The 54,276-nt window shown below is 72.0% G+C and carries 42 protein-coding genes, 1 tRNA gene and 1 pseudogene; 29 read left to right on the plus strand and 15 right to left on the minus strand.

The window, feature by feature from the left end; translation table 11 throughout:
* The first annotated feature begins 365 nt into the window (after positions 1-365).
* Positions 366-438 (plus strand) — tRNA-Thr (locus ABZ172_RS25195).
* Between the two features lie 151 nt (positions 439-589).
* Here ABZ172_RS25195 and ABZ172_RS25200 read toward each other — a convergent pair.
* The gene (locus tag ABZ172_RS25200; RefSeq protein WP_356886713.1) at positions 590-3,205 is read right to left on the minus strand and encodes a SpoIIE family protein phosphatase; all 2,616 of its coding nucleotides are present in this window, start codon (positions 3,203-3,205) and stop codon (positions 590-592) included.
* Between the two features lie 411 nt (positions 3,206-3,616).
* Between ABZ172_RS25200 and ABZ172_RS25205 the strand changes: the two genes are divergently transcribed.
* The 11 genes from ABZ172_RS25205 to ABZ172_RS25255 all read left to right on the plus strand — a co-directional run bounded on the left by ABZ172_RS25205 (position 3,617) and on the right by ABZ172_RS25255 (position 19,217).
* Positions 3,617-9,046: a HAMP domain-containing protein gene (locus tag ABZ172_RS25205; RefSeq protein WP_356886715.1), complete on the plus strand. Its 5,430-nt coding sequence runs from the start codon at positions 3,617-3,619 to the stop codon at positions 9,044-9,046.
* A gap of 244 nt (positions 9,047-9,290) precedes the next feature.
* Positions 9,291-9,971, plus strand: coding sequence for a response regulator (locus tag ABZ172_RS25210; RefSeq protein ID WP_356886717.1), 681 nt, complete (start codon positions 9,291-9,293; stop codon positions 9,969-9,971).
* Between the two features lie 110 nt (positions 9,972-10,081).
* Positions 10,082-12,856, plus strand: coding sequence for a DNA translocase FtsK (locus tag ABZ172_RS25215; protein WP_356886719.1), 2,775 nt, complete (start codon positions 10,082-10,084; stop codon positions 12,854-12,856).
* A gap of 213 nt (positions 12,857-13,069) precedes the next feature.
* Complete coding sequence (locus tag ABZ172_RS25220) at positions 13,070-13,867, plus strand: RodZ domain-containing protein (protein WP_356886721.1); 798 nt, start codon at positions 13,070-13,072, stop codon at positions 13,865-13,867.
* A gap of 164 nt (positions 13,868-14,031) precedes the next feature.
* Complete coding sequence (gene rimO, locus ABZ172_RS25225) at positions 14,032-15,510, plus strand: 30S ribosomal protein S12 methylthiotransferase RimO (protein ID WP_356886723.1); 1,479 nt, start codon at positions 14,032-14,034, stop codon at positions 15,508-15,510.
* Positions 15,507-16,349, plus strand: coding sequence for a CDP-diacylglycerol--glycerol-3-phosphate 3-phosphatidyltransferase (gene pgsA / locus ABZ172_RS25230; RefSeq protein WP_356886725.1), 843 nt, complete (start codon positions 15,507-15,509; stop codon positions 16,347-16,349). Before rimO ends, pgsA begins: the two co-directional genes overlap by 4 nt.
* A complete protein-coding gene (locus ABZ172_RS25235) occupies positions 16,346-16,858 on the plus strand; it encodes a nicotinamide-nucleotide amidohydrolase family protein (protein ID WP_356886727.1) in 513 nt (170 codons plus the stop codon). Before pgsA ends, ABZ172_RS25235 begins: the two co-directional genes overlap by 4 nt.
* Before the next feature lie 109 nt (positions 16,859-16,967).
* Positions 16,968-17,351: a helix-turn-helix transcriptional regulator gene (locus tag ABZ172_RS25240; protein WP_356886729.1), complete on the plus strand. Its 384-nt coding sequence runs from the start codon at positions 16,968-16,970 to the stop codon at positions 17,349-17,351.
* Positions 17,352-17,603: 252 nt separating this feature from the next.
* A complete protein-coding gene (locus ABZ172_RS25245; protein WP_356886731.1) occupies positions 17,604-18,074 on the plus strand; it encodes a DNA starvation/stationary phase protection protein in 471 nt (156 codons plus the stop codon).
* Between the two features lie 235 nt (positions 18,075-18,309).
* On the plus strand, positions 18,310-18,483 hold the full coding sequence (locus tag ABZ172_RS25250; RefSeq protein ID WP_356886791.1) for a CsbD family protein: 174 nt from the start codon (positions 18,310-18,312) through the stop codon (positions 18,481-18,483).
* A 515-nt stretch (positions 18,484-18,998) separates the two neighbouring features.
* Positions 18,999-19,217 carry a hypothetical protein gene (locus tag ABZ172_RS25255; RefSeq protein ID WP_356886733.1) on the plus strand — a complete coding sequence of 73 codons (219 nt, stop codon included), beginning with the start codon at positions 18,999-19,001 and terminating at the stop codon, positions 19,215-19,217.
* Between the two features lie 50 nt (positions 19,218-19,267).
* Here the strand turns inward: ABZ172_RS25255 and ABZ172_RS25260 are convergent, their stop codons facing one another.
* Both ABZ172_RS25260 and ABZ172_RS25265 read right to left on the minus strand, forming a co-directional pair.
* A complete protein-coding gene (locus ABZ172_RS25260) occupies positions 19,268-20,074 on the minus strand; it encodes a DNA-formamidopyrimidine glycosylase family protein (RefSeq protein ID WP_356886735.1) in 807 nt (268 codons plus the stop codon).
* 57 nt (positions 20,075-20,131) lie between these two features.
* Positions 20,132-24,844, minus strand: a complete 4,713-nt coding sequence (locus ABZ172_RS25265) for a DEAD/DEAH box helicase (protein WP_356886737.1) — start codon at positions 24,842-24,844, stop codon at positions 20,132-20,134.
* A 102-nt stretch (positions 24,845-24,946) separates the two neighbouring features.
* Between ABZ172_RS25265 and ABZ172_RS25270 the strand changes: the two genes are divergently transcribed.
* The 3 genes and pseudogenes from ABZ172_RS25270 to ABZ172_RS25280 all read left to right on the plus strand — a co-directional run bounded on the left by ABZ172_RS25270 (position 24,947) and on the right by ABZ172_RS25280 (position 27,112).
* Positions 24,947-25,810, plus strand: a complete 864-nt coding sequence (locus ABZ172_RS25270) for an AraC family transcriptional regulator (RefSeq protein ID WP_356886739.1) — start codon at positions 24,947-24,949, stop codon at positions 25,808-25,810.
* Positions 25,811-25,856: 46 nt separating this feature from the next.
* Positions 25,857-26,540 (plus strand): annotated as a pseudogene (locus tag ABZ172_RS25275) (AzlC family ABC transporter permease); the annotation flags it as partial.
* Between the two features lie 266 nt (positions 26,541-26,806).
* Positions 26,807-27,112, plus strand: a complete 306-nt coding sequence (locus ABZ172_RS25280; RefSeq protein WP_356886741.1) for an AzlD domain-containing protein — start codon at positions 26,807-26,809, stop codon at positions 27,110-27,112.
* Positions 27,113-27,154: 42 nt separating this feature from the next.
* On the opposite strand, the gene ABZ172_RS25285 is transcribed toward ABZ172_RS25280, so the two are convergent.
* Positions 27,155-28,069: a hypothetical protein gene (locus tag ABZ172_RS25285; protein ID WP_356886743.1), complete on the minus strand. Its 915-nt coding sequence runs from the start codon at positions 28,067-28,069 to the stop codon at positions 27,155-27,157.
* 79 nt (positions 28,070-28,148) lie between these two features.
* On the opposite strand from ABZ172_RS25285, the gene ABZ172_RS25290 reads away from it, so the two are divergent.
* The 4 genes from ABZ172_RS25290 (at position 28,149) to recX (ending at position 31,751) form a co-directional block, all read left to right on the plus strand.
* A complete protein-coding gene (locus ABZ172_RS25290) occupies positions 28,149-28,343 on the plus strand; it encodes a DUF3046 domain-containing protein (RefSeq protein WP_356886745.1) in 195 nt (64 codons plus the stop codon).
* Between the two features lie 211 nt (positions 28,344-28,554).
* A complete protein-coding gene (locus ABZ172_RS25295) occupies positions 28,555-29,676 on the plus strand; it encodes an AI-2E family transporter (RefSeq protein ID WP_356886747.1) in 1,122 nt (373 codons plus the stop codon).
* Between the two features lie 248 nt (positions 29,677-29,924).
* Positions 29,925-31,055 (plus strand): recombinase RecA, encoded by a 1,131-nt coding sequence (recA, locus tag ABZ172_RS25300; protein WP_356886749.1) that lies wholly within the window; start codon positions 29,925-29,927, stop codon positions 31,053-31,055.
* Positions 31,056-31,058: 3 nt separating this feature from the next.
* Positions 31,059-31,751 (plus strand): recombination regulator RecX, encoded by a 693-nt coding sequence (recX, locus tag ABZ172_RS25305; RefSeq protein ID WP_356886751.1) that lies wholly within the window; start codon positions 31,059-31,061, stop codon positions 31,749-31,751.
* A gap of 189 nt (positions 31,752-31,940) precedes the next feature.
* On the opposite strand, the gene ABZ172_RS25310 is transcribed toward recX, so the two are convergent.
* From ABZ172_RS25310 to ABZ172_RS25350, 9 genes are all read right to left on the minus strand, one after another.
* On the minus strand, positions 31,941-32,591 hold the full coding sequence (locus ABZ172_RS25310) for a hypothetical protein (protein ID WP_356886753.1): 651 nt from the start codon (positions 32,589-32,591) through the stop codon (positions 31,941-31,943).
* A 271-nt stretch (positions 32,592-32,862) separates the two neighbouring features.
* Positions 32,863-33,270, minus strand: coding sequence for a rhodanese-like domain-containing protein (locus tag ABZ172_RS25315; protein ID WP_356886755.1), 408 nt, complete (start codon positions 33,268-33,270; stop codon positions 32,863-32,865).
* Positions 33,267-33,806, minus strand: a complete 540-nt coding sequence (locus tag ABZ172_RS25320) for a cysteine dioxygenase (RefSeq protein ID WP_356886793.1) — start codon at positions 33,804-33,806, stop codon at positions 33,267-33,269. The genes ABZ172_RS25315 and ABZ172_RS25320 overlap by 4 nt, the downstream gene beginning before the upstream one ends.
* Before the next feature lie 112 nt (positions 33,807-33,918).
* Positions 33,919-34,005, minus strand: a complete 87-nt coding sequence (locus ABZ172_RS25325) for a putative leader peptide (RefSeq protein ID WP_311605579.1) — start codon at positions 34,003-34,005, stop codon at positions 33,919-33,921.
* Positions 34,006-34,037: 32 nt separating this feature from the next.
* Positions 34,038-35,672 (minus strand): FAD-dependent monooxygenase, encoded by a 1,635-nt coding sequence (locus ABZ172_RS25330; RefSeq protein ID WP_356886757.1) that lies wholly within the window; start codon positions 35,670-35,672, stop codon positions 34,038-34,040.
* 499 nt (positions 35,673-36,171) lie between these two features.
* A complete protein-coding gene (locus ABZ172_RS25335) occupies positions 36,172-37,104 on the minus strand; it encodes an amino acid ABC transporter permease (protein WP_356886759.1) in 933 nt (310 codons plus the stop codon).
* The gene (locus tag ABZ172_RS25340; protein WP_356886761.1) at positions 37,101-37,748 is read right to left on the minus strand and encodes an amino acid ABC transporter permease; all 648 of its coding nucleotides are present in this window, start codon (positions 37,746-37,748) and stop codon (positions 37,101-37,103) included. Before ABZ172_RS25340 ends, ABZ172_RS25335 begins: the two co-directional genes overlap by 4 nt.
* Positions 37,749-37,888: 140 nt before the next feature.
* Positions 37,889-38,812 carry a glutamate ABC transporter substrate-binding protein gene (locus ABZ172_RS25345; RefSeq protein WP_356886763.1) on the minus strand — a complete coding sequence of 308 codons (924 nt, stop codon included), beginning with the start codon at positions 38,810-38,812 and terminating at the stop codon, positions 37,889-37,891.
* A 32-nt stretch (positions 38,813-38,844) separates the two neighbouring features.
* Positions 38,845-39,630: an amino acid ABC transporter ATP-binding protein gene (locus ABZ172_RS25350; protein ID WP_356886765.1), complete on the minus strand. Its 786-nt coding sequence runs from the start codon at positions 39,628-39,630 to the stop codon at positions 38,845-38,847.
* A gap of 347 nt (positions 39,631-39,977) precedes the next feature.
* On the opposite strand from ABZ172_RS25350, the gene ABZ172_RS25355 reads away from it, so the two are divergent.
* Entirely contained in the window at positions 39,978-40,670 is a 693-nt protein-coding gene (locus tag ABZ172_RS25355) for a response regulator transcription factor (RefSeq protein ID WP_356886767.1), read from the plus strand.
* 15 nt (positions 40,671-40,685) lie between these two features.
* Positions 40,686-42,080, plus strand: a complete 1,395-nt coding sequence (locus tag ABZ172_RS25360) for a HAMP domain-containing sensor histidine kinase (protein WP_356886769.1) — start codon at positions 40,686-40,688, stop codon at positions 42,078-42,080.
* A 305-nt stretch (positions 42,081-42,385) separates the two neighbouring features.
* Here the strand turns inward: ABZ172_RS25360 and ABZ172_RS25365 are convergent, their stop codons facing one another.
* Entirely contained in the window at positions 42,386-43,384 is a 999-nt protein-coding gene (locus tag ABZ172_RS25365) for a TAXI family TRAP transporter solute-binding subunit (protein WP_356886771.1), read from the minus strand.
* Positions 43,385-43,483: 99 nt separating this feature from the next.
* On the opposite strand from ABZ172_RS25365, the gene miaB reads away from it, so the two are divergent.
* Together miaB and ABZ172_RS25375 are read left to right on the plus strand one after the other, a co-directional pair.
* A complete protein-coding gene (gene miaB / locus ABZ172_RS25370; protein ID WP_356886773.1) occupies positions 43,484-45,004 on the plus strand; it encodes a tRNA (N6-isopentenyl adenosine(37)-C2)-methylthiotransferase MiaB in 1,521 nt (506 codons plus the stop codon).
* Between the two features lie 14 nt (positions 45,005-45,018).
* Positions 45,019-45,738: a class III extradiol dioxygenase subunit B-like domain-containing protein gene (locus ABZ172_RS25375; RefSeq protein ID WP_356886775.1), complete on the plus strand. Its 720-nt coding sequence runs from the start codon at positions 45,019-45,021 to the stop codon at positions 45,736-45,738.
* Between the two features lie 79 nt (positions 45,739-45,817).
* Here the strand turns inward: ABZ172_RS25375 and ABZ172_RS25380 are convergent, their stop codons facing one another.
* Positions 45,818-46,075, minus strand: a complete 258-nt coding sequence (locus ABZ172_RS25380) for an antitoxin (protein WP_356886777.1) — start codon at positions 46,073-46,075, stop codon at positions 45,818-45,820.
* Between the two features lie 177 nt (positions 46,076-46,252).
* Between ABZ172_RS25380 and miaA the strand changes: the two genes are divergently transcribed.
* From miaA to hflX, 6 genes are all read left to right on the plus strand, one after another.
* Positions 46,253-47,191 (plus strand): tRNA (adenosine(37)-N6)-dimethylallyltransferase MiaA, encoded by a 939-nt coding sequence (miaA, locus tag ABZ172_RS25385; RefSeq protein WP_356886779.1) that lies wholly within the window; start codon positions 46,253-46,255, stop codon positions 47,189-47,191.
* 107 nt (positions 47,192-47,298) lie between these two features.
* Positions 47,299-47,748 (plus strand): hypothetical protein, encoded by a 450-nt coding sequence (locus tag ABZ172_RS25390; RefSeq protein WP_356886781.1) that lies wholly within the window; start codon positions 47,299-47,301, stop codon positions 47,746-47,748.
* Between the two features lie 47 nt (positions 47,749-47,795).
* A complete protein-coding gene (gene dapF / locus ABZ172_RS25395; protein ID WP_356886783.1) occupies positions 47,796-48,668 on the plus strand; it encodes a diaminopimelate epimerase in 873 nt (290 codons plus the stop codon).
* A gap of 140 nt (positions 48,669-48,808) precedes the next feature.
* Entirely contained in the window at positions 48,809-50,953 is a 2,145-nt protein-coding gene (locus ABZ172_RS25400) for an HD domain-containing protein (RefSeq protein ID WP_356886785.1), read from the plus strand.
* A 106-nt stretch (positions 50,954-51,059) separates the two neighbouring features.
* The gene (locus ABZ172_RS25405) at positions 51,060-52,577 is read left to right on the plus strand and encodes a M1 family metallopeptidase (RefSeq protein WP_356886787.1); all 1,518 of its coding nucleotides are present in this window, start codon (positions 51,060-51,062) and stop codon (positions 52,575-52,577) included.
* Between the two features lie 132 nt (positions 52,578-52,709).
* Complete coding sequence (gene hflX / locus ABZ172_RS25410; protein WP_356886789.1) at positions 52,710-54,230, plus strand: GTPase HflX; 1,521 nt, start codon at positions 52,710-52,712, stop codon at positions 54,228-54,230.
* The last annotated feature ends 46 nt before the right edge of the window (positions 54,231-54,276 follow it).

The raw sequence follows: 54,276 nt of genomic DNA on the forward strand, positions 1-54,276 counted from the left end.
AGGGGGGACCCTGTGGGAGAGTAGGACGCCGCCGAACAATTATTCCGGGAAAGCCCCGTGCCCTTGTGGCACGGGGCTTTTCTGCGTTCCGGGACGGATAGGTGCCGGCGCCTCGGCCCGCACCGGACGCACCCGCTCGTCGCCCCGTCCCTGGCTCAGGCCGGCCTCGGTGACGTGGGCGGACTGGCCGGACCTCGCCCCGACTCGGCACCAGGTGTGCGGTGGCAGCATCCTCGGGAGGCGTCCAGGCGGGCACACCGAGCACCGGGCGTCGGCAGGTCGCAGCAGGTGGATGCCCGCGTCAGGATGGTTCTGAGCACCCCCTCGTCCGGGGTATGCTTTATCTCGTTGCCACAGAGCAACAGGCCCCAATAGCTCAGTCGGTAGAGCGTCTCCATGGTAAGGAGAAGGTCTGCGGTTCGATTCCGCATTGGGGCTCGTAAAGAAGAAGGCCCCCGCCACATGGCGGGGGCCTTCTTCGTGTACAGGTGGGGAGCATGCGCCCCGCACTGCGGCCGGAGTGCGGCGGGGAGCTCCGGAAGAGCCCTCCGCCGCACCGGCCGGTGCCGGGCCGCCCGTGGGACAGCCCTCAGAAGTTCTGCGGCTCCGGCACCCGCATCGCCAGGATGGCCATGTCGTCGGACGCCGGCTCCGCCGCGAAGCGCTCGACCGCCCGCAGGATGCGTCCCGCCACCGCGCCGGCCGTCAGACCCGTGCACATGGCCAGGACGTCGGCGAGACCGTCGTCCCCCAGCATGCGGGCGCCCTCGCGGCGTTCGGTGACCCCGTCGGTCACGCACAGGAGCACGTCGCCCGGCTGCAGGGTGACCTCCTGCTCGTACAGGTCGAGGTCCTCGATGACGCCCAGCAGCGGCTGCGGCTCGGCCGCCGCCTCCACCGAACCGTCCTGGCGCAGACGCAGCGGCAGGGGATGACCCGCGCAGACCACCTTCAGCAGGGCGCTTCCGTCCTCCTGGGGCCACAACTCCCCGTAGAGCAGGGTCAGGAAGCGGCTGCGCGCACCCTCGTCCAGGATGGCCGCGTTCAGCCGCTCCAGCACCGCCGGTCCGCCGAAGCCCTCACGGGCCAGCAGCCGCAGCGCGTGGCGGGCCAGACCCGTGACGGCCGCCGCCTCCGGGCCCGTACCGCACACGTCCCCGATGGCGAAGCCGTAGGCGCCGTCCCGGATGGGGAACACGTCGTAGAAGTCGCCGCCGACCTCGTTGCCCTCGCCCGCCGCCCGGTAGATGACCTCGATCTCGACGTTGGGCACGTCGGGGAGGCCGGGCGGCAGCAGACTGCGCTGCAGCGACTGGCTGATGGCCATGCGTTCCGAATAGAGGCGGGCGTTGTCCAGAGCCAGCGCGGCCCGTCGCGACAGGTCCTCGGCCAGCTCCAGGATCTCCTGGCGGAAATGCTCGTCGGACGGCTTGCCGAGCGTGAGCATGCCGATCACGCGGTTCCTCGCCACCAGGGGCAGCACCACGGTCTCGCCCCCCACGGCGACCGCCGTGGCCAGCGTCGTCCTGGTGGCCGCCCCCATGCTCAGCGGTGCGTCCGTGCTCAGGGTGCGCTTGGACGTCCGCAGCGCCGCCTGGTGACCGGCCTCGGTGGGCGCGGCCCAGAGCCGGGCGCCGGGGGCCGGCACCGGATCCGGCGGGTCGATGGAGGACAGCAGCGCCTTCAGCCCGTCGATGCGCTCCTCGTCCTCGTGCAGCACGTAGGAGAGGTACGGCTCCGACGACTGGTCCGCGATGGTGTACACGGCGCACCAGGTCGCCAGCGTCGGTACGGTCATCTGCGCCATCAGCGCCAGCGTCTGGTCCCTGTCCAGGGTTCCGGCCAGCAGGTCGGACGCCTCGACGAGGAAGGACAGCGAGCCGCGCCGCAGACGCTCCAGCTCGCCGAGCCGCGCCGACTCGACGGCCAGCGCGATGCGGTCCGCGGCGAACTGCAGGCGCAGTGCCTCCTCGTTGGAGTACCGCCCGGCCGCCTCCGCCGCGACCCCGAGGGATCCGGTCAGCCGGCCCTCCACCTTCAGCGGCACGGTGACGACCGAGCGCATGCCGGTGTCGCTGAGCAGCGGCACGGCACCCGGCACCACGGTGAGGTCCTCGTGCACGGCGGGCATCCGGGCCGAGCCGTAGCGGCCCGTGCCGGCCTCCACGGGAACCCGGGCGAAGCGCTGGCGGGCCGAGGGGAGACCGGTGGTCGCCCGGACCTCCAGCTCCGTCTCGTCGTCCGTGGCCAGGAGCAGGAAGGCGGCGTCGGCGTCCAGCATGTCGCGGGCCCGCTCGACCGTCCGCTGCAGCAGGCCGTCGAGGTCGTCGGGGGCCGGGGAGCCGATGAAGATCTCGAACGGGTCCGCAGCGCGGTTTTCGGCCGAAGTGTCGGAGACGGGGGCGCGCGCCGGGGTCTGGAGCACGGCACGCTCGTAGTCGCGGACGAGGAGGCAGACGGTGGACGGATCGCCGTCGGCGTCGCGGACCCTGAGGTGCGAGGCGTACACGGGGATGGTGCGGCCGTCCGCGCCGCGGAGGCCGTAGCTGCCCTCCCAGCGGGAGAGCCGCAGCGCGTCGGCGATGCCCGTCGAGGTGCCCGGGGTGTGCGGCCACGCCACGAAGTCCGTGAACTGCTTGCCTTCGACCTTCTCCGCGGCGTACCCGAAGAGGAACGACGCGTCGTCGTTCCACGCGGCGATCCCGCCCGAGCCGTCGACCTGGACGACGGCCACCCGCACGCGCTGGTCCGCCGCCGGCAGCAGGGCGGTGGGCAGGACCGGGCTCGCCGACCGGATGCCCACCGGGCGCTCCGGGAGGTCGAGCTGGAACCAGACGTGTTTGTGGGTCGGCGTGTACTCGACGCCCCAGCGGGAGGCGAGAGCGGCGCAGAGCAGCAGGCCGCGCCCGCCCTCCCGGTCCGGGCTGCCGAAGTCCAGCCCCGAGCTCTGGAGCGGGACCTCACGCTCCGGATAGTGGTCCCCGACCTCGACGCGCACCCCGTCCTCGGTGCGCAGGCACAGCACGTCGGCTGCCGTGCCCGCGTGCACGACCGCGTTGGTCACGAGTTCACTGGTAAGAACGACGGCGTCGTCAACGACGTCCGTGTAACCCCACCCCTGAAGGGTGTCCCGGACGAACGCGCGGGCGGTCGCCACCGAGCGTCCGACCGGATCGAAGGTGGCAGCCGCGCGGGCGGTGATCACAGCACTCCCCATATGGTGTCTCGTCGCTTCCCCGAGTCCTGTGCCCGTATCTCGCCGCTTCGATTCGCCTGCCAGGCTAGACGCTCGCCGGGTGTCGCGGGTACACGAGGGCAGACTTGTGGACTCCGGGCCCCCGGTCGTGCGCCGGGCGCACAACTGTGGGGGCCCCGGTGAGGGAAATGGGACGACCGGGCGACTTTCTCCGCCCTCCCGTTCCGGCCTGGTACGTTTCAACGATTTGACGACCGCACGGTCACCCGTCGACGGTGTGCTGTGGCGGTGAGCCAAAGTGGAAGTGGGCAAGCTTCCGACAACGGCCCGAGCGATACGGTCAACCCCTGCGGGAGGGACACGGTGGAGTCTGGCGTGGCGGCGCGGGGTTCAGGAACGCGCACAAAAGGCGGGCAGTCCGTGAAAAAGCAGCGCAATGGAACCGTCGATGTGGACGCGGCAGCTCTCAACAGACTGCTCGCGGCCCTCGTGGCGATGCGTGACGGCAACTTCCGCAGGCGGCTCACCGTCTCCGGCGACGGCGTCCTCACGGAGATCGCCGCGGTCTTCAACGAGGTCGCCGACCGCAATCTGCACCTGACGGGTGAGCTGGCCCGTGTGCGGCGCGTCGTCGGGCGCGAGGGGAAACTCACCGAGCGGCTGGAGACGGGCGCCTGCGAGGGCTCCTGGGCCGCCGCGATCGACGCGTCCAACGAGCTCGTCGACGACCTGGCGCGCCCCGTGTCCGAGGTCGGGCGGGTGCTCTCCGCGGTCGCCGACGGTGACCTGGAGCAGCGGATGGAGCTGCGCACCCACGCGGTGGACGAGACCGTGCGCCCGCTGCGCGGGGAGTTCCTGAAGGTCGCCCGCACGGTCAACAACCTCGTCGACCAGCTGTCCGCGTTCACCGAGCAGGTGACGCGGGTCGCCGTCGAGGTGGGCACCGAGGGCAAGCTGGGCGGCCAGGCCCAGGTCCGCGGCATGTCCGGGTCCTGGAAGGACCTCACGGACTCCGTGAACACCATGGCCTACCGGCTCACCGCGCAGGTGCGCGACATCGCCCTGGTGACGACCGCCGTGGCCAAGGGCGACCTGTCGCGGAAGGTCACCGTCCACGTGGCCGGGGAGATGCTCCAGCTGAAGAACACCGTCAACACGATGGTGGACCAGCTGTCCTCGTTCTCCTCCGAGGTGACCCGGGTCGCGCGCGAGGTGGGTACCGAGGGCGAGCTGGGCGGACAGGCGACCGTGCCCGGGGTCGCCGGTGTCTGGAAGGACCTCACCGACTCCGTCAACACCATGGCCGGGAACCTGACGTCCCAGGTGCGCGGCATCGCCGAGGTGACCACGGCCGTCGCGAACGGCGACCTGACCCAGAAGGTCACGGTGAGCGCCCGCGGCGAGGTCGCGCAGCTCGCCGAGACGATCAACCAGATGACCGAGACCCTGCGCACCTTCGCCGACGAGGTGACGCGCGTCGCGAGCGAGGTCGGCGGCGAGGGGCTCCTCGGCGGCCAGGCCCAGGTGCCGGGCGCCGCGGGCACCTGGAAGGACCTCACCGACTCGGTCAACACGGTCTTCCGGAACCTGACGACGCAGGTGCGGGACATCGCCCAGGTGACCACGGCGGTGGCCAGCGGTGACATGACCCAGAAGGTCACGGTCGACGTGGCCGGCGAGATGCTGGAGCTGAAGAACACCGTCAACACGATGGTGGACCAGCTCCAGGCCTTCGGTTCCGAGGTGACCCGGGTCGCGCGTGAGGTCGGTGTCGAGGGGCGCCTCGGCGGCCAGGCCGAGGTACCCGGGGCGGCCGGGACGTGGAAGGACCTCACCGACTCGGTGAACACCGCCTTCCGGAACCTTACCGGCCAGGTGCGCGACATCGCGCAGGTCACCACGGCCGTGGCCAACGGCGACCTCTCGCAGAAGGTCACGGTCGACGTGGCCGGCGAGATGCTGGAGCTGAAGAACACCGTCAACACGATGGTGGCGCAGCTGTCCAACTTCGCCGACCAGGTGACGCGGATGGCCCGCGACGTGGGCACGGAGGGCCGTCTGGGCGGCCAGGCACGCGTCGACGGGGTCTCCGGCACCTGGAAGGAGCTCACCGACTCGGTCAACTTCATGGCCGGCAACCTGACCTCCCAGGTGCGTCAGATCGCCCAGGTGACCACGGCGGTGGCGCGGGGCGACCTGTCGCAGAAGATCGACGTGGACGCCCGGGGCGAGATCCTGGAGCTGAAGAACACCATCAACACGATGGTCGACCAGCTCTCCGCCTTCGCCGACCAGGTGACCCGGGTCGCCCGCGAGGTGGGCACGGACGGCCGTCTGGGCGGTCAGGCCCAGGTGCCCGGCGTCGCCGGGGTGTGGCGTGACCTCACCGACTCCGTGAACGGCATGGCGGGGAACCTCACCGCCCAGGTCCGCAACATCGCCCAGGTCGCGACGGCGGTGGCGCGGGGCGACCTGTCGCAGAAGATCGACGTGGACGCCCGGGGCGAGATCCTGGAGCTGAAGAACACCCTGAACACCATGGTCGACCAGCTCTCGAACTTCGCGGAGCAGGTCACCCGGGTCGCCCGCGAGGTGGGCACGGAGGGCATCCTCGGCGGCCAGGCGGAGGTGCAGGGCGTCTCCGGTACGTGGAAGGACCTCACCCAGTCCGTCAACGGCATGGCGAACAACCTGACCCTCCAGGTGCGCAACATCGCCGAGGTGACCACGGCGGTCGCGAAGGGCGACCTCTCCAAGAAGATCACCGTCGACGCCAAGGGCGAGATCCTCGAACTGGTCACGACCGTCAACACGATGGTCGACCAGCTGATGAACTTCGGTGACGAGGTGACCCGGGTCGCCCGCGAGGTGGGGACCGAGGGCATCCTCGGCGGCCAGGCGCGGGTGCGGGGCGCCACGGGCATCTGGAAGGACCTCAGCGAGAACGTCAACCTGATGGCCAACAACCTGACCAGCCAGGTGCGGAACATCTCCCGGGTCTCCTCCGCGGTCGCCAACGGGGACCTGACGAAGAAGGTGACGGTCGAGGCGCGCGGCGAGGTCGCCGAGCTCGCCGACACGGTCAACACGATGGTGACGACCCTGTCCTCGTTCGCCGACGAGGTGACCCGGGTCGCCCGCGAGGTGGGCACCGAGGGCGAGCTCGGGGGGCAGGCGCGCGTGCCGGGCGTCTCGGGGACCTGGAAGGACCTCACCGAGTCGGTGAACTCGATGGCGTCGAACCTGACCGGTCAGGTCCGGCAGATCGCCACGGTCACCACGGCCATCGCCAAGGGCGATCTCACCAAGAAGATCGACATCGACGCGCGCGGTGAGATCCAGGAGCTGAAGAACACCATCAACACGATGGTCGACCAGCTCTCCTCCTTCGCCGAACAGGTGACCCGGGTGGCCCGCGAGGTGGGTACCGAGGGGCAGCTGGGCGGCCAGGCCCGGGTGCGGGACGTGGACGGGACCTGGCGCGACCTCACCGAGTCGGTGAACGAGATGGCCGGGAACCTGACCCGTCAGGTGCGCGCCATCGCGGCCGTCGCCACCGCGGTGACCCGCGGCGATCTCAACCTCAAGATCGACGTCGACGCGGCCGGCGAGATCCAGGTGCTGCAGGACAACATCAACACCATGATCGCCAACCTGCGCGACACCACGCTGGCCAACAAGGAGCAGGACTGGCTCAAGGGCAACCTCGCCAGGATCTCCGGCCTGATGCAGGGCCGCCGCGACCTCGACGACGTCGCCTCGCTGATCATGAGCGAGCTGACGCCGGTGGTCTCCGCCCAGCACGGCGCGTTCTTCCTCGCCATGACCACGGGGGACGGGCGCGAGCTCGGTGAGGGCGGCAAGGACAGCTCGTACGAGCTCCGCATGCGCGGCAGTTACGGATACTCGGCGGGCTCCATGCCCACCTCGTTCCGGCCGGGGGAGACGCTCATCGGCACGGCCGCCGAGGAGAAGCGGACGATCCAGGTGGACAACGTGCCGCCGGGGTACCTGAAGATCTCCTCCGGACTCGGCGAGGCACCGCCCGCGCACGTGATCGTGCTGCCGGTGCTCTTCGAGGGCCAGGTGCTCGGCGTCATCGAGCTGGCCTCGTTCCAGCCGTTCACGCACATCCAGCGGGACTTCCTCAACCAGCTGGCCGAGATGATCGCCACGAGCGTCAACACCATCAGCGTCAACACCAAGACCGAGAAGCTCCTGGAACAGTCCCAGGAGCTCACCGAGCAGCTGCGCGACCGCTCGCAGGAGCTGGAGAACCGGCAGAAGGCGCTGCAGGCCTCCAACGCCGAACTGGAGGAGAAGGCCGAGCTGCTGGCCCAGCAGAACCGCGACATCGAGGTCAAGAACACCGAGATCGAGGAGGCGCGGCAGGTCCTGGAGGAGCGGGCCGAGCAGCTCGCCGTCTCGATGCGCTACAAGTCCGAGTTCCTCGCGAACATGTCGCACGAGCTGCGGACACCGCTCAACTCGCTGCTCATCCTGGCCAAGCTGCTCGCGGACAACGCCGAGGGCAACCTCTCGCCGAAGCAGGTGGAGTTCGCCGAGACGATCCACGGCGCGGGCTCCGACCTGCTCCAGCTGATCAACGACATCCTGGACCTGTCCAAGGTCGAGGCGGGCAAGATGGACGTCAGCCCGACCCGGATCGCCCTGGTGCAGCTGGTCGACTACGTGGAGGCGACCTTCCGTCCGCTCACCGCGGAGAAGGGGCTCGACTTCTCCGTACGGGTGTCCCCGGAGCTGCCCGCGACCCTGCACACGGACGAGCAGAGGCTCCTGCAGGTGCTGCGCAACCTGCTGTCCAACGCGGTGAAGTTCACCGACTCCGGGGCCGTGGAACTGGTCATCAGGCCGGCCGGCCCGGACGTGCCGAACGCCATCAGGGAGCACCTGCTGGAGGCCGGCTCGCTGCGCGACGCCGACGGCGACCTGATCGCCTTCTCGGTCACCGACACCGGGATCGGCATCGCGTCCAGCAAGATGCTGGTGATCTTCGAGGCGTTCAAGCAGGCCGACGGCACGACCAGCCGCAAGTACGGGGGGACGGGCCTCGGGCTCTCCATCAGCCGGGAGATCGCCCGTCTGCTGGGCGGTGAGATCCACGCGGCGAGCGAGCCGGGCCGTGGCTCGACCTTCACGCTGTACCTGCCCCTGCACCCGAGTGAACTGCCGCCGCAGGGCTACCCGCAGGCGGGTGCCGGTCCGGCCGAAATCTCCTCGGGCCCGTCCGAGGGCGTCCTGCACCTGGAGGCGTCGCAGGGGGCCGCGACCGAGCAGCCGCTCGGGGACCCGGCCAACTCGGCCGGGGTGTTCCGGCGCCGCCGCAAGGCCCTGGGCGCCGGCACCCAGCGGCCCGCCCTGGCGAACGGCAGCTCCGCGGAGGCGCCCGCGACCCCGGAGGAGTGGGTGCAGAGCGCGCCCGAACAGCCGGAGAACCGCCGGGCGGCGCGCTTCCACGGGGAGAAGGTGCTGATCGTCGACGACGACATCCGCAACGTCTTCGCCCTCACGAGCGTGCTGGAGCAGCACGGACTGTCGGTGCTGTACGCGGAGAACGGGCGGGAGGGCATCGAAGTCCTGGAACAGCACGATGACGTGACGATCGTTCTGATGGACATCATGATGCCGGAGATGGACGGCTACGCGACGACGACGGCGATCCGCCGGATGCCGCAGTTCGCGGGGCTGCCGATCGTCGCGCTGACCGCCAAGGCCATGAAGGGCGACCGTGAGAAGGCGATCGACTGCGGGGCCTCCGACTACGTCACCAAGCCGGTCGACTCCGACCACCTGCTGTCGGTGATGGAGAATTGGATGCGCACGGAGTGAGGGGGCCGGGGACCGGTTCACCGGGATCCGCCGTCCGGCTGTGCCCGGAGGGGTGTGAAGGGCGGTTTCCGGGGAACCTTCTGGTCCGCGGCAGCGTTTTCGCTCTGTGCACAGTGACATCGCGGTGACAGGGTGTGGTGACGGGCGGGGTGCAGCTACCATGACCGGCACAAGGACGGACGGCGTAACGGAGTCGTCCCCTGGGGCGGCACCCGGTGCGATTCCGGGGCGAGGAGGGCGGGCCATGGTGCAGAAGGCCAAGATCCTCCTGGTCGATGACCGGCCGGAGAATCTGCTGGCGCTGGAGGCCATCCTCTCTGCGCTCGATCAGACACTGGTCCGGGCATCGTCAGGGGAGGAGGCGCTCAAGGCGCTGCTCACGGACGATTTCGCGGTCATCCTGCTGGATGTGCAGATGCCCGGTATGGACGGATTCGAGACGGCTGCGCACATCAAGCGGCGGGAGCGGACCCGGGACATCCCGATCATCTTCCTGACCGCGATCAACCACGGCCCGCATCACACCTTCCGGGGTTATGCGGCGGGTGCGGTGGACTACATCTCGAAGCCCTTCGACCCCTGGGTGCTGCGCGCCAAGGTCTCGGTCTTCGTCGATCTCTACATGAAGAACTGCCAGCTGCGCGAACAGGCGGCGCTGCTGAGGCTCCAGCTCGAGGGCGGCCCCCACCGGGGCGTCGACGAGAGCGGACCGGCCGGCCTGCTCGCCGAGCTGTCGGCGCGGCTCGCCGCGGTCGAGGAGCAGGCGGAGGCTCTCTCCAAGCAGTTGGACGACGAGTCCGCCGACGCGGGGGCCGTCGCCACCGCCGCCCACCTCGAACGCAAGCTCACCGGTCTGCGCCGGGCGCTCGACGCGCTGGAGCCGGGCACGGGCGGTTCCGCGGCCGCTGTGCCCTCCCAGAGCTGATCATCGGGCACTGAGCACGCGTCAGTTCCGCGTCCCCGCAAGGACGACACGGACGGGTGAAGCCGTGGGCACACGTGTCCACCGGCGTCGGCACCGGTAACCTCAGTCACATGGCCTCACGTACGTCCGGCAAGGGTTCCCTGGGCACGGCGGGCACCGCGAAGGGTGCCGGCCGTCCGCAGGGACCGGCGAAGAAAGCCGCTCCCGCCAAGAAGGCTGCGGCGAAGAAGACCGCACCCGCCAGGAAGGCCCCCGCCAAGAAGGCGGCGGCGAGGAAACCGGCGCCGAAGCCCGCGCCGTCCCCCACGGGGGGCGTGTACCGGCTCGTACGAGCCCTGTGGCTCGGTACCGCCCACGGCGTCGGGGCGGTGCTCCGCTCCATAGGGCGCGGTGCCAAGGGACTTGACCCGGCCCACCGCAAGGACGGCCTCGCCCTGCTCCTCCTCGGTCTCGCCCTGGTGGTGGCGGCGGGCACCTGGTCCCATCTGAAGGGCCCCGTCGGCGACCTCGTCGAGATGCTGGTCACCGGCGCCTTCGGCCGGCTCGACCTGCTGGTGCCGATACTGCTGGGCGCCGTGGCCGTGCGGCTGATCCTCTATCCGGAGAAGCCCGAGGCCAACGGCCGTATCGTCATCGGACTCTCCGCGCTCGTCATCGGTGTGCTCGGCCAGGTCCACATCGCCTGCGGGTCGCCGGGCCGTGAGGACGGCGCCGGCGCCCTGCAGGACGCGGGCGGGCTCATCGGCTGGGGCGCGTCGCAGCCCCTCGTCTTCATGATGGGCGAGGTCCTCGCCGTACCGCTGCTCCTGCTGCTGACCGTCTTCGGGCTCCTCGTCGTCACCGCGACCCCGGTCAACGCCATCCCCCGGCGGCTGCGTCAGCTGGGGGTCAAGCTCGGCATCGTCGACCCGGTGCACGGGGCGGACGAGGAGGACGACACCGACGACGAGCGGTACGAGGAGCAGTGGCGCGGCGCGCTGCCCGAGCGCTCCCGCCGCTCCCCGGGACGGCTCGCGGAGGCCGACGGCTTCCACGACCCGGACCAGGCCGAGGACGACGCGCCGGCCAAGCGGCGCCGGCCCCGCAGGCCGTCCGCACAGCCCGCGATGAACCGCTCCATGGATGCCGTCGACGTCGCGGCGGCGGCCGCCGCCGCGCTCGACGGGGCCGTGCTCAACGGAATGCCCCCGTCGCCGGTCGTCGCCGATCTGACCCAGGGCGTCTCCGCCACCGAACGGGAGCGGACCGCGACCCCGGTGCCCGGCGCGCGGTCGGGCCGCAAGGCCGGGGCCGCCGACGCCGAGGAGCGGAGCGGCTCGCACTCCGGCGGCGTCCCCGACCTGACGAAGCCGGCGCCGGAACGGTCCGAGCCGCTGCCCGCCCGCGCCGAGCAGCTCCAGCTCTCGGGCGACATCACCTACTCGCTGCCCTCGCTGGACCTGCTGGAGCGCGGAGGCCCCGGCAAGACGCGGAGTGCCGCCAACGACGCGGTCGTCGCCTCCCTGACCAACGTCTTCACGGAGTTCAAGGTCGACGCCGCCGTCACCGGCTTCACCCGGGGCCCGACCGTCACCCGGTACGAGGTCGAGCTCGGCCCCGCCGTCAAGGTCGAGCGGATCACGGCCCTGACCAAGAACATCGCCTACGCGGTCGCCAGCCCGGACGTCCGGATCATCTCCCCGATCCCCGGCAAGTCGGCGGTCGGTATCGAGATCCCCAACTCGGACCGGGAGATGGTCAACCTCGGCGACGTGCTGCGTCTGGCCGACGCGGCCGAGGACGAGCACCCCATGCTCGTCGCGCTCGGCAAGAACGTCGAGGGCGGCTACGAGATGGCCAACCTGGCGAAGATGCCGCACGTCCTGGTCGCGGGCGCGACCGGATCCGGCAAGTCCTCCTGCATCAACTGCCTGATCACCTCCATCATGGTGCGGGCGACACCGGAGGACGTGCGGATGGTGCTCGTCGACCCGAAGCGGGTGGAGCTCACCGCCTACGAGGGCATCCCCCACCTGATCACCCCCATCATCACCAACCCGAAGAAGGCCGCCGAGGCGCTCCAGTGGGTCGTGCGGGAGATGGACCTGCGCTACGACGACCTCGCGGCCTACGGCTACCGGCACATCGACGACTTCAACCACGCGGTCCGCACCGGCAAGACCAAGGCGCCCGAGGGCAGCGAGCGGGAGCTCTCGCCCTATCCGTACCTCCTGGTCATCGTCGACGAGCTGGCGGACCTCATGATGGTGGCCCCGCGGGACGTCGAGGACTCCATCGTCCGCATCACCCAGTTGGCGCGCGCCGCCGGCATCCACCTGGTGCTCGCCACGCAGCGCCCCTCGGTCGACGTCGTCACGGGCCTGATCAAGGCCAACGTGCCGTCCCGGCTCGCCTTCGCCACTTCGTCGCTCGCCGACAGCCGGGTCATCCTGGACCAGCCCGGAGCCGAGAAGCTCATCGGAAAGGGTGACGGTCTGTTCCTGCCGATGGGGGCGAACAAGCCGACCCGTATGCAGGGGGCCTTCGTCACCGAGGACGAGGTCGCGGCCGTCGTCCAGCACTGCAAGGATCAGATGACGCCGGTCTTCCGCGAGGACGTGGTGGCCGGCACCAAGCAGAAGAAGGAGATCGACGAGGACATCGGCGACGACCTCGATCTGCTGTGCCAGGCGGCCGAGCTGGTCGTCTCCACCCAGTTCGGCTCGACGTCCATGCTCCAGCGCAAGCTGCGGGTCGGCTTCGCGAAGGCCGGTCGGCTGATGGACCTGATGGAGTCACGCAACATCGTGGGTCCCAGCGAGGGATCCAAGGCGCGCGATGTCATGGTGAAACCCGACGAACTCGACGGAGTGTTGGCCGTCATCCGTGGGGAATCCGCTCCGTAGGAGTGTTGCGCGCAACCGTTTCGCCCGGTCGTACGTCAAGTTGGAGGGAGGAGCGGCGGGACGATCCGTCCGGTGCTCCCCCCACCGCCCTGCCCAAGGGGCCGTCCGGCGAACCCGATGGCGTACAAAGTCCTCGCTCCCGGTTGCCCCACCCTTTCGTACCACCCCTAGACTGAACATCCAGCAGGTGGCTCACGCTCGAAAGGCACCCCCGTGTCCATCGGCAACTCCCCAGAGGAAGACCGGCCTTCGATCGGTCGCGCGCTTCAGCAGGCCCGCATCACCGCGGGCCTCACGGTCGAGGAAGTCAGCAGCTCCACCCGGGTGCGCATCCCCATCGTGCACGCGATCGAGGAGGACGACTTCTCCCGCTGCGGCGGCGACGTGTACGCCCGCGGCCATATCCGCATGCTCGCCCACGCCGTCCGGCTCGACCCCGATCCGCTGATCGCGGAGTTCGACGCCGAGCACGGCGGCCGTCCCGCTCCGACCCCGGCGGCACCGCTGTTCGAGGCCGAGCGGATCCGTTCGGAACCCCGTCGGCCCAACTGGACCGCGGCCATGGTCGCGGCGATCGTCGCCGTGGTCGGATTCGTCGGCTTCACGCTCTTCAACGGTGAGGACGAGGGGTCGGGCTCGGCCCAGGTCGCCGAAGGCTCCACGCCGGACAAGACGACCCCGCCCGCCACGACCAAGCCCGCCGATCCCAAGCCGGCTCCCTCCGAGAGCGTCATTGCCGCAGCCCCGCGGGACAAGGTGACGGTCCGGCTGAGCGCCGCCCAGGGCAAGAGCTGGATCTCCGCCAAGGACCACAACGGGCGGCTGCTCTTCGACGGTCTGCTCAACCAGGGCGACTCCAAGACCTTCCAGGACAAGGAGCGGGTCGACCTCGTGCTCGGCGACGCCGGGGCGATCGACCTCTTCGTGAACGGCAAGAAGGTCGACGACGAGTTCGAGCCCGGACAGGTCGAACGGCTCTCCTACACCAAGGGCGACCCCGAGGTCGGCTGACCTCTCCCCGCCCCTCTTCGACGGTGTGTGCCCGGCAGTCGTGCCGGACACACACCGTCGTCGTGTCCCGCCTTTTCCCCGGTCAAGGCGGCCCTCCGGTGACTCCGCGTAGCGGTGAACCCTGCTCTGCAGGGCGAGCGCCGGGACAAAGTAGTCTTGAGCCCATGCCCGAACGCCGTACCGTCGCCCTTGTCACTCTTGGCTGCGCCCGTAACGAGGTGGACTCGGAGGAGCTCGCAGGCCGCTTGGCAGCGGACGGCTGGGACCTCGTCGAGAACGCCACCGACGCGGATGTCGCCGTCGTCAACACCTGTGGGTTCGTCGAAGCCGCCAAGAAGGACTCCGTCGACGCCCTCCTCGAAGCCAACGATCTGAAGGATCACGGCAGAACCCAGGCCGTCGTGGCCGTCGGCTGCATGGCCGAGCGCTACGGCAAGGACCTCGCCGAGGCACTGCCGGAAGCGGACGGTGTCCTCGGATTCGACGACTATGCCGACATCTCCGACCGCCTGCAGACCATCCTCAACGGAGGCATCCACGCCTCCCACACCCCGCGCGACCGGCGCAAGCTGCTGCCGATCAGCCCGGCCGAGCGGCAGGACGCCGCCGTGGCGCTGCCCGGCCACGCCCAGGAGATCGCGCCGGCCCCCGCGGACCTGCCGGAGGGAATCGCTCCGGTCTCCGGGCCGCGGGCACCGCTGCGCCGCAGGCTGGGCACCAGCCCGGTCGCCTCGGTGAAGCTCGCCTCCGGCTGCGACCGCCGCTGCTCCTTCTGCGCCATCCCCTCCTTCCGCGGCTCCTTCGTGTCCCGGCGCCCCTCGGACGTCCTGGGGGAGACGCGCTGGCTCGCCGAGCAGGGCGTCAAGGAGGTCATGCTCGTCTCCGAGAACAACACCTCCTACGGCAAGGACCTCGGGGACATCAGGCTCCTGGAGACCCTGCTGCCCGAGCTCGCCGACGTCGACGGGATCGAGCGGATCCGCGTCAGCTACCTCCAGCCCGCCGAGATGCGGCCCGGACTGATCGACGTGCTCACCTCGACGCCCAAGGTCGCCCCGTACTTCGACCTGTCCTTCCAGCACTCCGCTCCCAAGGTGCTGCGCTCGATGCGCCGCTTCGGCGACACCGACCGCTTCCTGGAGCTCCTGGACACCATTCGGTCGAAGGCACCGCAGGCCGGTGCCCGGTCGAACTTCATCGTCGGCTTCCCCGGTGAGACGGAGGCCGACGTGGTGGAGCTGGAACGCTTCCTCACCGGGGCGCGGCTGGACGCCATCGGGGTCTTCGGCTACTCCGACGAGGACGGCACCGAGGCGGTCGGATACGAGAACAAGCTGGACGCCGACGTCATCGCCGAGCGGCTCGCACACATCTCGCAGCTGGCCGAGGAACTGACCTCGCAGCGGGCCGAGGAGCGCGTCGGCGAGACCCTCCAGGTCCTCGTGGAGTCCGTCGAGGACGAGGAGGACGGTCCGGTGGCGGTGGGCCGGGCGGCCCACCAGGCGCCGGAAACGGACGGCCAGGTCGTCTTCACCACACGCGAGGGGCTCGTGCCGGGCCGTATGGTCGAAGCGAAGGCAGTGGGCACCGAGGGAGTGGACCTCGTGGCCGAACACCACGAGCTTGCGGAGGCAGCCAGATGACGGGACTCCCGGCATCCGCGGCAGGCGGCTCCGGCGCGACGCCGGCGCCCCGCGGCGGCAAGCTGGGCGCGGCGGCCGTCAACCAGGCCGGCCTGTGGAACATCGCGAACATCCTCACGATGATGCGGCTCCTGCTCGTCCCGGGCTTCGTGATGCTGCTCCTGTACGACGGCGGTGGCGATCCCGTCTGGCGGGCGTTCGCCTGGGCGGCCTTCGCCGTCGCGATGATCACCGACGTGTTCGACGGCCATCTGGCGCGGACGTACAACCTGGTCACCGATTTCGGGAAGATCGCCGACCCGATCGCGGACAAGGCGATCATGGGTGCCGCCCTCGTCTGCCTGTCCTGGCTGGGGGACCTGCCCTGGTGGATCACCGGGGTGATCCTCTTCCGCGAGCTCGGGATCACCCTCATGCGCTTCTGGGTCATCCGGCTCTCGGTGATCCCCGCCAGCCGGGGCGGCAAGGTCAAGACCCTGGCCCAGGGCATCGCCGTCGGCATGTACGTCCTGGTCCTGACGGGCCCCCTGGCCACCCTGCGCTTCTGGGTGATGATGGCCGCCGTCGTGCTGACCGTCGTCACCGGCCTCGACTACGTACGCCAGGCCTTCGTCCTGCGCCGTCGCGGGATCGCGGCGGAGCGGGCGGCGGCCATGGAGGCCGTCGCCGCGGCCGCGGACGTGGAGGGCGCCGGCCCGGGGCGGTGCGCCGCGCAGGACGTGCACGGAGCGGCCGAGGGTGTCGCGGAGCCGGTCGTCGAGCCGGTGGCGGGGCCCCGCGGGAAGCCGGCCGGGGAGCGCGTGGCCGGTGCCCGGGGTGCCACGGAGGCGGAGCGGTGACCTCCGCCGCGGCTGAGGTGCTGCGGAAGCTCCGGGAGCGCGGCGAGACCCTCGCGGTCGCGGAGTCCCTCACCGGCGGTCTGGTGGCCGCCGAGCTGACCGGCGTACCCGGTGCCTCGCACTCCTTCCGCGGGTCCGTCACGGCCTATGCCACCTCCCTGAAGCGGGAGGTGCTGGGGGTCGACGGCACACTTCTGGACGAACGCGGAGCGGTGGATCCCACCGTCGCCCGGTCCATGGCCGCCGGCGTGCGCCGGGTGCTCGGCGCCGACTGGGGCGTCTCCACCACCGGGGTGGCGGGCCCGGAGCCCCAGGACGGCAAGGCCGTCGGCACGGTCTTCGTGGCCGTCTCGGGGCCGGACGGAGCGAGCCGGGTCGCCGAATTGAGGTTGAACGGTGGACGGGCGGACATTCGTCAGGAGAGCGTGAGGAGTCTGCTCGAACTGCTCTCCGGCGAACTCGGCGAGGCCGCGCGGGCACAGGATACGGAACAGAACGGGGAGATTTGATGTTTGCAGCCCTGAGTGAACACGACATCGCTCCCCGCACGGCCGCAGCGCGAGGCGGTACGGTGGGGCGTGAAGGATGCGGCTACGCGGTCCGAGGAGGGAGCCACCGATGATTCTGCTCCGTCGCCTGCTTGGTGACGTGCTGCGTCGGCAGCGCCAGCGCCAAGGCCGTACTCTGCGCGAAGTCTCCTCGTCCGCCCGAGTCTCGCTCGGCTATCTCTCCGAGGTGGAGCGGGGGCAGAAGGAGGCATCCTCCGAACTGCTCTCCGCCATTTGCGACGCGCTGGACGTACGGATGTCCGAGCTCATGCGTGAAGTGAGCGACGAACTGTCGCTGGCCGAGCTGGCCGAGTCGGCAGCAGCCAGTGATGCGGTGCCTGTACCAGTCCGGTCGATGCTCAATTCCGTCTCCGTCGCGTCGGTCTCCGGCGTACCGACGGGGCGGGTGACCATCAAGGCGCCCGCGGAAGCGGTGGATGTCGTCGCCGCCTGACCGCACGGTTCGTGGTGAACGAAAGCCCCGGCCGGCCCCTCGTGGGCCGGCCGGGGCTTTCGCGTACGCGTACGCGGTCCACCTCCCGGGTGGGTTTCGTGTGCCGGGTGTGTGGAGGCCGTCCGGCGGGGCAGGCGCGTGGTGAGCCCGGCGGCCGGTTCTGCGGGACAGCCGCCCGGATGACCGTTTTGTGTCACATGTGACATGGTGGACAAAGGGGTCAGTCGAAGAGCCACCTGAACGGAGAAGTGCATGTCTGTCGTGAAGAGCGCCCTGTCCGACGGTGACCGCAAGGTCGTGGGGGACGCCCTGCAAGGGGCGCTGGTGGACCTGGTGGACCTCTCGCTGGTCGCCAAGCAGGTCCACTGGAACGTGGTCGGCCCGCGCTTCCGGTCGGTGCACCTCCAGCTCGACGAGGTAGTCGACACGGCGCGCCAGCACTCGGACATCGTCGCCGAGAGGGCCTCTGCGGTCGGAGTTAACCCCGACGGCCGGTCCCGCACGCTCGCCAGGACCACCGCGATCGATTCCGTGCCGGACGGCTGGATCAAGGACGTGGACGCGGTACGCGTGCTCGTCGACGCCCTCCGTGTGGTCGTCGACCGCATGCGGGAGCGGATCGAGGCGACCGATTCGCCGGACCCCGTCAGCCAGGACATCCTGATCACGCTCACCGCGGATCTGGAGAAGCACGCCTGGATGTTCCAGGCCGAATCGGCGTGAGCACGCGCGGCAGGCGGGCGAGGAGCGACCGGGACAAACAGGTCGTCTGACGCCTGCCGACGGCTCCCCGGAGGCCCCGGCCGTACGGAGAGCCTCCGGAGCCTGTGTTCCTGGCGGAAGAATTCCGGAACACGGCATCGCCCCGGACCGGCGGAACGACATCCCCACGATGTTCCAGGCCGAAAGCGCCTGAACCGAACGCGAGGAAGGACCGACAGTGACGGACAAGAAGGCCATGGACAAGCTCAAGGGCAAGGCCAAGGAGGCGGCAGGCAAGCTCACCGGCGACCGCCGCATGGAGGCCGAGGGCAAGACCGACCAGACCAAGGCCAAGGCAGAAGGTGCCCTGGGCGCCGTCGGCGACCGTGCCAAGGGCGTCAAGGACTCCCTCGACGACGACAAGAAGTGACGGCCTCACCCACCTGAGGTGGGTGGTCGGCGCGTGCCCCCGCGGACTCCGGTCCCGGGGGCACCGGTCTGTCCTGGGGTATCCCGGAGCCACCCCAGGGCGCCCCGGGGACGCGAGCGGATCCGTGGCCGGGTGGCCGGTCGGCCCGCGCGCTGTGGCCGGGCTCTGGCGGGGCCCTTCGGCGGGGCGGGCCGGGGCCGGACCGGTGCACGGGGCCGGGGTCGGGTCCGCGGTCGCGGGATGCAGTCGGCGTCCGGCCGGGAGAAACTGCGGGAGAGGGCCGGGCTCGCCCCCGGCCCGCAGACACCCCCGAAAGGTGGCGTCCTCCTTGACCCCGAGGGGCGCGTCGCCCCTTCTGCTCACGCCGGTGGTGCACCGATGCGCCCTCCCTGCGGGAGCGCGTTCCGTACGGCGCTCCCGCGTCGGGATCAGGCTGTACGAGGGAGCGGTGCCGGGGTCACCCGGTCCGCGATCGTCCAACCGAGAGGCCACGGCATCGGCCGGAGGAGGCAGCCATGGTGCGGCGAGGGGTGCCGGCGCTCGTCCTCGGCGGCCTGTGGTGGTGGGCGGTGCTGCGGCTGCTCGTCGAACCGGAACACACCGGACTGGTCGAGGGCGCGGTGGCGGCCGGAGGATGGGGGCTGAGCCTCCTGCCGGTGCACGTGGCGGCCGTGGTGCGGCCGGAGCGGCGGGCCGGCGGCCCCGGGACGCACTGGACGGACATATCCCCGTAGCCCCTCGACGGACGGGGGCGATGCCGGCGTCCGGGACGCCGTAGCCGCGCTCAGCCCGTGGGACCCGACTGGCAGTGCGGGCACCAGTAGGTGGGGCGGGTGTCGTGGACCACCTTGCGGACGGGGGTGCGGCACCGCAGACAGGGGCGCCCGAGCCGGCCGTAGACGAAGAGGCGCTCCCGGGGAAACCTGCGGGACATGACGGCGGTGGCCCCGGTCGTGGTCCGCACCGAGCGGTCGCGGTTGGCCTCCAGGAGCTGCTTGGCCGTGCTGACCAGGCGGGTGGCGATGGCCGGGGGGAGTTCACCGACCGGGAGCCAGGGCGTCGCCCGGGCCATGAAGCAGAGCTCGCACATGTAGACGTTGCCGATGCCCGCCAGATTCCGCTGGTCGAGGAGCGCGTCCCCGACCCGGCGTGCGGGGTCGGAGAGCAGATTGCGCAGCGCGGTGTCCGGATCCCAGTCCGGCCCCAGCAGGTCGGGGCCCAGATGGCCGACGACCTGCTCCTCGTCCTCCGTACGGAGCAGCTCCAGGACGGGGAGCCGGTAACCGACGGCGGTGTGCTCCGCCGTGGCGAGCACGGCACGGATCTGGTGGGCGGCTCCACCCCGCCAGCGCTCACCCTGGTCGAACACGCGCCAGGCGCCCTCCATGCGCAGATGGCTGTGGAGGGTGAGACCCCCCTCGAACCGGGTGAGCAGATGCTTGCCGCGCGCCGTGGCGTCCAGCACCGTCCGGCCGGTCAGGTCGGCCGTGGCGAATCTGGGGACCCGCAGATCGGACACGGTCAGCAAGCCTCCGCCGAGCGCGGAGTCGAGACGCCGGGCGGTCTGCAGGACGGTGTCACCTTCGGGCATGCGTCCATCATGCGCGGCCACGGCGCTGTGCGGGGCCCGTCCGCGCCGGGGCCGTCCTCAGGCGCGCAGCCGCAGGCCCCGGGGCGTGGCCAGGAAGCCCGCGGCCTCCAGTGTCGTGCCGAGCGGGGAGGTGAGGGAGGAGGCGCCGTTGGTCCGCTCCACCGTGACCGTGCCGAGGGTGCCCGCCCTTGCCGCCGCGGCGAGGGCCTCCGCGGCGGCTCGGAGAGCCGGATCGGCCGGATCGGTGGGCCAGGCGAGGAGGGACTTGCCCCCGCGCTCCATGTAGAGCGTCAGCTCGCCGTCGACCAGGACGACCAGGGCGCCCGCCTTGCGGCCGGGCTTGTGCCCGGCGCCGTCCGGCGACTCGGGCCAGGGCAGCGCCGCGCCGTAGGCGTTGGCCGGGTCGGCCGCCGCGAGGACCTGGGCGCGAGGGGCCGAGCCGGGGTCGGCCCGGTCCCGGGCGGTGGAGGCCGCCCGGAGACGGTCCACGGCACCGTCCATGGCGAACTGGGCGGCGCCCAGTCCCTCGACGACGTAACCACGGCGGGCCTGCCCGCTGTCCTCGAACGCCGCGAGGACCCGGTAGACCGCCGAGAAGCCGCCCTCGACGCCCTCGGCCTGCACCGCACCCCGGGTCACCACACCGTGGCGGTCGAGGAGCGTCCGCGCCAGGGCGTGCGCGCGATGGGTCGGCTCCGGTTCGGCCGGGGGCAGCAGGGACCAGCGGCCCGACACGGTCGGCGGACCGGTGCGGGACGCGGTGCGCGCGGCCGGGGTCAGCGAGCCGTAACGGCCGCGCGGAACGGTGCGCCTGGCGCGGTGCGCGGTGGACCCCGCCGTGCGCCCCGAACCCAGGAGCGAACGCAGGGGGCCGAGGGTGTCGTTGCTGAGGCGGCCGGACCAGACCAGGTCCCAGAGCGCGTCGGCCAGCTGCGGATCCGTGCAGTCCGGATGGGTGGTGGCCCGGACCTGGTCGGCGATCTGCCGGAAGAAGAGGCCGTATCCGCCGGACAGGGCGGTCAGCAGCGACGCGTGCAGGGCGGTCTGCTCCAGCGGACGAGGGGGCGGCAGCAGCAGGGGCGCGCTGTCGGCCAGGTAGAGGGAGAGCCAGCCGTCCTTCCCCGGGAGGGCGCCCGCCCCGGCCCAGACGACCTCGCCCGCGGTCGTGAGCTCGTCGAGCAGGGCGGGGGTGTATCCCGCGACCCGGCTCGGCAGGATCAGCTTCTCCAGGGCGGACGCCGGGACCGGGGCACCCTGCAGCTGCTCGACGGCGCGCGCCAGCCCGTCGATCCCGCGCAGGCTGTGGTCCCCGAGATGCTGCCACTGGGGCAGGAAGCCGGCCAGCGCGGCGGGCGGGACCGGCTCCAGCTCCTGGCGCAGCGCGGCCAGCGAGCGGCGGCGCAGCCGCCGCAGGACCGTGGCGTCGCACCACTCCTGGCCGATGCCCGCCGGGTGGAACTCCCCCTGCACCACACGGCCCGACGCCGCGAGCCGCTGGAGCGCCCCGTCCGTGACCGCGGTGCCGAGCCCGAAGCGGCTCGCGGCCTGAACGCTGGTGAACGGACCGTGCGTACGGGCGTACCGGGCGAGGAGGTCGCCGAGTGGATCCTTGACCGGCTCGGTGAAGGCCTCCGGAACCCCCACGGGAAGCGCGGTGCCGAGCGCGTCGCGCAGCCGGCCCGCGTCCTCCACCGCCGCCCAGTGCGCGGCGCCACCGACACGGACCCGGATGGCGCGCCGCGAGGTCTCCAGGCCCGGGGCCCAGGAGGCGTCCGCGCCGCGTTCCGTCAGTTCGGCGTCGGTGAGGGGGCCGAGCACCCGCAGCAGATCGGCGACCCCCTCGGCGTCCTTGACCTTCCTGTCGTCGGTCCGCCACTGCAGCTCACGCTCCAGCTCGCCGAGGATGTCGGCGTCGAGCAGCTCGCGCAGCTCCGCCCGGCCGAGCAGCTCGGCCAGGAGGTGGGAGTCGAGCGAGAGGGCCGCCGCCCGCCGCTCCGCGAGGGGGGAGTCGCCCTCGTACAGGAACTGTGCGACATAGCCGAAGAGCAGGGAGCGGGCGAACGGGGAGGGTTCGGGCGTCGTCACCTCGACCAGGCGGACCCGGCGCGCCTCCAGGTCGCCCATCAGCTCGGTGAGGCCCGGGACGTCGAACACGTCCTGGAGGCATTCGCGGACCGCTTCCAGGACGATCGGGAACGACCCGAACTCGGAGGCGACCTGGAGCAGCTGGGAGGCACGCTGGCGCTGCTGCCACAGCGGGGTGCGCTTGCCGGGGCTCCGCCGGGGCAGCAGCAGGGCGCGCGCGGCGCACTCACGGAACCGGGAGGCGAACAGGGCGGATCCGCCGACCTGTTCGGTGACGAGCTGGCTGATCTCTCCCTGGTCGAACACCACGTCGGCGGCGGCGACGGGGGGCCGGTCGCTGTCGAACCCCGCGGCGGGGGAGCCCTGGCCCGGCCCGCCCTGCCCCGGGCCGTCGCCGGTGCCGCCCGCGCCCGCCTGGACCGGGTCGAAGTCGAGGAGGTCGAGCCCCATCAGATCGGCGTCCGGCAGCCTCAGCACGATGCCGTCGTCGGCGTGCATGACCTGGGCGTCCATGCCGTACCGCTCGGCCAGCCGGGCGGACAGGGCGAGGGCCCACGGGGCGTGCACCTGGGCCCCGAACGGCGAATGCACCACGACCCGCCAGTCGCCCAGCTCGTCCCGGAACCTCTCCACCAGGACGGTCCGGTCGTCCGGGACGTGGCCGCAGGCCCGGCGCTGCTCGTCGAGGTAGGACAGGACGTTGTCCGCGGCCCAGGCGTCCAGCCCGGCGGCCAGCAGCCGCAGTCCGGCGTCCTCGGCGGACAGCCCGCCCAGCTCGCGGAGGAACGCGCCCAGTGCGCGGCCCAGCTCCAGCGGCCGGCCCAGCTGGTCGCCCTTCCAGAAGGGCAGCCGCCCCGGGACCCCGGGGGCGGGCGAGACGAGGACCCGGTCCCGGGTGATGTCCTCGATCCGCCAGGACGTGGTGCCCAGGGTGAAGACGTCGCCCACCCGGGACTCGTAGACCATCTCCTCGTCCAGCTCACCGACCCGGCCGCCGCCCTTCTTCGGGTCCGCGCCGGCCAGGAAGACGCCGAAGAGCCCGCGGTCGGGGATGGTGCCGCCCGAGGTGACGGCGAGCCGCTGGGCGCCGGGGCGGCCCGTGACCGTGCCGGTCACGCGGTCCCACACCACACGGGGCCGCAACTCCGCGAAGGCGTCGGACGGATAGCGCCCGGCGAGCATGTCGAGCACCGCCGTGAACGCGGACTCGGGAAGCGAGGCGAAGGGGGCCGCCCGGCGGGCCAGCGCGAGCAGGTCGTCGGCCTGCCGGCTGTCGAGCGCGACCGTGGCGACGATCTGCTGCGCGAGCACGTCCAGGGGGTTGGACGGGATCCGCAGAGCCTCGATCGCCCCCTCGCGCATCCGCTCGGTGACGACGGCCGCCTGCACCAGGTCCCCCCGGTACTTCGGGAAGACCACACCGGTCGAGACGGCGCCGACCTGGTGTCCGGCGCGCCCCACCCGCTGCAGCCCCGAGGCCACCGACGGCGGCGACTCGACCTGGATCACCAGGTCGACCGCGCCCATGTCGATCCCCAGCTCCAGACTGGACGTGGCGACCACGGCGGGCAGCCTGCCCGCCTTGAGGTCCTCCTCGACCTGGGAGCGCTGCTCCTTGGACACCGAGCCGTGGTGCGCGCGGGCGAGCACGGGGGGCGCCCCCTTCGCGGCGCCCGACTGGGCCATGATCTCGGCGGGGGAGTGGGCCTCGGGCAGCGGCCCGTCCGCTCCCGGCTCCTCCTCGGACGCGGAGCCCGTCGCCCGCTCGTGGGCGATCTCGTTCAGGCGGTTGCACAGACGCTCCGCCAGCCGCCGGGAGTTGGCGAACACGATGGTGGACCGGTGGGACTGGACCAGATCGGCGATCCGCTCCTCGACGTGCGGCCAGATCGAGGGTTTCTCCGCCTGACCGCCCTCGTCACCCGTGGCCGGCGAGCCGCTCAGCTCACCGAGATCCTCCACCGGGACCACCACGGAGAGGTCGAACTTCTTGGCGGACGGCGGCTGGACGATCTCCACCTTCCGCTGCGGCGACAGGAACCGGGCGACCTCGTCGACCGGGCGGACCGTCGCCGACAGCCCGATGCGCCGCGCGGGGCGTGGCAACAGCTCGTCCAGGCGCTCCAGGGACACGGCGAGGTGGGCGCCGCGCTTGGTGCCCGCGACGGCGTGCACCTCGTCCACGATCACCGTCTCCACCCCGGCGAGCGCGTCCCGGGCCGAGGAGGTGAGCATGAGGAACAGCGACTCGGGCGTGGTGATCAGGATGTCCGGGGGCTTCGTGGCCATCGAGCGCCGCTCGGCCGGAGGGGTGTCGCCGGAACGGATCCCCACCCGTACCTCGGGCTCCGGCAGGCCCAGGCGCACCGACTCCTGACGGATCCCGGTCAGCGGCGACCGCAGATTGCGCTCCACGTCGACCGCGAGGGCCTTCATCGGGGACACGTACAGCACCCGGCAGCGCTTCTTCGCCTCGGCCGGCGGCGGGGCGGCGGCCAGCCGGTCGAGCGAGGCCAGGAACGCGGCCAGCGTCTTGCCCGATCCGGTCGGCGCGACGACCAGCACGTCCGAACCCTCGCCGATGGCCCGCCAGGCACCCTCCTGCGCGGCGGTGGGCGCGTCGAAGGCCCCCGCGAACCAGCCGCGGGTCGCGGGCGAGAACGAATCCAGTGCGGAACCTGCCATGCCCCCCATCGTGCACCCCACCACCGACAACGGCCGGTGAACCGGCCCGCCGCACCCCTGCCGCGGATCTCGTGCACCGGCCGGACCTGGGAGAATACGAGCATGACGGAGGTGGACACGCCACGGGAGTGGGCGCGGCACTGGCAGTACGCGGAGCTGCCCGGCCTCGATCTGCTGCGTGCCCGGTACGTCCGTCACACTTTTCCGCGCCACAGCCACGAGGGCTACGTCTTCGGCGCGGTCACCAGCGGCGTCGAGGACGTAGGCCTCCCCGGCGGCACCGTGCACGCGGAACCCGGCACCGTGGTCATGATCAACCCGGAGGTGCCGCACAGCGCCCGCGCCGGAGTGCCCGAGGGGTGGGTGTACGCCACGCTCTACCCGTCCGCCCGGGCCGTCAACGACATCGCGGCCGAGCTGACCGGCGCCCGCGGCACGGTGGGCTTCACCGAGACCGCGGTGCCGGATCCGTACGCCGCCGGGCTGATCACCCAGGTCCACCGTGCCGCTGAGCAGGGCAACGCCCTGGCGGCCGACAGCGTCCTGCGGGTCCTGGTCGCCCGGCTCCTGGAACACCACGGCGGCGTCCCGGCGCGTGCCGCCACCCACTCCGCCGGCGCCCGTGACGCCGCACGCGCGCGGGCGGCGCTGGAGGAGCGCATGGAGCGCCCGCCCACCCTCGAAGCACTTGCCGCCGAGCTCGGTACCAGCCCCTTCGCGCTGCTCCGGGCCTTCAGGAAGCGGTACGGAATGCCCCCGCACACCTGGCTCACCGACGCCCGGGTGCGCCGTGCGCGCCGCCTGCTCGACGCGGGGAGCGCCCCCGCCGAGGCGGCCGCCGCCGTCGGCTTCACCGACCAGCCCCACCTCAACCGCCACTTCACCCGGATCGTCGGGGTCCCTCCGGGGGCCTACCGGCGTGAGCGCGCAAGAACGTACAAGACCGCGGGCACCACCTCCCCGTAGCGTTCCGGGCGTGGCAGAGCAGACAGCACCCCCTCGGAACACCGGCGTGCGCGGCACACCGGACGCGGACACGGAGAAACCGGACGCGGCCGTCGTCCGGGACGCACTCGGCGTGGGCATCGCCGTGGGCCTCTCCGGATTCGCCTTCGGCGTGACCGCGGCAGGCTCGGGGCTCACCCTCCTCCAGACCTGCGCACTGAGCCTCCTCGTCTTCACCGGCGCCTCCCAGTTCGCCCTCGTGGGCGCCCTCGCAGCAGGCGGGAACCCCTACACCGCCGCGGCCGGGGCGTTCTTCCTGGGCGTCCGGAACGCCTTCTACGGGCTGCGGCTCTCCCAGCTCCTCGCCCTGCCGCGCGCGCTGCGCCCGCTCGCCGCCCAGTGGGTCATCGACGAGACGACCGCCGTCACCCTGCCCCAGCCCACCAGGCGGGCCGCGCGCATCGGCTTTACCGTCACCGGCCTCACCCTCTACACCCTGTGGAACCTGACCACGCTGCTCGGCGCGTTCGGCGCCGAGGCGCTCGGCGACACCGATGCCTGGGGGCTGGACGCCGCCAGCCCGGCCGTGTTCCTCGCGCTGCTCGCGCCGATGCTGAGCAGCGCCACGGAGCGCGTCACGGCGGGGCTCGCCGTCCTGCTGGTGCTGGGACTCCTCCCGGTGCTGCCGGCGGGCGCGCCCGTGCTGATGTCCGCGCTGGCGGCCCCGGTCGTCCTCGTCCTGAAGGGGCGCCGCGCCCAGGCCCGGACACGGGACGACGGAGACGGCCGGGGCGCCACGGGTGGCCCGGACGAGCACGCCGCCGGGGGCCCGGCGCCGGAGGAGCCGCCGCCCGGGGGTTCTACGCCCGGGCGGGTGCTGCCCGCGGACGCGACGCCCGGGCACCCGACGCCGGGGGAGCGGGGTCCCGGGGACGCGGCGCCCGGGGACGGCACACCGTCCGGGGACGCGACGCGCGGAGGCTCGACGTCCGCAGGCCCGACGCCCGGGGAGGGCCGATGAACATCTGGATCGCCATCGGGCTCACCGCCGTCGGCTGCTACCTCGCCAAGCTCCTGGGCCTCCTGGTCCCGGCCGGAGCCCTGGAACGTCCGCTGGTGCAACGGCTGGCGGCGCTCCTGCCGGTGGCGCTCCTCGCAGCCCTCACCGCCCAGCAGACCTTCGGCGACGGACCGCACCTGGCGCTCGACGCCCGGGCGGCCGGACTCGCCGCGGCGGCGCTCGCCCTCGTCCTGCGCGCTCCCTTCCTGGTCGTCGTCGGCGCCGCGGTCGTGGTCACCGCCGCCGTCCGCGCCCTGCTCTGACGTGGGAGGCGCACGGCACGTGACGCGCGCGGTCCGGGCGCGTCAGCGCAGGGCGCGGCCGTACTCCCGGAGGGTCTGCAGGGCTCTGATCGTCACGATCGGACGGCCCTCCAGGGCCGTCCCGGGGGCCCACTGCCGCCAGTTGACCGGCCAGCCGCCGTCCTCCTGCTGGCCGGACTCCAGATGGTCCAGGGACCGCTCCATCTCGCCGTCGCTGAACCAGCGCCGGGCGAGGGACCCCGGGGTCCGTGCGTAGTCGTGGGGGAAGTGGTGCTCCCCCGGGGCGTAGCCGGGGGCGACCGGATACTCCGCACGCCGCTGCGGGTCGAGCACCACCAGCCGCTGGTCCCGCACCAGCCGTCCCAGCCGGTCGGCAGCCGTCTCCGCACGCGCACGGTCCGGTACGCCGTCGAGGAAGGCGACGGCGGCCTGGATCTCGTACGGATGGGACTGCTCCAGGGCGTCGACGGCGGCCCAGCAGAAGTCGGTGGCCCGGAAGAGCCAGGCGTGCCACACCTGGTTGCGGTGCAGAAGGCCGACCACCGGGCCGGTCGCGAGGAGCTCGGCGGGCGGATCGTCGACGACGGGGACGAACGGGGCCGCGGGGTAGCCGCGCTGGGAGGGGAGCAGCGCGGGCAGCGCGCCCTCCTTGGTCGACACGTCCGTCAGATAGCGGCAGATCCGCTCCACGCGCAGGCCGCCGCAGCGGCCGATCGAGTCGAGGACGCTGAGTGCGTGCGCGGTGTGCAGCGGCTGGCTCACGGGTCCGCGAAGATCGGGTTCGAGCGCGTGGGCGTAGCCGCCGTCCTCGTTCCGGTGGGCGGCGAGCGCGGTCTCGACGGCGTCCGCGCTCCCTCCCAGGAAGAGGTGGGCGAACCGCCGCTGCTCGAGGACGCGTGCGGTGAGCCAGACGAACTGCTCCGCGCGGGCGAGGGGATGTGCTCCGGTTCCAGCCATGGACCGACCGTAGAGGGCAAAGGCCCCCGGCAAGGTCCTCCCGGCCCGGCTGCACTCTCAGGAGCGGGATACTGGGGGCATGCGGTTGACGATTTTCTGGGAACGGATGGCTGATCACTTCGGCGAGGCGTACGCCGACTCCTTCGCACGCGACCACGTCATGGCGGAGCTCGGCGGCCGTACGGTGCACGAGGCGCTCGCCGCCGGCTGGGAGGCCAAGGACGTCTGGCGCGGGGTCTGTTCGGCGATGGGCGTGCCTCCCGACAAGCGCTGAGCGCGGCGGCGCCCGGCACCGGCCGGAACGCGCCGGCCGGCCGTCCCGGCCGGTGCGAACGCCCGGGGCCGGGGGACCGGGTGTCACCGCGGTGAGCGAGACTTGTCCCGTGGCACCGACAGACGAGACCGCCCAGACCCAGACCCCCGCCTCGCCGCCCGATCCGCCGGCCTCACCACCGAGTCCGCCCCCTGGTGCAGGTGCCGCCCGCATGCCCGGCTGGCTGCCGCGCGCCATGGTCCTCGCCCTGGCGCTCTACGGGTGCTTCCACCTCGGCAGCTGGGCCTTCCTCCAGCTCATCGGGCTGCTGACCAACATCCTCATCGCCTTCTTCCTCGCGCTGGCCATCGAGCCGGCCGTGAGCCGCATGGCCGAGCGCGGGATACGCCGGGGCTTCGCCACCTTCCTCGTCTTCATCGCCGTCCTGATCGCCTCCATCGGCTTCGTCCTGCTGCTGGGCTCGATGCTGGCCGGGCAGATCGTCGAGATGGTCGAGGAGTTCCCCAAGTACCTCGACTCGGTGATCAACTGGGTCAACCAGACGTTCCGCACCGAGCTCTCCCGCGTCGAGGTGCAGGACAGCCTGCTGCACTCCGACTGGCTCCAGCGGTACGTGCAGAACAGCGCGACCGGTGTGCTCGACGTCTCCACCACCGTGCTGGGCGGACTGTTCCGCCTTCTGATGATCTTCCTGTTCTCGTTCTACTTCGCAGCCGACGGCCCCCGGCTGCGCCGTGCGCTGTGCTCGGTGCTGCCGCCCGCGCGGCAGGTCGAGGTGCTGCGCGCCTGGGAGATCGCGGTCGACAAGACCGGTGGTTACATATACTCGCGCGGCCTGATGGCGCTGATCTCCGGGGTGGCGCACTACATCCTGCTGATGGTGCTCGAGGTGCCCTACGCCCCCGCGCTCGCCGTGTGGGTCGGCCTCGTCTCGCAGTTCATCCCCACGATCGGGACGTACCTGGCCGGTGCGCTGCCCATGCTGATCGCCTTCACCGTCGACCCCTGGTACGCGCTGTGGGTGCTCGGCTTCGTCGTGGTCTACCAGCAGTTCGAGAACTACGCGCTGCAGCCCAAGCTCACCTCCCGGACGGTCGACATCCATCCCGCGGTCGCCTTCGGCTCGGTGGTCGCGGGCACGGCGCTGATGGGCGCCGTCGGTGCGCTGATCGCCATCCCCGCCGTCGCGACGCTCCAGGCGTTCCTGGGCGCCTACGTGAAGCGCTACGACGTCATGGACGACCCGCGGGTGCAGGGCGGCCGCCGGGCGCGCCGCGGCGAGCCGGTGGCGTCCAGGATCCGCCGTGCGGTGCGCAGCCGGGCGGCGGGGTAGCTCACCCGGCCGGGATCCGGCACCGCCGGTCCCGGCCGTCGTACGGCACGCCTCCGGCCCCCGGCGGCCCGGCGTGGTGCGCTTGACACTAAAATCGAACATCCATTCTTATGGGATTCCGGCCGGGTTTTCCCGGGCCCGACCGTGGAGTTGTCCACAGGCCGGGAGGACGTCGAGGCCCATTGTCAGTGGCAGGGGTTAGCGTCTGTGACGTGAAGCGATCGACTCAAGCAAATCGGGTGGAACCCATGGCAGGAACCGACCGCGAGAAGGCGCTGGACGCCGCACTCGCACAGATTGAACGGCAATTCGGCAAGGGCGCGGTGATGCGCCTCGGCGAGCGGCCGAACGAGCCCATCGAAGTGATCCCGACCGGCTCCACCGCGCTCGACGTCGCGCTCGGCGTCGGCGGCCTGCCGCGCGGCCGTGTCGTCGAGGTGTACGGCCCGGAGTCCTCCGGCAAGACGACGCTGACGCTGCACGCCGTTGCCAACGCGCAGCGGCTCGGCGGATCCGTGGCGTTCATCGACGCGGAGCACGCTCTGGACCCGGAGTACGCGAAGAAGCTCGGCGTCGACATCGACAGCCTCATCCTCTCGCAGCCGGACAACGGAGAGCAGGCGCTGGAGATCACGGACATGCTGGTCCGCTCCGGTGCGCTCGACCTGATCGTCATCGACTCCGTCGCGGCCCTGGTGCCCCGAGCGGAGATCGAGGGTGAGATGGGCGACTCGCACGTGGGTCTCCAGGCCCGTCTGATGAGCCAGGCGCTCCGTAAGATCACCAGCGCGCTCAACCAGTCCAAGACCACCGCGATCTTCATCAACCAGCTGCGCGAGAAGATCGGCGTGATGTTCGGCTCCCCGGAGACCACGACCGGTGGCCGGGCGCTGAAGTTCTACGCGTCGGTGCGCCTCGACATCCGCCGGATCGAGACCCTCAAGGACGGCACCGACGCCGTGGGCAACCGCACCCGCGTCAAGGTCGTCAAAAACAAGGTCGCGCCCCCGTTCAAGCAGGCCGAGTTCGACATCCTCTACGGCCAGGGCATCAGCCGCGAGGGCGGCCTGATCGACATGGGCGTGGAGCACGGCTTCGTCCGCAAGGCCGGCGCCTGGTACACGTACGAGGGCGACCAGCTCGGCCAGGGCAAGGAGAACGCTCGGAACTTCCTCAAGGACAATCCCGACCTCGCCAACGAGATCGAGAAGAAGATCCTGGAGAAGCTCGGCGTCGGGGTCCGTCCCGAGGACCCGTCCGCGGAGCCCGCAGCCGATGCCGCGGTCACCGCAGGTGCTCCGGCCGACGCAGCCGCCAAGGCGGTGCCGGCTCCCGCGACCAAGGCCAAGACCGCCAAGGCCGCAGCGGCCAAGAGCTAGGCCGTGACGCGTCGCACGGAGTGGCCGGGCACCGAAGCCGGTGCGGTACCCGGCCCCGAGGACGCCGCAGAACCGTCCGGGGATCTCCCGGAGCCCGGCCGGGGGGCCGGGTTCGGCGAGGGGGCGGGACGTCGTTCCCGCTCCCGCTCCAGAAGCAGCGGTTCCCCTTCCTCGTCGAGGGCCGAGAAAGGGGAACCGCGCGATCCGGTCGAGCAGGCGCGCGCCCTCTGCCTCCGACTGCTGACCGGGACCCCGCGGACCCGTAAGCAGCTCGCCGACGCCCTGCGCAAGAAGGAGATCCCCGACGAGGCCGCGGAAGAGGTGCTCTCGCGCTTCGAGGACGTGGGGCTGATCGACGACGCGGCGTTCGCGGACGCCTGGGTCGAGTCCCGGCACCACGGCAGAGGGCTGGCCCGCCGCGCCCTCGTACGGGAGCTGCGCACCAAGGGGGTGGACCCGACGGTCATCGACGAGGCGGTCGGGCAGCTCGATCACGAACAGGAGGAGGAGACCGCGCGGGAGCTCGTCGCGCGAAAGCTCCGCTCCACCCGGGGGCTGGGCCGGGACAAGCGGCTGCGCCGGCTCGCGGGCATGCTCGCGCGCAAGGGATACGGCGAGGGGATGGCCCTGCGTGTGGTGCGGCAGGCGATCGAGGCCGAGGGGGAGGACACGGAAGGGCTCGACGAGCCCTTCTGAACGGACGACGACCGCTCTGACGGCGACGACCGGGAGGGAGCGGGGGACGACGCGTCAGCCGGCGCGGGGCCGCGGGGCCGCGAGGCCGCGGGGTCGTTGGGGCGCGGGGCCGTGGGGCCACTCGGCGGTGCCGCCGCGGGTGCACCGGGCGTCCGGAGGTAGGTCTTCGTGGGGGCCTGCGCCGTTGCCTCAGTGGCCCGCCAGGGACGCCCGGCGGATGGTGGCGTCGATCAGGTCCAGCGCGTCCGCGGCGGTGCGGCCGGGGTGACGGTTCCAGGGGCCGATCAGATCGGTCCAGCCCCGTGCCCGCAGCTCGGTGATGATCCAGGCACCGGCGCGGTCGACGGTGTCGAGCGAGCCGTGGCCGAGGCGGTGCGCGGTCAGCATAGCCCCGCAGACGCAGCGCGCTCCTCTCGCGTTGCGCAGACGGTAGGGCGTGTTCTGCCAGCCCCACTCGGTGAGGATCTGCCGCGCGTAGCCGAGGTGCGTGGACGGACGGACGTCGGGCTGCCCGATGCGGCGCCAGGCGTGCAGCCGCTCGGGAAGTACGGCCCCGAGGCGCCCGGGGAGCGGGCGCTCACGGATCCGCCGTGCGGGCAGGGAGCGCAGCGAGTCCTCGACGAGCCGGTCGACGGGCACGGACAGCAGGTCTCGCCAGGCGTCCGGGCGGGCGGGCCGCGTCGCCGGCCGCACCTCCTCGACCGCCGCCGCGGACCTCGGGGGAGCGGGCTCCCGGGCGGTGCGCTCCCACCCGGTGACGATGCGCTGCCACGCGTCCGAGTCGTGCAGCCGGGACGACTGGGCGTCGAGTCGGTCCGGGGTGAGCTGAGCGGTTTCCATCGGCGCGCCATCTCCGTACATTGCGGTCCTCGGGGACGAGGCGAATGTGCGTCGTGCGGGCTGATTGCTCCACCGGAGAGGTGCGTTCGAGTGGGTGCGGAACACCGTTCGGCCCTGTTCCGCCCGCCGGCAGGGGCCGCCGGTGAGCGGAACAGGGCCGCTGAGGGACGCTGGGAATGTGGCCGCAGGGGGGTGCCGAGGGCCGGGGCCCTCAGCACGGTTCCGACGGTTCCGACGGCACCCGGCCCGTGGCCGGACCGGGTGCCGCTGCTCAGAGGGCGACCGGGAGTCCCGCCGCGCGCCACGCCTGGAAGCCGCCGGTCAGGTCCGTGGCCCGGTGCAGCCCCAGCCGGTGCAGGGAGGCGACCGCGAGGCTGGAGGCGTAGCCCTCGTTGCAGATGACCACGACCCGCAGGTCGTGGCCGACCGCCTGCGGCGCGCGGTGGCTGCCCTGCGGATCGAGCCGCCATTCCAGCTCGTTGCGCTCCACGACCAGTGCGCCGGGGATCAGCCCGTCCGCCTCGCGCAGCGCCGCGTAGCGGATGTCGACCAGCAGCGCGCCCTCGGCTGCCTCGGCGGCGGCTTCCCGGGGACCGACCCGCTCGTAGCCGGCCCGCACCTGTTCGAGCAGTTCGTCGATGCCCACCGGGGCCTCCCGCCGCTGGTCCGCGTCGCTCACTGCCAGTCCTCCGGGCTTTCGGTCTGCTCCAGGCGCAGCACCGCACCCGAGCGGCTGTACCGGCGGATCCGGGGCAGCGGCGGGTAGTAGGCGTGCACCGAGACGGCGTGGGTGTCTCCGGACTCGTTCAGCACCTCGTGGACATGGTGCCTGCCGAAGGCCCTGCCCTGGCCGGTCGCCAGGAGCCGGGTCCGGTCGACGCCCTCGCTCAGTTCCAGGGTCTTCCAGCCGTCCGTGGGCAGCCGTGCGGCGAGCGCGTGCTCCCTGAGGGCGCCGCCGGCGACGGTGAACGCCCCCGTCGACTCGGCGTGGTCGTGCCAGCCGGTCCCCGTGCCGGGGGGCCAGCCGATCAGCCAGGCCTCGCTGCCGCCGGGGCCGTCGAGCCTGAGCCAGGTCCGCCCCTCGGGATCGAGCGGGAGCGAGGCGACGAGCGCGCTGTCCTCCGCGGTACGCCGGACGAAGTCCAGCAGCTCCGCGGCGGTCGGGGCCGGGGCGTCCGTGCCTCCGGCCGGTGCGCCGAGCGCAGGCGCGGGCACCGAAGCGGGGCCGGTGAGGGGGGAAGAGGGTGCAGACACAGGGGCCGTCCTGAGAAGTTCGCGTGGGAGCACGGCCGCGTACGGAACAGCACGGCGTGCCGGGAGAGGCGATTCAGCAGGACGGGCGACACACGCAGCCCGCATAGCGGACGAGGTCCATATGGACCCTCCGCCACAGGCGCACATCGGTGTCGGTCATGTTCTGGAGTACACCATGTGCGCCTGCGACGGTCAATTGACGTCCGCAGTACGGTCGGAGCTCGTGGTGGGGCGCGTCCGGCCGCCCGGCACCGTGTCCGGGCCGCCCCCGCGCGCGGCGTCGGCGGCCGCGAACAGCTCGGCCGGCCGGACCCCGCTGAAGGCCGCGACGAGATGGCCGTCCGGCCTGACCAGCAGCACCGTGTGAGCCGTCGCCCCCGGGTAGCTCTCGGTCACCAGCAGTTCGGCCTTCACCGGGAGGGTGCCCACCGCGTCGACGAGCCGGGGCATGACGCCCGCGGTCAGCCAGTGCCGCCGGTCCCACACCCCGGTGCCCGGCGCGACCAGGATCACCAGCAGATGGCCCAGCCCCAGGCGCTCACGCAGCCGCACGGCCTTCCCGTCGGGCGCGGTCACCCGCACATCGGCGACCGGTGCACCCGGGGCCGTTCCCACCGGTGTGTGCGCCTCGGCGGGTTGAGGTGCGAGGGGGGAGTGCGTGTACGAAGGGGGCGCGCCCAGCGGCCCGCATCCCAGATGACCGTCGGCCAGCAGCGTGTCGTGCCCTCGCGAGGCGCCCGACACCAGCGTCCGGAGCCCCGCACCGCCCCGCAGTATCGGCAGGGACTGGTCGGCGGCGCGCAGCCGGGACGCGACGGCGGCCCTGCGCTCTGCCTGGTAGCTGTCGAGCAGGAGCTCGGAGGCGCCCTGGTGCCAGGCGTGCGCCAGCTTCCAGGCCAGGTTCTCGGCGTCCCGCAGCCCCTCGTCGAGCCCCTGGGTGCCGAGCGCGCCCAGCAGGTGCGCGGCGTCCCCGGCGAGGAAGGCGCGCTGGGACCGCCACCGCCTGGCCAGCCGGTGGTGCAGCGTGTACACGCCCGTGTCCAGCAGCTCGTAGGCCGGTGTCTCGCCGCACCAGCCCGCCAGGGTGTCGCGGATCCTGGTGATGAGGGCGTCGGGGGTGACGAGTTCCCCACGCGGCGGAAGGAGCCAGTCCAGCCGCCAGGCCCCGCCGGGCAGCGGGCGGGCGGTCACCTCCGCACCGCCCGAGCGCCAGGGCGGGGAGCGGTGCAGGACGGCCTCGCCCGGCCAGGGCAGCTCGGCGCGGAGCGCGGCGACCGCATGCCGTTCGACCGCGGTACGGCCGGGGAACCTGATGTCCAGGAGCTTGCGCACCGTGGACCGGGCGCCGTCGCAGCCGACCACGTGACTTCCCCGCCACCAGGTCGATCCGGGCTCGCGGGTGTGGACCGTGACGCCGTGTGCGTCCTGCTCCAGGGTGTCGATCCGGCTGAACGGCACCATCTCGACCAGCGCGTGCGCGGCGGCGGCGGCCCGCAGCCCTCCGCTGAGCGCGTGCTGGGGCAGGTGCACGGGCGAGGGAAGGGGGACGGCGGCGTCGTCGTCGCCCAGGGGCACGGCCCGTACCAGTTGCTTGCGCCGCACCGAGCGCCAGCCCGACCACCGCAGGCCCTCGGAGCGGAGCGCCGGACAGCCCAGACGTTCCACCAGGTCAGCCGTGTCCTCACGCAGCACGACGGTGCGCGCGGGACGCGGTTCGTCCGTGCCGGGACCCTCGTCGAGCAGCACCGAGGGCACGCCCTGGGCCGCGAGGGCGAGCGACAACGCCAGCCCGACCGGCCCGGCACCGACCACGATCACCGGGTCCACGGTGTGATCCCTCCGGGGCAGGTCGTCGACGCCAGGGGCAGGGCCGGGAAGGGGGGAGCTGCGGGGGTGGTTCGGGGCGGGATCACAGAACGTATGCAACCCACTGGCGGTGCGTGCGTCAAGTGACCGGGGAACGTGGCGGGGAGCTCTCTCCGCGTCGTCAGGACCGAGCCGTTCGGCGCGGCTTGCTTCGCGTGTGCGCGCATCGTCCGACAGGGCGGCCCCGCGCCGAACCGGTCGGGACGGTGCTACGGGCACACACCCGGGGACAGCCCTCGCATCCGGGACGGTCACTTCGTCGCGGGAGACCGGGCGAACCCCCTTCCGTCCCGCACCTCGCCGCTGCTCCGCAGACCCCGTCGAACGGGCAGGGCACCACGATCCGGCCGCAGTACCGACGTGAACGGAACAGAGCAGCCCGCCGGTTGCACCGGCGGGCTGCTCGAAAAGGGAGGCGGACGGTCCGTGCCCCGCAGCGGGACAGGGACCGCGTGATCCGTCAGTCCGTCCTGCTGCCGCCCTTGTCCGCGTCGGGGCCGTCCGTCCGGCCGTCCTCGGCAGGCGCCGCCACGATGCTGCCGGCGGGCAGGACCTCCGGAGCCTCGGCGGCCGTGGCCACCGCGATACCGGTCTTGGCCCGACGTCCACGCTTCTCGATCCAGGTGGCGAGCGCCGACAGGATCAGGCACATCGCGACGTAGATCGTGCCGATGACGGCGATGGTCGAGACGTACGGGTACTGCGCGTTGACCTGTGTGTTGGAAGCGATCAGACGCGCGGTCTGGAGCAGCTCCGGGTACAGGATGATGAAGCCGAGCGAGGTGTCCTTGAGGGTCACCACCAGCTGGCTGATGATGGTCGGCAGCATCGCGCGGACCGCCTGAGGCATCAGCACGCCGACCATGACCTGGGTCTTGGTCATTCCGAGGGCGTAAGCGGCTTCGCTCTGCCCCTTGGGCACCGAGTTGATGCCCGCGCGCAGCACCTCCGCCTGGACACAGCCGTTGTAGACGGACAGTCCCAGTGCCAGCGCCCACATCGAGTAGTCGGTGAGGAAGCCGACCCAGATGGCGTAGATGGTGATCAGCAACGGGATCGAGCGGAACAGCTCGATGAACGTGATGGCGAACCAGCGGATCGGCTTGTGGTCGGAGAGCCGGCCGACGGCGAGCAGGACACCGAGGACCAGCGAGCCGACCGCCGCCAGACCGAAGGCCTTGAGCGTGGCGAGGACGGCGTCGGCGATGTTCTGCCGGATGCCCGCGTAGTTGAAGATGTCCCACATCTCGGGGGCGAGGTGCCCCTTGTCGGACAGCCGCATCACACTGATGCCGATCAGGGCCACGATGGCGAGGCTTCCCACCACGGCGTAGATCCGGTTGCGGACGGCGGCCTTGGGGCCCGGTGCGTCGTAGAGAACGCTGGCACTCATCGGGCGACCTCCATACGGCGCTCGAGCAGCCGGAACAGACCGCTGATGGCGAACGTGACGACCAGGTAGCCGAGGGCCACCCAGATGAAGACGGGCGTGATCTCGTAGCCCCGGTCGCTCATCAGCTTCTGCCACCCGAAGAGCTCGGCGACGCTGAAGGCACCGGCGATCGCCGAGTTCTTCGTGAGCGCGATGAAGATGCTGCTCAGCGGCGGGATGACCGACCTGGTCGCCTGCGGGAGGACCACGATCCGCAGCGTCTGGGTGAACGTCATACCGATGGAGCGCGCGGCCTCGGCCTGCCCCAGCGGCACGGTGTTGATGCCCGACCGGACCGCCTCACACACGAAGGAGGAGGTGTAGAAGCCGAGGGCCAGCGAGCCGAGCAGGAAAGGGCTCATACCGGGGAAGAGGATCTCCGGCACCACGAAGAAGAAGATCAGGAAGAGCAGGGTCAGCGGGGTGTTCCGAAGCAGGGTCACCCAGGCGGTTCCGAAATAGCGCAGCGGTGTCACGGGCGATACCCGACAGCCGGCTATGGCGACGCCCAGGACCAGCGCGATGACCGAGCTGATGACGGTGATCGACACGGTGCCTATGAAGCCGTCGCGGTATTCTGGGAAGTTGTCGAGCAATACGTTCATGGGGTCTCCGCGTCGGCGGTCAGCGGCATCAGGGCAGGGGAAGGGCCGTCCCGCAGGCCGCCGTGCTCAGTACGGCGGCCTGCGGGACGTCTCACTCACGCACGAGGCGTCAGCGGCGGGACGTCAGCGGCGGAGCTGCGTCAGTAGCGCTCGATCGCCGGCGGCTCGGTGAAGTCCGAACCGGACAGACCCAGAGTCGCCTCGTAGATCTTCTTGTACGTGCCGTCCTGGATGTGGGTCTCCAGCGACTTGTTGATCGCCTCGCGGAGTGCCTTGTCGTCCTTGTTCAGGCCGACGCCGTAGGGCTCGTCGGTGAACGGCTTGCCGACGACCCTGAGCTTGCCGGAGTTCGCGGCGGCGTAGCCCTTGAGGATCGAGTCGTCGGTGGTGACGGCGTCGACCTGCTTGGTCAGGAGCTGCTGGACGCAGTCCGAGTACTTGGCCAGCTCGACGACCTTCGCGCCGTACTCGGGCTTCTTGATCTCCTGGAGCGGGGTGGAACCCACGATCGAGCAGACCTTCTTGTCCTTCACCGACTCCTTGCCGGTGATGGAGGTGTCGTCCTTGCGCACCAGCAGGTCCGCGCCGGCCTTGTAGTACGGGCCCGCGAAGCCGACCTGCTTCTTGCGCTCGTCGTTGATCGTGTACGTACCGACGAAGTAGTCGACCTGGCCCTTGGAGATGGCCGTCTCGCGGATGCCGGAGTCGACGGTCTTCCACTCGATCTGCTTGTCCGAGAAGCCGAGGTCGGCCGCGATCATCTTGGCGATCTCGACGTCGAAGCCGGAACGCTCCTTGGTCGACTGGTCCTCGAAGCCCAGGTACGGCTGGTCGGCCTTGGCGCCGATGACAAGCTTGCCGCGCTTCTTGGCCTCCTTGAAGGTCGCCGAGTCCAGGTCGACACCGGTCGCGACGGTGTACGTCGGAAGCTTCGGGGCCTCCGAGGAACCGGGCTTGACACCCGACGGCTTGTCTCCGGCGGAGCCCTCCTTGCCGCCGCAGGCGGTCGCGGTGAGGGCGAGCACGGCGATGGCCGCAACGGCGGCCGACTTGCGGAGCTTCATGTGAACAATCCTCGTGTCGTGGGTCGTCGGTATCAGTGGTGAAGGATCTTCGACAGGAAGTCCTTGGCCCGGTCGCTGCGCGGGTTGCTGAAGAACTGGTCCGGCGTGGCCTCTTCGACGATCTTTCCGTCGGCCATGAAGACGACCCGGTTGGCGGCCGAGCGGGCGAAGCCCATCTCGTGGGTGACCACGACCATGGTCATCCCCTCCCGGGCCAGCTGCTGCATGACCTCCAGGACCTCGTTGATCATCTCGGGGTCGAGCGCCGACGTGGGCTCGTCGAAGAGCATGACCTTGGGGTCCATGGCCAGCGCGCGGGCGATCGCGACGCGCTGCTGCTGACCACCGGACAGCTGCGCGGGGTACTTGTCCGCCTGGGCGCCGACCCCCACGCGGTCGAGCAGCGCCCGGGCCTTCTCCTCGGCGAGGCCCTTCTCCGCCTTGCGGACCTTGATCTGGCCCAGCATCACGTTCTCGAGCACCGTCTTGTGCGCGAAGAGATTGAACGACTGGAAGACCATGCCGACATCGGCACGCAGCCTGGCGAGCTCCTTGCCTTCCTGGGGCAGGGGCTTGCCGTCGATCGAGATCGCGCCCGAGTCGATCGTCTCCAAGCGGTTGATCGTGCGGCACAGCGTGGACTTCCCGGACCCTGAGGGCCCGATGACTACGACGACCTCGCCACTGGCGATGGTCAGATCGATGTCCTGGAGCACATGCAGCGCGCCGAAGTGCTTGTTGACGTTGCTCAGTACGACCAGGTCGTCTCCCGCAGACGCGGCATCCTCGGCGGCCTTGGTCACTGACACTCCGCTCATCGGCTTCTTGCTCCGTCCTCCTCGGTTAGGGAAGGACCCTAGTGACGCAGTGCGATCATCGTCAGTACATCTGAGCGAGAATTGAGGATAACGATCCGGCCTCAGCCGCCCCCACTCCGTGTGAACGGGAAAACACGGGGCGCAGGACGGCGTACCGGGTGGGTAACGGAAATCCACCGGTAACGCGGATGGCCTTGACTGGCACACCCGTCATCCGACTGGATGCCCTAGTGCGCATCGGTGTACACCGCGGGCGTACACGAAGCGTCGTCCGGTGGAACACGAGCAGGCCATCACGCACGGACCGTTCCGGGCGTCCGGACAAGAGAAGAACGGAGAGGAGGGGCATGAGACTGTTGCTCGTCGAGGACGACGACCACGTCGCGGCGGCCCTGTCCGCCGTTCTCGCGCGGCACGGCTTCCAGGTCGTGCACGCCCGCAGCGGTGAGGAGGCGCTCCAGGCACTGCTTCCGGCCGACAAGGAGCCCTTCGGGGTGGTCCTCCTGGACCTCGGACTGCCCGACCAGGACGGCTACGAGGTGTGCGGGAAGATCCGCAAGCGCTCCGCGATCCCGGTGATCATGGTGACCGCGCGGTCCGACGTGCGCTCCCGCATCCACGGTCTCAACCTCGGTGCCGACGACTACGTCGTCAAGCCGTACGACACCGGCGAACTCCTCGCCCGGATCCACGCCGTGGCCCGGCGCAGGACGGCTGGCGAGGACACCGGCCCGACCCCGCTCGCGGCCCTCCGGATCGGCCAGGTCCACATCGAGCTGCCCACCCGCAGGGTCAGCGTCGACGGCCAGGAGGTCCAGCTCACCCGCAAGGAGTTCGACCTGCTCGCGCTGCTGGCGCAGCGTCCCGGAGTGGTGTTCCGCCGCGAACAGATCATCAGCGAGGTGTGGCGCACCAGCTGGGAGGGGACGGGGCGCACCCTGGAGGTGCACGTCGCGTCGCTGCGCTCCAAACTCCGGCTTCCCGCGCTGGTGGAGACCGTACGAGGCGTCGGCTACCGGCTCGTCCCGCCCTCGGCCTGAGGATCCACGCTCCCCGTGCGCACCCGTCTGCTCCCCCTGCTCATCGTCCTCATGGCCGCCGTGCTGCTCGCCCTGGGCTTCCCGCTCGCCGTGCGGGTGGCCGCCGCCGAACAGCAGCGGGTCGTCATCGACCGCATCGACGACACGGCCCGTTTCGCCGCGCTCGCCCAGTTCGTCAGCGAGCCCGTCGAGGGATCGGACGAGCGGCGGCGGATCCTGCAGACCGAACTCGACTACTACGACTCCGTCTACGGGATCAGGGCCGGTGTCTTCTACCGGGACGACAGGGCCCTGGCCAAGGCCCCCGAGGGCTGGACCCTGCCGGACGAGGGGGAGGGGCGCGACGCCTTCCGGGAGGCCCTGCTCGGCCGGCGGTCCCACGACCCCGCACAGGTCTGGCCGTGGCAGCAGGGCCGGCTCGCCGTCGCCTCGCCGGTGGTCAGGGACGGCGACGTGGTGGCCGTCGTCGTGACCGACTCGCCCACCGGCGAGATGCGCGCCAGGACCCTGCGCGGCTGGCTGCTCATCGCCCTGGGCGAGTCCCTGGCCATGCTGGTGGCCCTGGGAGCGGCCTTCCGCCTCACCCGCTGGGTGCTGCTGCCGGTACGCACGCTCGACGCGGCCACCCACGACATCGCCAGCGGCAGGATGCGCTCACGGGTCGTCGCGTCCGAGGGCCCTCCGGAGCTCAGACGGTTGGCGAAGTCGTTCAACGAGATGGCCGACAACGTCGAGGACGTGCTGGAACAGCAGCGCGCCTTCGTCGCCGACGCCTCCCACCAGCTGCGCAACCCGCTGGCCGCCCTGCTGCTGCGGATCGAGCTCCTCGCGCTGGAACTGCCCGAGGGGAACGAGGAGATCGCCTCGGTGCGGACGGAGGGCAAGCGGCTGGCGAACGTGCTGGACGACCTGCTGGACCTCGCGCTGGCCGAGCACGCGGAGGCGGACCTGCGGCTCACCGACATCGGGTCCCTCACCGCCGAACGCGTCGCGGCCTGGCGGCCCCTCGCCGAGGAGAAGGGTGTCGTACTGACACAGGACGGCGCGCCCGCGGTCACCGGCTGGGCCGACCCGACAGCCCTCTCCAGCGCCCTGGACGCGGTCGTCGACAACGCGCTGAAGTTCACGCCCGCGGGGGAGGAGGTCCGGATCACCACGGGCACCGACGGGACCGGCGCGACGATCGTCGTCGCGGACCGGGGCCCCGGACTCACCGCACAGGAGCTGGAGCGCGTCGGTGACCGCTTCTGGCGCAGCGGACGGCACCAGAACATCAAGGGCTCCGGCCTCGGGCTCTCCATCTCCCGCGCCCTGCTCGCGGCGGGCGGCGCGACCATCCGCTACGCCCCGCACGAACCGCACGGCCTGCTCGTGACGGTCACCGTGCCCCGCGAGGCCCCGCACACCTGAGCCGTCCGCCGACCTGGCCCCTGCGCACCCGTGACACCCGCGCACCTGCGGCCCGTATGCCCGACGCCCCGCACGCCGGAGGCAACCGCACACTGAGGCAACCGCACGCCTGGGGCTCCCCGCGGACCTGAGGCCCCCGCGCACCCGGCGCCGCCCAGGCCGGACGCGCCGCAGGCCCCGGGGCGCCCGCGAGAGCCGAGGGTCGCCGCACGGTGCACCGCCACCCCGGAGCACACCCCGGGTACCCGCGAGAGCCGAGGCCGGGCACAGGCCCGAGCGGCGCGGGCGGTACGCCGCGCCCGCCCTCAGGGCTTGGCCGAGCGGTAGTAGCGCCGTGCCCCTTCGTGCAGTTCCAGCGGATCGGTGTAGATCGCCGTACGCAGATCCACCAGCTGCGCCGCGTGCACCTCGCGCCCGATCCGGTCCCGGCTGTCGATCACGGTCCGGGTGAAGGCCTCCGTCATGCGCGGATCCGTGCGGTCGGTGGTGATCAGCAGGTTGGCCACCGCCACCGTCTGGACGGCCTCCCCCCGCTGCGCGTGGTCGTAGGCGTCGGCCGGCATCACCGCCGACCGGTAGTGCCGGGTGGAGCCGCCCGCCGCCTGGAGTCGGCCGATCAGGGCCGTGTCCAGGGGCACCAGCCTGATGTCGAGCCGTTGCGAGAGCTCCTCCACCGCGCCGGTCGGCAGTCCGCCGGACCAGAAGAAGGCGTCGAGCTCGCCGTCGACCAGACGCTGCGGCATGGTGTCGATCCCGGCCTCGACGGGATCGATGTCCGCGGAGGGGTCGACGCCCGCCGCCGTCATGATCCGGTCCGCGAGGAGGAGCACCCCCGAGCCCTTCTGCCCGACACCCACCCGCTTGCCCCGCAGGTCGGAGACCTGCCGGATGTCCGAACCCCGGGGCACGACGAGCTGGACGTAGTCGTCGTAGAGCCGCACGCACCCGCGCAGCCGTTCGCTGCCCGGCTTGCCGTTCCGCAGATAGGCGGCCACCGCGTCGACGGTGGCGATGGTGAAGTCGGCCTTGCCGGTGGCGACCCGTTCGATGTTCTGCTGCGAGCCCTCGCTGTTCTGCAGCTGTATCGACACCTTGGGCATGTCCTTGGCCAGCGCGCCTTCGAGCCGCTGCCCGTACCGCTGGTAGACCCCGCTGCGCACGCCGGTCGAGAAGGTGAGGGAGCCGCTCGGCTCCTCGTCCCCCAGCGGGAGCACCCACCACGACAGCAGTCCGAGCACCACCGCGGCGGCGGCGCCCCCCTGGAGCGTGCGACGCCGGCCGAACCGGGACAGTACCTGCAGCATGGCGCGATCCTGCCAGGCCGCGCCCCGTCCTGGCCAGGCCGGACCGGGGCCGCGGGCTCCGGCGGCGGAAGAGGTGCGGCCACCGCCTACCCTTGTCCCATGACCAGCGGCAACCGGAGCGAAGCAGTGGACGTCCAGAAGAGCTACGAGGTGCGCACCTACGGGTGCCAGATGAACGTCCACGACTCCGAACGCCTGTCGGGGCTGCTGGAGGGCGCCGGGTACGTGCGCGCCCCCGAGGGCTCCGACGGCGACGCCGACGTCGTCGTCTTCAACACCTGCGCGGTGCGTGAGAACGCCGACAACAAGCTCTACGGCAACCTCGGCCGCCTCGCCCCGATGAAGACGAAGCGCCCCGGCATGCAGATCGCCGTCGGCGGCTGCCTGGCACAGAAGGACCGCGACACGATCGTCCGGCGAGCCCCCTGGGTCGACGTCGTCTTCGGCACCCACAACATCGGCAAGCTGCCGGTGCTGCTGGAGCGCGCACGGGTCCAGGAGGAGGCCCAGGTCGAGATCGCCGAGTCCCTGGAGGCGTTCCCCTCGACCCTGCCCACCCGCCGCGAGTCCGCGTACGCCGCGTGGGTGTCGATCTCCGTGGGCTGCAACAACACCTGCACCTTCTGTATCGTCCCGGCGCTGCGCGGCAAGGAGAAGGACCGCCGCACCGGCGACATCCTGGCCGAGATCGAGGCCCTCGTCGCCGAGGGGGTCAGCGAGATCACCCTGCTCGGACAGAACGTGAACGCCTACGGCTCCGACATCGGCGACCGCGAGGCGTTCTCCAAGCTGCTGCGCGCCTGCGGCAGCATCGAGGGCCTGGAGCGCGTCCGCTTCACCTCGCCGCACCCCCGGGACTTCACCGACGACGTGATCGCGGCGATGGCCGAGACGCCCAACGTGATGCCCCAGCTGCACATGCCGATGCAGTCGGGCTCGGACACGATCCTCAGGGCCATGCGCCGCTCGTACCGCCAGGAGCGCTTCCTCGGGATCATCGAGAAGGTGCGCGCCGCCATGCCGGACGCCGCCATCTCCACCGACATCATCGTCGGCTTCCCCGGGGAGACCGAGGAGGACTTCGAGCAGACGATGCACGCCGTGCGCGAGGCCCGCTTCGCGAACGCCTTCACCTTCCAGTACTCCAAGCGGCCCGGGACGCCCGCCGCCGACATGGAGGGGCAGATCCCCAAGGAGGTCGTCCAGGAGCGTTACATGCGTCTGTCCGCCCTCCAGGAGGAGATCTCCTGGAACGAGAACAAGAAGCAGGTCGGCCGCACCCTGGACGTCATGGTCGCCGAGGGCGAGGGCCGCAAGGACGGCGCCACCCACCGGCTCTCCGGCCGCGCACCCGACAACCGGCTCGTCCATTTCACCAAGCCGTCCGAGGACGTGCGCCCCGGCGACGTCGTCACCGTCGAGATCAGCTACGCCGCCCCGCACCACCTGCTCGCCGAGGGCGCGCCCCTGGCCGTCCGGCGCACGCGGTCCGGGGACGCCTGGGAGAAGCGCAACGCGGCTCCCGCCGCCCGGCCCGCCGGAGTGATGCTGGGCCTGCCCGGCATCGGGGCGCCCGCCCCGCAGCCCGCGGCCGTCACCCCGGGCTGCGGCTGCGACTGAGTACGCTGACCGGCATGCTTGTCGCCGCCGCCGTCTGCCCCTGCCCGCCGCTCCTGCTGCCCGAGGTGGCCGCCGGCGCCGCTCCCGAACTCGACGACGCGCGGAACGCGTGCCTCGACGCACTGGGCGTGCTCGCCGCGGCGCGACCGGACCTGCTGGTCGTGACCGGGCCCGCCGGGCCGGACGGCCACGGGCCGTTCCCCCCGGGTTCGGCCGGCTCCTTCGCCGGATTCGGGGTCGACCTCGCGGTGCGGCTGGGGCGGGCGCCGGAGGAGGCGCCGGCACCGGACCGTCCGCTCCCGGCCTCCCTCGCCGTCGGCGCCTGGCTGCTGGACCGGGCGCGGTGGGACGCGGCCCCGGCGGAAGGCCTCGGCGTGGCGGAGACACTCCCCGCCGACCGCTGCCTGTCCGCCGGAGCCGCCCTGGCCGCCCGGGCGGAACGGGTCGCCCTGCTGGTCATGGGCGACGGCAGCGCCTGCCGCACGGTCAAGGCGCCCGGCTACCTCGACGAGCGGGCGGCTGACTTCGACGCCGCGGCCGTAAGGGCGCTGGGCGAGGCCGACCTCGCCGCGCTGGGCGCCCTGGACGCGTCCCTGGCGTACGAACTGAAGGCGGCGGGCCGAGCGCCCTGGCAGGTGCTCGCGGGCGCCGCGCAGGGCGCCGGCCTCGCCGGCCGGCTGCTGTACGAGGCAGCCCCCTACGGCGTGGGGTACGCCGTAGCCGCCTGGTCCTGAGCGGGCCGGAAGGCCGGTGAGCACGGCGGAGGGCCGTGGAGCGGCATCGCTCCACGGCCCTCGGTGCTGCCGGTCCGGGTCAGGAAGCCGGCGGGGGAGGCGGTGTGCCGGGGGTGCCGCCCTCGTCGTTCTTGTTGCCCAGACGGTCGACCGCGTCCTTGGCCTTCTGCGTGCCGGACACGATCTTGTCGCTGTACTTGCCCTTGGTCTTCTCGTCGACCGTGCGGGCGGCCTTGTCGAGACCCTGGTCGATCTTGTCCCCGTGCTGGTGCGCGAGGTCGCCGACCTTCTCCTTGGCCGGTTCCAGCTTGGCCTTCAGGTTGTCCAGGAAACCCATGGGGTCACCTTCCGTACTGGGGGACTGTGGTCACATTTTACCCGCCCGTGGGCCGTTACGCGTCACTCGCCGTGTCCGTCCGCAGGCGGCCGGGTGAGCGGGGCCGCGCCGCGCAGGGTGCGGAGTACACCGTTCCGGCCGGTCCGGGGACGTCCCGGAGTTTGGGAGACTGTCCCGGTGAGAACACCAGCTCCCACCCCCCGTGTCATCACCGTCGTCGGTCCCACCGCGGCCGGAAAATCCGACCTGGGAGTGTTCCTCGCCCAGCGGCTCGGCGGCGAAGTGGTCAACGCCGACTCCATGCAGCTGTACCGGGGCATGGACATCGGCACGGCGAAGCTGGCCCCCGACGAGCGCGGCGGCGTCCCCCACCACCTGCTGGACATCTGGGACGTCACCGAGGCCGCGAGCGTCGCCGAGTACCAGCGGCTCGCCCGCACCGAGATCGACCGGCTGCTGTCCGAAGGGCGGACCCCCGTGCTGGTGGGCGGCTCGGGCCTCTACGTGAAGGGCGCCGTCGACGCCCTCGAGTTCCCGGGGACGGACCCCGACGTGCGCGCCCGGCTCGAACAGGAGCTGGCGGAGCGCGGTTCGGGTGCCCTGCACGCCCGGCTCGCCGCCGCGGACCCCGAGGCCGCCCTGGCCATCCTGGCCAGCAACGGGCGCCGCATCGTCCGTGCCCTGGAGGTCATCGAGATCACGGGCAAGCCCTTCACCGCCAACCTCCCGGGCGACGAGGCGGTCTACGACGCCCTCCAGATCGGGGTGGACGTCGAGCGCCCCGAACTCGACGAACGGATCCGCACCCGCGTCGACCGGATGTGGGAGGCCGGGCTGGTCCAGGAGGTGCGCGACCTGGAGGCCCGGGGGCTGCGCGAGGGGCGCACGGCCTCACGGGCGCTCGGCTACCAGCAGGTCCTCGCGGCGCTCGCGGGGGAGTGCACCGAGGACGAGGCGCGCGCCGAGACCGTACGCGCCACCAAGCGCTTCGCCCGCCGTCAGGACTCGTGGTTCCGCCGCGACCCGCGCGTCACGTGGCTCAGCGGGGCGGAGGAACGGCGCGGAGAACTCCCGGACCGGGCGCTGGCGTTGGTCGAACGAGCGGTCACAGCCTGATCACGTGATGGCATCGGGACGCTCCGCCCGTCATTTCGGCGGCCGGGAGCGTGCCATCATCGAGCATCGATCGACCAGTGGAGTCCGAGTTGGGAGGGCGCGTGGCGATGGAGGCCGGCCCTCGCGACACAGACCGCGACGCACCGGACACGCGGCATGAGGCGGGACGCCTCAGCCCGGACGGACCCGACGACCTCGGCATCGTGCCCGAGGCCGGGGCCGAGGTCGAGGTCGAGCTCCGCCCCGCCCGCCGGATGCGGCTCTGGCAGCTCGCGCCGATCGTGGGGCTGGCGGCGGTCGGCTCCCTGATGTTCGCCTTCCCGCTCGCCTTCGAGTTCGGCGGGGGCGGCGCCGTGGTGGCGATGCTGGGGCTGCTGATCAGCTGCTGCGCCGCCGGCTGGGGCATGATGGCGGCCCGCCGCGTCGGCCACACCTGGCCCGGTCTGCCGGTCAGGGGGGCGGACGCGCGTCCCGACTGGCGGGTGATCGCGCTGTACGTCGCCGTCTGCGGGGTGCTGGTCGCCCTGGCCGTCTGGCGCGTGGCGCGCCTGCGCTGAGCGCCCCGGTCCGGCGGACCGCCGTCCCCGCCTCGTACAGTTGATCCGTGAGCACTGCGCAGATTCCCTTCCTCAAGGGACACGGCACCGAGAACGACTTCGTGATCGTGCCGGACCCGGACAACGCCCTCGACCTGCCCGCTTCCGTCGTCGCCCGGTTCTGCGACCGCCGCGCCGGCATCGGCGGTGACGGGCTGCTGCACGTCGTGCGGTCCGCCGCGCACCCCGACGCCCGTGGCATGGCGGAGGAGGCCGAGTGGTTCATGGACTACCGCAACGCCGACGGGTCGGTCGCCGAGATGTGCGGCAACGGAGTGCGTGTCTTCGCCCGGTACCTCCAGCGCGCCGGGTTCACGGCCGAGGGCGACCTGGCGGTCGCGACCCGGGGCGGCGTCAAGCGGGTGCACATCGCGAAGGACGGCGACATCACGGTCTCCATGGGCCGGGCGGTGCTCCCCGCGGCCGGGGTCACGGTCACCGTGGACGGCCGCAGCTGGGAGGCCCGCAACGTGAACATGGGCAACCCGCACGCCGTCGCCTTCGTCGACGAGCTGGACCACGCCGGAGACCTCCTCTCCGTACCGCCGTTCAGCCCGCGGTCCGTCTACCCGGACGGTGTCAACATCGAGTTCGTCGCCGACCGCGGGCCGCGGCACGTCGCGATGCGCGTCCACGAGCGCGGCTCGGGCGAGACGCGCTCCTGCGGCACGGGCGCGTGCGCGGTGGCCGTCGCGGCCGCGCGCAGGGACGGCGCGGACCCCGCGCTGACCGGTACCCCCGCGACGTACACGGTGGATCTCCCCGGAGGCACCCTGGTCATCACCGAACACCCCGACGGCGGGATCGACATGACCGGCCCCGCGGTCATCGTCGGTGAGGGCGTGATCGACGCGGCGTGGGTCGAAACGGTGATCGGGTAGGGCTTCGCTCGAATGGGTGATCCGTTTCACGCTCGGCGGGAGCGGTACTGCGCCACGTGGTGGGGTCGATAGCATCAAGCACCGGCCCGGGGCGTATCCGCCTCCCCACCCTGCCGGTCGACGTTCGCCGGAGGTGCCCCATGAGCGCAGAGGCCGCCAATCCAGGTGCTCCCCTTCGCAAGCGCGGTCGCGCACGGATCGATCTGCGCCGGCTGGGCCGTGTCGCCCTGCTCGGCCCGGTCTCCCGCGACCGGCTCCCCGACGCCATCGGGCATGTGGCGGAGGCACATCGCGCGCACCATCCGGACGCCGATCTCACCATCCTGAGCAGGGCCTACGTCCTGGCCGAGTCCTCCCACCGCGGCCAGATGCGCAAGAGCGGTGAGCCCTACATCACCCATCCCCTCGCGGTCACCCTGATCCTCGCCGAACTCGGCGCCGAGACGACGACCCTGACCGCCTCCCTGCTCCACGACACGGTCGAGGACACCGAGGTGACCCTGGACCAGGTGCGCGAGGAGTTCGGCGAGGAGGTCTGCTACCTCGTCGACGGCGTCACCAAGCTGGAGAAGGTCGACTACGGCACGGCCGCCGAGCCGGAGACCTTCCGCAAGATGCTCGTCGCCACCGGGAACGACGTGCGCGTCATGTCGATCAAACTGGCCGACCGGCTGCACAACATGCGCACCCTCGGCGTCATGCGCCCCGAGAAGCAGGTCAGGATCGCCAAGGTCACCCGGGACGTCCTCATCCCGCTGGCCGAACGCCTCGGTGTGCAGGCGCTCAAGACGGAGCTCGAAGACCTCGTCTTCGCGATCCTGCACCCGGAGGAGTACGCCCGCACCCAGGCCCTGATCTCCGCCCGGGAGGGCGAGCGGGATCCGCTCACCCGGATCGCCGACAGCGTCAGGTCCACCCTGCGGGACGCCGGCATCAGCGCCGAAGTGCTCATCAGGCCGCGCCACTTCGTCTCCGTGCACCGGGTGAGGATGAAACGCGGCGAGATGCGGGGCACCGACTTCGGCCGGCTGCTGGTGCTGGTCGGGGAGGACGCCGACTGCTACGCCGTCCTGGGCGAGCTGCACACCTGTTTCACCCCGGTGATCTCCGAGTTCAAGGACTTCATCGCGGCGCCCAAGTTCAACCTCTACCAGTCCCTGCACACCGCGGTGGCCGGCTCCGAGGGTGCGGTCGCCGAAGTGCTCATCCGTACGCACCGGATGCACACGGTCGCCGAGGCCGGCGTCGTCGCACTCGGCAACCCCTACACCCAGGACGGCGCCCCCGCGCAGCAGCCGGAACCCGCGGACGGCGAGCGCGCCGACCCGACCAGGCCCGGCTGGCTCTCCCGCCTCCTCGACTGGCAGGAGTCGGCCACCGACTCCGACACCTTCTGGGCGACCCTGCGCGCCGACCTCGCCCAGGACCGGGAGATCACCGTCTTCCGCACCGACGGCGGGACGCTCGGACTCCCCGCCGGCGCCAGCTGCGTCGACGCCGCCTACGCCCAGTACGGCGACGAGGCCCACGGCTGCATCGGCGCCCGCGTCAACGGCCGGCTGGCCACGCTCGGCACCGCACTGAACGACGGCGACACCGTGCAGTTGCTGCTCGCGCACGACGCCTCGTCGGGACCGTCCCCCGAGTGGCTCGACCACGCGCGCACCCCCGCCGCCCGGATCGCGATCTCCCGGTGGCTCGACGCCCACCCCGACGGCGCACAGGCCCCCCACCGGGGCCGGCCGGACGCGCCGAGGCCGCAGGCACAGCCCGCCGAGGACTCGGGCGCCGGCCGGGGCCGGGGCGCCGGGCGGGCGGCGGGCGTGGTCGTCGACCTGCCGGACGCCCCGGTCCGCCTCGCCGGCTGCTGCACCCCCGTACCGCCGGACACCATCGTCGGCTTCACCGTGCGCGGCGGGGCCGTCACGGTGCACCGCGAGGAGTGTCCGGCGGTGGCCCGCATGAGGGGAGCCGGCCGTGCGGCCGTCGGCGCACGCTGGGACGACCCGGGCGACCGGAGCGGAACCGCCGACTACAAGGTCACCCTGGTCGCGGAGTCCTTCGGACGCCCCCGGCTCCTCGCCGACCTCACCGAAGCCATCGCGACGGCGGACGCGGCCATCGTCGCGGCGACCGTCGAGCCGCCCAGCGAGCAGGTCGTCCGGCACACCTACACCCTGCAGCTGCCGGACGCCGCGGGCCTGCCCGGCCTCATGCGGGCGATGCGCGACGTCCCCGGGGTGTACGACGTGAGCCGCGCCCAGCAGCCCGCCGCCACCGGCTGACCGCCGGGGGCCTCCGGGGTCCCCCTGCCGCCGCCAGGCGACCCCGTTCGGGTGGTGCGGCGCGCGCCCCTGCGGCACGGACGGCGGGCGCTGATAGCCGTAGTCCATGCCGTTCACCTCCCGCCGACTGCGCGCAGTCCTGCTCGCCACCGCGTCGGTCACCCTCGTCGCCGCCACCCTGCCCGCGCCCGAGCCGCTCGGCATCGGCGACCGCCTGTTCCCGCACCTCGGCAACCCCGGTTACGACGTCCTCGCCTACGACATCGCCCTCACCTACCGGGGCAGGAACACCGAGCCCCTCGACGCCGTCACCGTCATCGACGCGCGGACCACCGCCCCGCTGGACCGGATCAACCTCGACTTCACCCGGGGCACCGTGCGGTCCGTCCAGGTCGACGGGCGCGACGCGCGGTTCGCCGCCGCGGGGGAGGACCTGGTCGTCGACGCGCCCTCCCGGCTCCCGGCGGGCGCACCCGTGCGGATCACCGTGCGGCACACGAGCGACCCCGCGGGCGGCAAGGCCGACGGGGGCTGGGTCCCCACGGCCGACGGCCTCGCGATGGCGAACCAGGCCGACGCCGCGCACCGCGTCTTCCCGGGCAACGACCACCCCGCCGACAAGGCGTACTTCACCTTCCGGGTGACCGCGCCGAAGGAGTTCACGGTCGTCGCGGGCGGCCTGCCCGCCGGCCGGACCGAGCAGGGCGGCACGACCACCTGGACCTACCGCACCGCGCACCCGATGGCGACGGAACTGGCCCAGGTCTCCATCGGCCGCTCCGCCGTCCTGCACCGCGCCGGACCGCACGGCCTGCCGGTCCGCGACGTGGTGCCCGCCGCGGACCGGGAGAAGCTGGAGCCCTGGCTGAGGAAGACCCCTGCGCAGCTGGCCTGGATGGAGCGGCAGGTCGGCCCGTACCCGTTCGAGACGTACGGACTCCTGGTCGCCGACACCGAGACGGGCTTCGAGCTGGAGACCCAGACGCTCTCCCTCTTCGAGCGGTCCCTGTTCACCGGGGGCGCGTACCCCGAGTGGTACGTCGACTCGGTCATGGTCCACGAGCTCGCCCACCAGTGGTTCGGCGACAGCGTCTCCCCGCGCTCCTGGTCCGACCTGTGGCTCAACGAGGGACACGCCACCTGGTACGAGGCCCGCTACGCCGAGGAGCACGCACAGAAGCCCCTGGAGCGGCGCATGCGCGAGGCGTACGCCCGCTCCGACGCCTGGCGCGCCGCGGGCGGCCCGCCCGCCCGCCCCGACGCGCCGACCCCCGGCCACAAGATCAGCCTGTTCCGGCCGGTGGTGTACGACGGGAGCGCGCTGGTCCTGTACGCGCTCCGCGAGGAGATCGGCGAGGCCGCGTTCGACGTCCTGGAGCGCACCTGGGTCCGGGCCCACCGGAACGGGTCGGCGACCACGCGGCAGTTCACCGGCCTCGCGTCGCGGATCGCGGGACGGGACCTGACGGAGTTCTTCGACGGGTGGCTGTACGGCGAGCGGACACCGCCGATGCCCGGCCACCCCGACTGGCGCAGCGGAACGCCCGGGACCGCCGGGCCCGCCCCGGTCTCCGCGGAGCCCGGGAGCGGGCGGGACGCCGGGCGGGCGGCGAAACTCCGGTGACGAGCCGAACGCGGACATGCCACTATCGACGCGTCGGCACGGCGGCCGGCCGGCGGACCACCCCAGGGGAATCTTCCGGGCGGGCCACGCGTTGTGGCTGACGTAACGGACTTCTCTCGACGTAAGGATCCAATGACCTCCTCTTCCTCCCTTCCCCAGGACGCGCAGGACGCGCAGAGTGCCACGGAAACCGACTCCGAGAGCCTCACCGAGAGCCTTCGGGCCGACGCCCTGATGGAAGAGGACGTCGCCTGGAGCCACGAGATCGACGGAGCGCGGGACGGCGACCAGCTCGACCGTTCCGAGCGTGCGGCCCTGCGCCGTGTCGCGGGGCTCTCCACCGAGCTCGAGGACGTCACCGAGGTCGAGTACCGCCAGCTCCGCCTGGAGCGCGTGGTGCTCGTCGGTGTCTGGACCTCGGGGACCGTCCACGACGCGGAGATCTCCCTCGCGGAGCTCGCGGCCCTCGCCGAGACGGCGGGTGCCCAGGTGCTGGACGCCGTGTTCCAGCGGCGCGACAAGCCCGACCCGGCCACGTACATCGGCTCCGGCAAGGCCATGGAGCTGCGCGACATCGTCCTCGAGTCCGGGGCCGACACCGTCGTCTGCGACGGTGAGCTCAGCCCGGGCCAGCTGATCCATCTGGAGGACGTCGTCAAGGTCAAGGTGGTCGACAGGACCGCCCTGATCCTCGACATCTTCGCCCAGCACGCCAAGTCCCGAGAGGGCAAGGCGCAGGTGTCGCTGGCACAGATGCAGTACATGCTTCCCCGCCTGCGCGGCTGGGGCCAGTCGCTGTCCCGTCAGATGGGCGGCGGCGGGTCCAGCGGCGGTGGCGGCATGGCCACTCGCGGTCCCGGTGAGACCAAGATCGAGACGGACCGTCGGCGGATCCGCGAGAAGATGGCGAAGATGCGCCGGGAGATCGCGGAGATGAAGACCGGCCGCGAGATCAAGCGCCAGGAGCGCCGGCGCAACAGGGTCCCCTCGGTGGCCATCGCCGGATACACCAACGCCGGGAAGTCCTCGCTGCTCAACCGGCTCACCGGTGCGGGTGTCCTCGTCGAGAACGCCCTGTTCGCGACCCTCGACCCGACCGTGCGCCGGGCCGAGACGCCGAGCGGCCGTCTCTACACCCTGGCCGACACCGTCGGCTTCGTGCGGCACCTTCCCCACCACCTGGTCGAGGCGTTCCGCTCCACCATGGAGGAGGTCGGTGACTCCGACCTGATCCTGCACGTGGTGGACGGCGCGCACCCGGTGCCCGAGGAGCAGCTCGCCGCCGTGCGCCAGGTGATCCGGGAGGTCGGCGCGGTCGACGTACCCGAGATCGTCGTGATCAACAAGGCGGACGCCGCCGATCCGCTGGTGCTGCAGCGTCTGCTGCGCACCGAGAAGCACGCGATCGCGGTGTCGGCACGGACCGGCGCCGGGATCGACGAACTCCTCGCGCTGATCGACTCAGAGCTGCCGCGCCCGTCCGTCGAGATCGAGGCGCTCGTGCCCTACACCCAGGGGGCGCTCGTCTCCCGGGTGCACGCCGAGGGCGAGGTCATCTCCGAGGAGCACACCCCGGAGGGCACCCTGCTCAAGGCCCGGGTCCACGAAGAACTGAGCGCGGACCTCGGGATGTTCGCACCGGTCGCCCACTGACACGACCGACGCACGGAGGCCGGGCCCCCTCGGAAGGGGGCCCGGC

The organism is Streptomyces sp. NPDC006296 (assembly GCF_040613235.1).
Taxonomy (GTDB): Bacteria; Actinomycetota; Actinomycetes; order Streptomycetales; family Streptomycetaceae; genus Streptomyces.

Coding starts and splice junctions, on each gene's coding strand:
- ABZ172_RS25350 (WP_356886765.1), bottom strand. CDS start 39,630: ATGAGCGGAGTGTCAGTGACCAAGGCCGCCGAGGATGCCGCGTCTGCG.
- ABZ172_RS25215 (WP_356886719.1), top strand. CDS start 10,082: ATGGCCTCACGTACGTCCGGCAAGGGTTCCCTGGGCACGGCGGGCACC.
- hflX (WP_356886789.1), top strand. CDS start 52,710: ATGACCTCCTCTTCCTCCCTTCCCCAGGACGCGCAGGACGCGCAGAGT.
- ABZ172_RS25375 (WP_356886775.1), top strand. CDS start 45,019: ATGCTTGTCGCCGCCGCCGTCTGCCCCTGCCCGCCGCTCCTGCTGCCC.
- ABZ172_RS25405 (WP_356886787.1), top strand. CDS start 51,060: ATGCCGTTCACCTCCCGCCGACTGCGCGCAGTCCTGCTCGCCACCGCG.
- ABZ172_RS25295 (WP_356886747.1), top strand. CDS start 28,555: ATGCCCGGCTGGCTGCCGCGCGCCATGGTCCTCGCCCTGGCGCTCTAC.
- ABZ172_RS25260 (WP_356886735.1), bottom strand. CDS start 20,074: ATGCCCGAAGGTGACACCGTCCTGCAGACCGCCCGGCGTCTCGACTCC.
- ABZ172_RS25255 (WP_356886733.1), top strand. CDS start 18,999: ATGGTGCGGCGAGGGGTGCCGGCGCTCGTCCTCGGCGGCCTGTGGTGG.
- pgsA (WP_356886725.1), top strand. CDS start 15,507: ATGACGGGACTCCCGGCATCCGCGGCAGGCGGCTCCGGCGCGACGCCG.
- ABZ172_RS25355 (WP_356886767.1), top strand. CDS start 39,978: ATGAGACTGTTGCTCGTCGAGGACGACGACCACGTCGCGGCGGCCCTG.
- miaB (WP_356886773.1), top strand. CDS start 43,484: ATGACCAGCGGCAACCGGAGCGAAGCAGTGGACGTCCAGAAGAGCTAC.
- ABZ172_RS25210 (WP_356886717.1), top strand. CDS start 9,291: ATGGTGCAGAAGGCCAAGATCCTCCTGGTCGATGACCGGCCGGAGAAT.
- ABZ172_RS25250 (WP_356886791.1), top strand. CDS start 18,310: ATGGACAAGCTCAAGGGCAAGGCCAAGGAGGCGGCAGGCAAGCTCACC.
- ABZ172_RS25400 (WP_356886785.1), top strand. CDS start 48,809: ATGAGCGCAGAGGCCGCCAATCCAGGTGCTCCCCTTCGCAAGCGCGGT.
- ABZ172_RS25285 (WP_356886743.1), bottom strand. CDS start 28,069: ATGGCTGGAACCGGAGCACATCCCCTCGCCCGCGCGGAGCAGTTCGTC.
- ABZ172_RS25335 (WP_356886759.1), bottom strand. CDS start 37,104: ATGAGTGCCAGCGTTCTCTACGACGCACCGGGCCCCAAGGCCGCCGTC.
- ABZ172_RS25265 (WP_356886737.1), bottom strand. CDS start 24,844: ATGGCAGGTTCCGCACTGGATTCGTTCTCGCCCGCGACCCGCGGCTGG.
- ABZ172_RS25365 (WP_356886771.1), bottom strand. CDS start 43,384: ATGCTGCAGGTACTGTCCCGGTTCGGCCGGCGTCGCACGCTCCAGGGG.
- ABZ172_RS25345 (WP_356886763.1), bottom strand. CDS start 38,812: ATGAAGCTCCGCAAGTCGGCCGCCGTTGCGGCCATCGCCGTGCTCGCC.
- recA (WP_356886749.1), top strand. CDS start 29,925: ATGGCAGGAACCGACCGCGAGAAGGCGCTGGACGCCGCACTCGCACAG.
- ABZ172_RS25240 (WP_356886729.1), top strand. CDS start 16,968: ATGATTCTGCTCCGTCGCCTGCTTGGTGACGTGCTGCGTCGGCAGCGC.
- ABZ172_RS25245 (WP_356886731.1), top strand. CDS start 17,604: ATGTCTGTCGTGAAGAGCGCCCTGTCCGACGGTGACCGCAAGGTCGTG.
- ABZ172_RS25270 (WP_356886739.1), top strand. CDS start 24,947: ATGACGGAGGTGGACACGCCACGGGAGTGGGCGCGGCACTGGCAGTAC.
- ABZ172_RS25380 (WP_356886777.1), bottom strand. CDS start 46,075: ATGGGTTTCCTGGACAACCTGAAGGCCAAGCTGGAACCGGCCAAGGAG.
- ABZ172_RS25310 (WP_356886753.1), bottom strand. CDS start 32,591: ATGGAAACCGCTCAGCTCACCCCGGACCGACTCGACGCCCAGTCGTCC.
- rimO (WP_356886723.1), top strand. CDS start 14,032: ATGCCCGAACGCCGTACCGTCGCCCTTGTCACTCTTGGCTGCGCCCGT.
- ABZ172_RS25340 (WP_356886761.1), bottom strand. CDS start 37,748: ATGAACGTATTGCTCGACAACTTCCCAGAATACCGCGACGGCTTCATA.
- ABZ172_RS25280 (WP_356886741.1), top strand. CDS start 26,807: ATGAACATCTGGATCGCCATCGGGCTCACCGCCGTCGGCTGCTACCTC.
- ABZ172_RS25390 (WP_356886781.1), top strand. CDS start 47,299: ATGGAGGCCGGCCCTCGCGACACAGACCGCGACGCACCGGACACGCGG.
- ABZ172_RS25325 (WP_311605579.1), bottom strand. CDS start 34,005: ATGACCGACACCGATGTGCGCCTGTGGCGGAGGGTCCATATGGACCTC.
- ABZ172_RS25290 (WP_356886745.1), top strand. CDS start 28,149: ATGCGGTTGACGATTTTCTGGGAACGGATGGCTGATCACTTCGGCGAG.